We start from the raw sequence: 57,671 nt of genomic DNA, 5'->3' as shown, positions 1-57,671 counted from the left end.
ACCTGGGTGCGCTGCACCGGCAGCGTGCCGGTCAGGCCCGAACCGAGCTTGAGCTTGAAGTCGGCCAGCCCCTGGAAGCCGAGCGTGCGGCAGAAACGGATCACGGTCGGCTGGCTGACCTCGGCGCCCTGCGCGATCAGCGCGATCGGGTCGTTCAGCGCGGTGCGCGGGTTGTCGAGCACGAAGTTGGCGACGCGCCGCTCGGCGGGCGAGAGCGACTCGCGCGAGGCGCGCACCCGCTCGAGCAGCGGGTTGCCGCCGTCCTGGTCGGGCACATGGTCGGCCAGCAGCGACGAGACGCCGTGGAAGGCCGGGTTCTCGGCCGTCAGCACGTAGGTCGGAATGCGCGACACATAGTTGCTGAAGCGGCCCTTGACCTCGAAGCGCGCGCGGAAGGGCGAGCGGTCGAAACGTTCGCCCAGCCGCGGCACGATGCCGCCGCCGACGAAGATGCCGCCGGTGGCGCCCAGCGTCAGCGCCAGGTCGGAGGCCATCGTGCCGAGCATGCCGCAGAAGCAGTCGACCGTTTCGCTGCAGGCCGAGTCGGCCTCCGCCAGCGCGCGGCGCACGATCTCGGCGGCGCTCAGGTGCAGTTCGGCGCCGGGCCGGTCGTGGGTCAGCGCCTGGTAGATCAGCTCCAGGCCCGGGCCGGACAGCAGGCGCTCCGCCGAGACGCGCGGCATGGTCTGCCAGGCGTACTGGAGGATGCGCACCTCGCGTTCGTCGGTCGGCGCGAAGCTGGCGTGGCCGCCTTCGGTGGCCAGCGTCACCCAGCGGTCGCCGCTGGGGATCAGGCCGGAAACGCCCAGGCCGGTGCCCGGGCCGATCAGCCCGATCACGCCGTTGGCCTGCGCCTCGCCACCGCCGACCTGGTGGCGGCCATCGGCGCCCACGCGCGGCAGCGACATCGCCAGCGCGGTGAAGTTGTTCACCACCAGCAGCGTGGTCAGGTCGAGCTGGCGCTGCGCCTCCAGGATGGAGAAGGCCCAGTCGCGGTTGGTCATGCGCACCCAGTCGCCTTCGATCGGGTTGGCGATGGCCACCGCGCCGTGTCGCGGCTTGATGCCGGCCGGCAGGCTGTCGAGGTAGGCCTGCACCACGGCGGTGAAGCCGGGGTAGTCGGCGCAGGGCATCACCGCGACATGTTCGAAGCGCCCGGCCACGTGCTCGATGCAGAAGCGCGCATAGGTGGCGCCGATGTCGGCGAGCAGGCGCGGGTCGGCGTGCGGCAGGACGGAAGCGGGGCGGTCGAGGCTCATCGGGTGATTCTCAGCGCGCCTTCAGGATCAGCACCTGCTGCGCGGCCAGCTTGAGCTGAGCAGGCGTCGTGCCAGGCTTGGGTCCCGTCTTGTCGCCAGGCTTGGCGCCGGCCTTGACCGGCACGAAGGGCAAGGCGGCGTCCTTGGGGAAGGCCACCTCCCAGCCTGTGGCCGCCACGCCGGCCGGCAGCGCCAGCACGGCATCGCGAAACGCGTAGTTGATGAGCACGATGAAGCGGCTGCCTTCGTGTTCGCGCTGGAAGGCGAAGATCGGCGCGTCGCGCTCGGCCAGCGGCGTGAAGCTGCCGATCGACAGCGCCGGCTCGGCATTGCGCAGCGCGATCAGGCTGCGATACCAGTTCAGCAGCGAGTCCGGGTCGGCCTGCTGCGCAGCGACGTTGTGCGTCTTCCAGTTCGTCACGTTCGGACGGAAGGGCTTGTCGGCACTGGTGAAGCCGGCGTGGCGCTCGCCGTTCCAGCTCATCGGGCCGCGGATCGACGGATCCTCCTCCTTCACGCCCTCCGCGAGACCGAGCCCGATCTCCTCGCCGTAGTAGATGAAGGGCGTGCCCGGCAGCGTCAGCAGCGACGCGGCGGCCAGCTTGTAGCTCTTCTCGTCGCCATTGAACTGGCGCATCAGCCGCGCACCGGCGAAGTAGTCGTGGTTGGCCAGGATCGTGGCCATGCGCGCCACCGGCAGCTTGCGCAGCGAGTACAGCACGTCGTCGCGCAGCCGGCCGATCTTGACGCTGCCCATCAGGTGCTTGTGCAGGCCGAAGGCGAAGGCCGAGCCACAGGAGTCGGCGGCGGCGAAGGGCGCCGGGTCGCTGGGCGACTCGCAGACCATGTACTTGTTGCCGTAGCTGGCCAGCAGGTCCTGGATGCGCTTGAGCAGCTGGTGGTTCTCAGGCTGGTTTTCCCAGCCGATCGCACCGTTCTCGAACAGCACACCGACGGCGTCGAAACGAAAACCGTCGACGCCGCGGTTCAGCCAGAAGCGCAGGTTGTCGAGGTGGAAGTCGACCACCTTCGGGTTGCGCAGGTTGAAGTCGGGCATGCCGGGGTCGAACACCGCGTAGTACCAGCGCTGGTTGCCCTCGCGCCAGGGCTCGCCGGAGAAGGTGTTCCAGCCGCGCGGCTTCTCTTCGGACCAGATGAACCAGTCGTTGTAGGGCGACTTGCGGCTGTCGTAGGCGCTCTCGAACAGCGGGTGGCCGGACGCGACGTGGTTCATCACGTAGTCGACGATCACCGCGATGCCGCGCCGGTGCGCTTCGGCGAGCAGGCGGTCGAAGTCGGCCAGCGTGCCGTAGTCGGGCTCGATCTCGCGGTAGTTGACGACGGCATAGCCATGGTCTCGGTCTTCGCTCTTGAAGACCGGCATCAGCCAGATGCCCTTGATGCCGAGCTGCTGCAGGTAGTCCAGGCGCTGTATCAGCCCGGGCAGGTCACCAATGCCGTCGCCATTGCTGTCCTGGTAGGCGCGCACCAGGATCTCGATGAACACGCCACGCTGCGCCCAGCCGGCCGGCAAGGCGCTCGGCACGGGCTTCGCCTCGACCGGGCCGAGGTCGGCGATGTCCGCGGCGCGCAGCGGTGGCGCGGACAGCGCCGCCGCCACGCAGCACAGCGCGGCCAGGGCGCGGCGCAGGCGTGTCATCGGGGCGATCACTTGCAGGGGTTCTCGGCCCGGCCCTTCTTCGCCTCGTCCAGCGAGTTGTAGATCTTGCGGTCGCCGCTGTTGACCCAGATCTCCTTGGTCGTGTTGCCGTCGAACTGCATGTCCTTGCCGCCCTGGTCCTTGATGTCGCTCTTGTGGATGATGTAGTTCACCTTGCCCTCGGGAAAGCTCTCCAGCTTGAGGTGCCAGAACACGCCGAAGTCGTTCTTGCCGCTGGGCTCCACCGGGCTGTGCCAGCTCACGCCCGGCACCGCCGGCCCGCCGGGGCCGCGCTGCCAGATGTGCAGGCCCCAGTTGGCGTAGTCGCTGTCGCAGCGGTTGTAGTTGATCGCGATCGAGCCGGCGGGCGGGTTGGAGGTGGCCATCGCCGGCGCCAGCGCGCCGATCGAGAGGATGGCCGCGGCCGCAATGCGCAGGAGAGAGGATTTGATCGTCATGTGAGCCTCGTGCAGTGAAGTCGGGCGTGGTGCCCGGGAAAGAGTCGTGAGCGAACCGTCAGCCCTTGATGCCGCCCGCCGTGAGGCCGGAGATCATCCACTTCTGGGCCAGGATGAAGACCACCGTGATCGGCAGGCCCGAAAGGATGGCGGCGGCGGCGAAGTCGCCCCACAGGTACTTCTGCTCGTAGAGAAACATCTTCGAGCCGACCGCCATCGTCAGCAGGTCCTGCTGCTTGAGCAGGACGGAGGCGACCGGGTACTCGATGATCGCGCCGATGAAGGCGAGCAGGAACACCACCATCAGGATCGGCACCGCCATCGGCAGCAGCACCAGGCGGAAGGCCTGCCAGGGCGTCGCGCCGTCGACCTTGGCGGCTTCCTCGATCTCCACCGGAATCGTGTCGTAGTAACCCTTGATGGTCCAGATGTGCAGCGCGATGCCGCCCGAGTAGGCCAGCAGCAGCGCCCAGTGGGTGTCGATGCCGAAGGCCGGGAAGGCATTGCCGATGCGGTCGAAGATCGCGTAGATCGCCACCAGCGCCAGCACCGAGGGGAACATCTGCATCAGCATCAGCCCGGTCAGCGCCTGCTTCTTGCCGATGAACTTCATGCGCGCGAACGCGTAGGCCGCGGTGGTCGACAGGAACAGCCCGATCAGCGCCGACAGCGTGGCCACCTTCACCGAATTCCACAGCCAGCGCAGCACCGGCAGGTCGGGCTCGACCAGCCGGCCCTGCGCGTCCTGGTAGGGCAGGCCGAGCGCGAAGCGCCAGTGCTCGAGGCTGATGCTCTCGGGAATGATGCTGCCGGTGGCGAAGTTGCCCGGCCGCAGCGAGATCGAGATCACCATCAGGAACGGGAAGATGACCAGCGCGCACAGGCAGATCAGGAAGGTGTGCGCCGCGACGATGCGCCAGCGGTGCGAACGGTCGAGGACGATGGCCATGGTCGTACTGCTCCTTGGTCGGGTTCAGCGCTTGTCGTCTTCGACGACCTTGGTGAAGCGCATCTGCACCAGCGACACCGCAGCCACCATCAGGAAGATCACCGTCGAGATGGCGGCGGCCAGGCCGTACTGCTGGCCGGAGTCCTGGAAGGCGATGCGGTAGGTGTAGCTGACCAGCAGGTCGGTGGTGCCGGCGGGCACGGTGGTGTCGATGAAGTCGGGCCGGCCGTTCGTCAGCAGGCTGATCAGCACGAAGTTGTTGAAGTTGAACGCGAAGGAACTGATCAGCAGCGGCGTCAGCGGCTTGAGGATCAGCGGCAGCGTGATGCTCCAGAAGTTGGTCAGCGGCCCGGCTCCGGCCACCGCCGAGGCCTCGTACAGGTCCGCCGGGATCGCCTTGATGAGGCCCATGCAGATGACCATCATGTAGGGGAAGCCGAGCCAGGTGTTGACGATCAGCAGCATCACCTTGGCCAGCAGCGGGTCGGAGAACCAGGTCGGCTTGATGCCGAACAGGCCGGACAGGATCAGGTTGATCTCGCCGACGTTCTGGTTGAACAGGCCCTTGAAGACCAGGATCGAGATGAAGCCCGGCACCGCGTAGGGCAGGAACAGCAGGATGCGGTAGACGCCCTTGAAGCCCAGCGCGTCCCAGTTGAGGATGACGGCGAGCAGCATGCCCAGCGAGGTGGCGAACAGCACCGTCAGCGCGGAGAAGACGACCGTCCAGACGAAGATGCGCAGGAAGGGCTCGCGGAAGCGCTGGTCGCTGAAGATGCGGGCGTAGTTGTCCCAGCCGATGCCGACCTGGAAACCCGGCTGCAGCCTCTCGCCGGCCGCGGTCTCGTAGAAGCCGCTCTCCAGGTTGGCGCGGATGACGCTGCCGTTCTCCTGGTTCTTCAGGCTGCCGTCGGCCTGCTTGACCCACAGCGGCTGCACCGGTGCGAACTCGCGCAGGCTGGCCATGCGCACGCGGCCACCGTCGGGCAGGACCACGGTGATCGCCTTCAGCGCCTTCTGGCGAGCGATCAGCTCCTTCAGCGGCACCGGCTCGGCCAGCGTCACCGCGGCGCCTTCCTCGGGTGCGGCGACGACTTCCAGCGCCTTGTCGCTGGCCAGCGCCAGCGGGCCGATGAGCAGGGCCTTCGAGGTGTCGGGATTGAGCAGCCGGCCGCGGAACTCGGCACCGTCGGCATGCAGCGAGAACTCGTAGGCCGTGCCTTCGGCCTGGTAGGTCTCGGTGAGGAAGTAGGCCTCGGCGCGCGGCTGCTCGAGCAGGTTGCGCGAGCTGTAGTTGGTGAATCCGATGGCGATGGTGTAGACCATCGGGAAGACGACGAAGATCAGCGCCGCGGCGATGCCGGGGAACAGGTAGCGGTAGGCGTAGGTGGCGCGGGCGGAGTAGATCCATACCGCCAGCGCGCTGATGACCAGCAGCGTGCCCGCCAGCAGCACCTCGCCGGTGGCGTAGACCACCGTGACGAGGTACAGCGATCCGAGCACCACCGCGGCCAGCAGCGCCGGCCCGAGCCACCGATCGAGCATCGCCTTCACGTGGCCTCGGCGATCACTTGGCCTTGATGCGAGTGGCGGCGCTGTCGAGCGCTTCCTTCGGCGTCTGGCGGCCGTCGGCCACGTTGCCCAGCGCCGAGGCCATCGACGACCAGAAGCGGCCCATCTCCGGGTTGTTCGGCATCGGCGAACCGTCCTGGGCCGAGGCCATCGTCGCCTGGATGTTCGGGTTGCTCTTGAGCTCGGCGAACAGCGCCTTGCTCGCCGGCGTGCCCAGCGGCACGTCGTCGTTGATCGTCTTCAGGCCCTTGACGCTGAGCATGTAGTTCTCGATGAACTCCACCGCCACGTCGCGGTTCGGCGTCGACTTGTTGAGCATCGCGCCGAGCACGCCGACGAAGGGCGCAGCCTTCTTGCCGCCGACGGTCGGGATCTTCGCGACGCCGAAGTCGATGTTCGACTTCTTCAGGTTGTCCCACGACCACGGGCCGTTGATCATCATCGCCACCGTGCCCTTGGACATGCCGGCCTCCATCTCGGAGTAGCCGCTGCCGGTCGGCATGTACTTCTCGGCGATCAGCTTGCGCAGCAGTTCGGCGCCCTTGATCGCGCCGGCGTTGTTGACGCCGGTGTCTTCCGGGTCGTAGGTGCCGTCGGCCTTCAGCTTGAAGGCGTAGCCGCCGTTGGCGGCCAGCAGCGGCCAGGTGAAGTAGGTGTTGCCGTAGTCCCAGAGGATGGCCTTCTTGCCCTGCGCGGCCAGCTTCTTGTCCAGCGCCATCACCTCCTCGAAGCTCTTCGGCGGCTCCTTCACCAGCGCCTTGTTGTAGACCAGCGCCACCGCCTCGATCGACATCGGGTAGCCCCAGGTCTTGCCGGCGACGGTGAAGGCCTTCCAGGCCAGCGGATCGATGTCGGCCTGCACCTTCTTGCTCGGGCTGACCGGCTGCAGCAGGCCGCCGGCGATCCACTCGCCGATGCGGTCGTGCGGCCAGATCCAGATGTCCGGGCCCTTGCCGGCGGCGGCAGCCTGCTGGAACTTGCCCGGCGCGTCCTCCGGGTGCTCGACGGTGACCTGCACGCCGGTCTTCTTGGCGAACTCGTCACCGATCTTCTGCAGGCCGTTGTAGCCCTTGTCGCCGTTGATCCAGATCAGCAGCTTGCCCGGCTCGGCAGCCTGCGCGCTGCCCAGCGTGGCGCCGAGGGCCAGCGCCGCGGCGGTCGCGACGAGGTGCAGACGTTGACGTTGAAGCTTCATGCCGTTCTCCTTCAGTGATGCCCGAGTGGGGTTGAGTGGGGTCGCAGGCCCTTGAACGCGCCACGACGTCGCCGGTCGTCGGGGGTGACCCTCAGCCGGCCTGTGGCAGGGTCTTGCCCTGCTGGTTGAACAGGAAGCAGCGCTTCGGCGGCAGGCCCAGCCAGGCCATGTCGCCGGTGTTCAGCGGGTTCTCCGGATCGGTGCGCACGGTCAGGCTCTCGGTCGCACCGGTGAGCATGACGTGCAGGTAGGTGGTGTCGCCGAGGTGCTCGGCGAGCTGGATGTGGCCGCGCACCGCGTTGTCGGCCTGTGCCGCGCTGGCATGCACGTGCTCGGGGCGTACGCCCAGCGTGACCGGCTCGCCCGCGGCGACCGTGGTCGCATCGACCGCGATCTGCACCACGCTGCCCTCGTGCAGCTTGACGGTGGCCAGCATCGGCGTGGCCGAGACCAGCGTGCCGGTGATGAAGTTCATCTTCGGGCTGCCGATGAAGCCGGCGACGAACTGGTTGACCGGCTGGTGGTACAGCTCCAGCGGCGTGCCGACCTGCTCGATGCGGCCGGCGTTGAGCACGACGATGCGGTGGGCCAGCGTCATCGCCTCCACCTGGTCGTGCGTCACGTAGATCATCGTCGTCGCCAGCTCCTTGTGCAGGCGCGACAGCTCGACGCGCATCTGCACACGCAGCGCCGCATCGAGGTTGGACAGAGGTTCGTCGAACAGGAACACGCCCGGCTTTCGCACGATCGCGCGGCCGATCGCCACACGCTGGCGCTGGCCGCCCGACAGCGCCTTCGGGCGCCGCTCGAGCAGGTGCTCGATCTGCAGGATCTGCGCGGCACGGTCGACCGCCGCCTTGATCTCGGCCTTGCTCATGCCGGCCAGACGCAGGCCGAAGGCCATGTTCTCGGCCACCGTCATGTGCGGGTAGAGCGCGTAGCTCTGGAACACCATCGCGATGCCGCGTTTGGCCGGCGGCACCTCGTTGACCAGTTCGCCGCCGATGTACAGCTCGCCGGAGGTGATCTCCTCCAGGCCGGCGATGCAGCGCAGCACGGTCGACTTGCCGCAACCCGAGGGGCCGACGAAGACCATGAACTCGCCGTCGCGGATCTCGAGGTCGATGCCGGGGATGATCGTCAGGTCACCGAACGACTTCTTCAGCGACTTGAGCAGGACGTTGGCCATCGCGGTCTGTGCCAGGTCGAAGGCAGGCTTCAGGAAATGGGGCCGGCCCCGAGAGGCCGACCCTTCAGTCTCCGATCGGATCGATCAGAACCAGATTTCGGCCTGGAAGCCGGCCGCGGTCTTCGAGTTCTTCGACTGACCGTTCGCGTTGGCGTAGGCGTCGTTGAGCTTGAACGTCGACACGTAGAAGCGCAGCTCCGGACGATCGTAGTAGTTCGGACCCACCGTCAGCGTCGGCGCGATGGTGAACTTCGTGACGGTCTGCGAACTGCCGCTGTCCGGCTTCGTGCGCGCGGTGCCCAGTTCGCCCTGCAGCTTGAAGTTCTTCGTGAAGGCGTAGGCGACGCGGCCGGCCAGCGAGAGCGTCGTCGCGCTGTTCGTGCCGCCACCGGCCGCCGGCTCCTCGGCCTTGCCGTAGTGCACCAGCGTCTGGGCAGTCAGCGGCCCTTTCACCCAGGCCAGGCTGTCGGCGATGCGCCAGCGCTTGTAGGCGGAGTCCTGGGTGCCGCCGGCGAAGCCCATGTCGAGCCAGGTCGAGCCCTTGGCGTATTGCAGCCACAAGGTGTTGTCGGCGCCGAACAGGCCCGACTGGTTGTGCTGCAGGGTCAGACCCGCGCCGCTCTCGCCGTTGGTGCCGGAGAACTTCGAGAAGCTGGCGACCAGGCGCAGCTTGCCGTTCGGATTGCTGGCGATGTCCTGCAGGTCGAAGTTCAGCAGCGTGCCGGCATTGCCGCCGACGGTTGCGTCGTCCTTGCGGAACAGGGCTACACCCAGGGAGCCGATGCCGGCATCGATGCCGTCCGCGCCGGCACCGGTGGCTTCCTGCAGGCCGCCGTGCACGTAGAAGCTGTCGTCCATGTGAACGTCGGCACGGTGATAGAAGCGGCGGCCGATCCAGAACGTGGTGTTCGGCGCCACGTCGTAGCCCTTGGCCTCCACGTAGAGCTGGTTGATGCGGGGAGTCTTGCCGTCGTTGTCCTGCGGATGCGAGCCGGTGCTGTAGAAGTTGGTCATCAGCAGCGCCTTGTAGTTGACGCCGCCGGCCGACATGTTCTGGCTCAGGCCGAACTCGCCGTAGGTCTCGCACTCGTTGCCCAGGCGACCGATGCCGCCCTTGCCGGGGGCCTGCGAGCCCAGGCCGCCGCCGTCGCCGCCGCCGAAGCAGCGCTTTCCGTCACCGGAGGCCTGCTTCTGCCCGGGGCCGATCCGGGCATAACCGCCCCAGTCCACGGCTTGAACGCCGGTCGAGAGCAGGCTGATCGCCGCTGCGGCGAGCAGGGAGTGTTTCATTTTCATCGTTGGCTCCTCAGAGGTTCTGCAGGGGAAGGACCGGCGGCGTTCGCGATGCAGGGCATCGCTGGGCACGCCGGGGTTTGGGGGAACGCTGTCCGGCGGTCAAAAAAGGGGGCGGCGCCGCGGACGGCGCCGCCACCAACTCGCTCTTCCGGGAAACCGTCTCGCCTCGGCGCCGCCAGGGGCTGCGGCGGTGGCAGCAGCCTCTCGCCAAACCTTGTCGTGATCCAAGGTAGTTGGCCTACAAACGACGCTGAAGCGTTGAATCGGAGGCGACTCTAGTAGTCAGACTACACAGCCTGTACGCGGGTTTTCCTTGGTATTTGCATCGAAGCAACATCCCGCCGGTGCCAGAATCAGGGTTCGCCAGGAGATGCTGTTGCGCCAGATCGATACGTAGTTGCGCTACATTTCCCGGCGCCCGGCAACGTACAGGCATGCCGATTGCACGATTGCTCCGGAACAACAATCTCGCGGGATCTCGTCCCGGCAGACATGGACTCCTCGACCTATCCGCGCCTCGTTGGCGATGTCGGCGGCACGAACGCCCGGTTTGCCTGGCAGGCTGCCCCCGGCGCGCCGCTGTCGGACGTGCTCACCTTGCCCTGCGCAGACCATCCGACGCTGGAGGCGGCGATGCAGCACTACCTGGTCACGCTGGGCAAGGGCCAGGCACGCTGTGCGGCGATCGGCATCGCCAACCCGGTGGTCGGCGACCAGGTGCGCATGACCAACCACCACTGGTCGTTCTCGATCGAGGCGGTGCGGCAGTTGCTTGGGTTGGAGCGCTTCCTCGTCATCAACGACTTCACCGCGCTGGCGCTGTCGCTGCCGGCACTTTCGGAACAGGAACTGCGCCAGGTGGGGGGCGGGCAGGCCGTGGCCGGCATGCCGATGGGCCTGCTCGGTCCCGGGACCGGGCTGGGGGTGTCGGGCCTGCTGCCGGCGCGCGAGGGGCAGCGCGCCATACCGATCAACGGTGAAGGCGGTCACGTGACGCTGGCGGCGGCGGACGCCCGGGAGGAAGCCGTCATCCGGCGCCTGCGCGAGCGCTTCGGCCATGCCTCGGCCGAGCGGGCCTTGTCCGGTCCGGGCCTGGTGAACCTCTATGTTGCGCTGTGCGAGGTGCGTGGACGGAGCGCGCAAGCGCTGCTGGCAGCGGATGTGACGTCGCGCGCGGCAACCGGCGAGGATCCGATCTGTGTCGAGGCGCTCGAGCTGTTCTTCAGCTTCCTCGGCAACGTGGCCGGCAACCTGGCGCTGTCGCTGGGTGCGCGAGGCGGCGTGTACATTGGCGGCGGCATCGTGCCGCGGCTGGGCATGGCCATCGACGGCTCGCGATTCCGCGAACGCTTCGAGGCGAAGGGGCGTTTCGGCAGCTATCTGCAGCCGATCCCGACGCTGGTGGTGCAGGCCCGCGTATCGCCGGCGCTGCTTGGTGCGGCGCGGGCCCTGGATGATCTGTGACGCCGTGATGCGGCGACGAGAAAGGCTTCGATCGATGCAAGGGCTTCGGGCTGGGCTGGCGCTGCGTGCGCTGGGGCTGATGGTCGTGCTGGCCGGTGCGGTTGTGCCTGCGCAGGCGGGGGTGATGGACTTCCTGTTCGGCGGCGACAAGTCGGCCGACGCCGGGCGCCCCGATCCGCGCCAACGGACCTGGACGGTGCGTGAGTTCACCGCGATCCGGCTGGTGGCGCGCGAGAGCGGCGCGGCGCCCAACGAGCATCCGGCGACGCTGGAGGCGGAAACGCTGCGCCAGTTGCTCGCACCACTGCGCTTCGCGGTGGGCACCACGGCGCAGCCGCTGTTTGCCAGCGACGAACTGGCCGAACTGCTCGACCCGCTGCGCGAGGCTTTCGCCGCCGCCGGCCCGAACGATGACATGCTGCTGCTGAGCAGTTCGCGGCGCGGCGGTGGCGTGTTCCAGCCGCCGCTGGCCGTGACGGCCCGGCTGTTCGTTCAGGGCGGACAGTTGCAGGTGATCGTGAACGACGCGCGCCACGAGTTCTACAACGACTACCGCGGCAGCGGCCGGCCACCGCAGTTCAGTTTCGGCTCACGAGGCAAGGCGGGCAACGTCGCGCTGCGCAGCAGCATCGGCACGCTGTCGCGCGCCGACTGGGTGGCACTGCCGCTGACGGTGACCGCAGCCGCCTCGCCGCCGGCGGCCCCGGCGCCGGCGGCGGCGGCACCGCGGGCGCCCGCGGCGAGGGCGCCGGCGCCACCGTCCGCGGTGCCGGCGCTTCGTCCGCGCGATCCCGGTTTTGCCGACGAGATCGAGCAGCGCCTGATCACGCTGAAGCGCCTGCGCGACCGCGGCTTGATCAGCGAAGAGGAATACCAGCAGAAGCGCCGCGAGATCCTGCAGGCGCTTTGAGCGATCGACGCCGGCCGGGTGGCGCTCAGGCGTTGCCCGAGCCGGCCATCACCTGGCTGAAGCCACCGTCGACGTAGGTGATCTCGGCACTCACGCCGGCGGCCAGGTCCGACAGCAGGAAGGCAGCGACGTTGCCGACGTCCTCGATCGTCACGGCGCGGCGGATCGGCGCCATCGCGGCAAAGTCCGTCAGCAGCTTGCCGAAGTCCTTGATGCCAGAGGCAGCCAGCGTCTTGATCGGTCCTGCCGAGATGCCGTTGACGCGGATGCCCTTGGCGCCGAGCGAGTGGGCGAGGTAGCGCACGCTCGACTCGAGCGACGCCTTGGCCATGCCCATCGTGTTGTAGTTCGGCACGTAGCGCACCGCGCCGAGGTAGGACAGCGTCAGCAGCGATGCGCCGGAGCGCAGCCGCGGCAGCGCGGCCTTGGCCATCGCCGGGAAGCTGTAGGCCGAGATGTCGTGCGCGATGCGGAAGTTCTCGCGCGTCAGCCCGTCGAGGAAGTCCCCGGCGATCGCTTCGCGTGGCGCGAAGCCGATCGAGTGCACGAAGCCGTCGAACTCCGGCCAGCTTTCGCCGAGCTGGGCGAACAGCGCCTCGATCTGCGCGTCGTCGCCGACGTCGCAGTCGAAGGTCAGGGTCGAGCCGAATTCGGCGGCGAACTCGGCGATGCGCTCCTTGAAGCGTTCACCCTGGTAGCTGAACGCGAGTTCCGCGCCCTCGCGGTGGCAGGCGCGCGCGATGCCGTAGGCGATCGAGCGGTTGTTGAGCACGCCGGTGATGAGAAGGCGTTTGCCGGCAAGAAAGCCCATGGAGTCTCCGCGCTGGTTTGGTGTGTGCAAGGCGCCGGATTTTGGCATGGCGACCCGGCCCGACGGGGGCTCTTGACAGCTCCGTGGCTTGCCTGTACTTCGGAGCCACGCTACAATCTGCCGTTTTCGAGAAAGCTGCGTGGGCGGATTCTTCCAGCCCATTTTTTTTGCTTGAACGTTTTTGAGTCCTGACTCAACTGCGGAAGAAACTGCGGAATCCTTTGCAAAAGGTTGATGACCCTGTGAGTTGGCAAGCCAGCGTCGAACGCACCGTGACCGGTCTGGGCTACGAGCTCGTGGACACGGAGCGCACGAGCTCGGCCGGGGGGGGCTTGCTGCGCATCTACATCGACCGAGTCGCTGGTGACCCGAACGGCGAGTTCATCACCGTCGACGACTGCGAGAAGGTGACGCGGCAGTTGCAGCATGTGCTCGAGGTCGAGAACTGCGCCTATGCGCGGCTCGAGGTCTCGTCGCCGGGGCTGGACCGCCCGCTGAAGAAGCCGGCGGACTTCGCCCGTTTCACCGGCCTGGCCATCGACCTGACGCTGAAGCTGGCCTTCCAGGGCCGCAAGAAGTACAGCGGCGTGCTGCAGCCCCGGCCGGAAGGCGAGGGCGAGGGCTGGCGGATCGTCTTCAACGACGGCAAGACCGATCAGGCACTGGATTTTTCACTCGACGAAGTGCGCGAGGCCCGGCTGGTGCCGGTGGTCGACTTCAAGGGGCGTCGTTCCGCGCCCGCTGAAGCGCCCGCCGGCATGGCCGCGCCCGGACAAGAAGTTGACGGAGGTCGTGAGCGATGAACCGCGAATTGTTGATGCTGGTGGACGCCATCTCGCGTGAGAAGAGCGTGGATCGTGAGGTCGTGTTCGGCGCGGTCGAGGCTGCGCTCGCTTCGGCATCGAAGAAGCTGCACGGCGGCGAGGTCGACATGCGCGTGTCGGTCGACCGCGAGAGCGGCGAGTACGAGACCTTCCGCCGCTGGCACGTGGTGCCGGATGAAGCCGGCCTGCAACTGCCCGACTCCGAGATCCTGCATTTCGAGGCGCTCGAACAGATCCCCGACATCGAGGTCGACGACTACATCGAGGAGCCGGTCGAGTCGGTGTCAATCGGTCGCATCGGTGCGCAGGCCGCCAAGCAGGTGATCCTGCAGAAGATCCGCGACGCCGAGCGCGAGCAGTTGCTCAACGACTTCCTGTCGCGCGGCGACAAGATCTTCGTCGGCACCGTCAAGCGCCTGGACAAGGGCGACATCGTCGTCGAGTCGGGTCGTGTCGAAGGGCGCCTGCGCCGCAACGAGATGATCCCGAAGGAGAACCTGCGCAGCGGCGACCGCGTGCGGGCGTTCATCCTCGAGGTCGATCCGACGCTGCGCGGCCCGCAGATCATCCTGTCGCGCTCTGCGCCGGGCTTCATGATCGAGCTGTTCGCCCAGGAGGTGCCCGAGATCGAGCAGGGCCTGCTGGAGATCAAGAGCTGCGCCCGCGATCCCGGTTCGCGCGCCAAGATCGCCGTCGTCTCGCACGACAAGCGTGTCGACCCGATCGGCACCTGCGTCGGCGTGCGCGGCTCGCGCGTCACCGCGGTGACCAACGAACTGGCCGGCGAGCGTGTCGACATCGTGCTGTGGTCGGAGGACCCGGCGCAGTTCGTCATCGGCGCGCTGGCACCGGCCAACGTGCAGTCGATCGTCGTCGACGAGGAACGCCACGCGATGGACGTCGTCGTCGACGAGGAGAACCTGGCGATCGCGATCGGCCGCGGCGGCCAGAACGTTCGCCTGGCCTCCGAGCTGACCGGCTGGCGCATCAACATCATGACGGCCGAGGAGTCTGCTTCGAAGCAGGCGCTCGAATCGGACTCGGTGCGCAAGCTGTTCGTCGAGAAGCTCGACGTCGACGAGGAGGTCGCCGACATCCTCATCGCCGAAGGCTTCACCAGCCTCGAGGAAGTGGCCTACGTCCCGATGCAGGAGATGCTCGAGATCGAGAGCTTCGACGAAGACACGGTCAACGAGCTGCGCACCCGTGCCAAGGATGCGCTGCTGACGATGGAGATCGCCCGCGAGGAGCGGGTCGACGAGGTGTCGCAGGACCTGCGCGACCTGGAGTTCGAAGGCAAGGGCCTGACGCCCGAGCTGATCTCCAAGCTCGCCGACGGCGGCATCCACACCCGCGACGACCTGGCCGACCTCGCCGTCGACGAGTTGACAGAGATGACCGGCATCGACGAGACGCAGGCCAAGGCGCTGATCATGAAGGCGCGTGAACACTGGTTCACCGCCTGAACGACACGCCGACACGAGACAGAGCTAGACCAAGCAAGGATTCAACAATGGCTTCGACAACCGTCGCCCAACTCGCCGCCGAGCTCAATCGCCCGGCCGCGGCGCTGCTCGAGCAGCTGCAGTCGGCCGGCGTCAAGAAGGCCTCGGCGGACGACACGCTCAGCGAGTCGGACAAGGAACGCCTGCTCGACTTCCTGCGCACCTCGCACGGCACCGCCGGCGGGGGCGAGCGCAAGAAGATCACCCTGACGCGCAAGTCGACCAGCGAGATCAAGCAGGCCGATGCGAGCGGCAAGGCGCGCACCATCCAGGTCGAGGTCCGCAAGAAGCGCACCTTCGTCAAGCGCGACGACGCGCCGGCGGTCGAGGAGCCGGCCGTGCCGGTGATCGACGAGGCCGAATTGCAGCGCCGCGAGGAAGAAGCGCGCGCCCAGGCCGAGTTGCTGCGCCGCCAGGAGGAAGACCTGGCCGAGAAGCGCCGCCTGCGCGAGGAACAGGAAAAGCGCGACCGCGAAGCGGCCGAGGCCCGTGCGGCCGAAGCTGCGCGCAAGGCCGCCGAGGAAGCGGCTGCGGCCCTGGCTGCTGCCGCCGCCAAGCCGGAGCCGAAGAGCGCGACCAAGGCCGCCGCGGCCGCCGCGGCCGCCGAGGCGCCGCCTGCACCGCCGGCCGCACCCGCCGAGCCGCCGAAGCCGGTGCTGCGTGTCATCAAGGCCGCCGACGTCGTCAACGAGGAAGCGCAGCGCGCTGCCGACCTCGCCAAGCGCCGCAAGGCCGCCGAGGACGAGGCCCGGGCGATCCGCGAGATGATGAATGCGCCCAAGAAGGTGCTCGTCGCGAAGAAGCCCGAGGAGCCGGCCAAACCGGCCACCGAGATCAAGGGCACGATCCACAAGAAGGCCGGCGCACCGGGTGCGCCGACCACTACCACGACCGCTGGCGCCGCCAAGCCGGGCGACAAGAAGTCGGTCAAGTCCGAGAAGCTGTCGTCGAGCTGGGCTGACGACGCGGCCAAGAAGCGCACCGCTCTCAAGGGCCGCAGCGACGGCGCTGCGGGCGGCGCCCGCGCCGGCTGGCGCGCGCCGCGCGGCGGCCGCCGAGGCGATCGCAGCGATGGTTCGCAATCGACCTTCGTCGCACCGGCCGCGCAGCAGACCCAGGAAGTGCACATCCCCGAAACCATCTCGGTGGCCGACCTGGCGCACAAGATGTCGGTGAAGGCCTCCGAGGTCATCAAGCAGATGATGAAGCTGGGCCAGATGGTCACCATTAACCAGCAGCTCGACCAGGAGACGGCGATGATCGTCGTCGAGGAGATGGGCCACAAGGCCTTCGCCGCCAAGCTGGACGACCCGGAAGCCTTCCTCGAGGAGGAGCAGGCCGAGCAGGAGCACGAGGAAACGACGCGTGCGCCGGTGGTCACCGTGATGGGCCACGTCGACCACGGCAAGACCTCGCTGCTCGACTACATCCGCACCAGCCGCGTCGCCGCGGGCGAGGCGGGCGGCATCACGCAGCACATCGGCGCGTACCACGTCGAGACGCCGCGCGGCATGATCACCTTCCTCGACACCCCGGGCCACGCCGCGTTCACCGCGATGCGTGCGCGCGGCGCCAAGGCCACCGACATCGTCATCCTGGTGGTGGCGGCCGACGACGGCGTGATGCCGCAGACCAAGGAAGCCATCCACCACGCGAAGGCGGCCAAGGTGCCCATCGTCGTGGCGATGAACAAGATCGACAAGCCTGAGGCCAACGTCGAGCGCCTGAAGAGCGAGCTGGTGGCCGAAGAGGTCGTGCCGGAAGACTTCGGCGGCGATTCGCCGTTCGTGCCGGTGTCGGCCAAGACCGGCCAGGGCATCGACAACCTGCTCGAGCAGGTGCTGCTGCAGGCCGAGGTGCTGGAGCTCAAGGCAGCCAAGGACGCACCGGCCAAGGGCCTGGTCATCGAAGCGCAGCTCGACAAGGGCCGCGGACCGGTGGCGACCATCCTGGTGCAGTCCGGCACGCTCAAGCGTGGCGACGTGGTGCTCGCCGGTTCGAGCTATGGCCGCGTGCGCGCCATGCTCGACGAGGACGGCAAGCCGACCACCGAGGCCGGACCTTCCATCCCGGTGGAGATCCAGGGCCTGACCGAGGTGCCGCAGGCTGGCGACGAGTTCATGGTGCTGGCCGACGAGCGGCGTGCGCGCGAGATCGCCACGTTCCGCCAGGGCAAGTATCGCGACGTCAAGCTGGCCAAGCGCCAGGCCGCCAACCTCGAGAACATGATGGAGCAGATGGGCCAGGGCAGCGCCCAGACCCTGGCGCTGATCATCAAGGCCGACGTGCAGGGTTCGCAGGAAGCGCTGGCGCAGTCGCTGCTCAAGCTCTCGACCGACGAGGTCAAGGTGCAGGTGGTGCATGCGGCGGTCGGCGGCATCAGCGAGTCCGACGTCAACCTGGCGATCGCCTCCAAGGCCATCATCATCGGCTTCAACACACGCGCCGACGCCGGCGCGCGCAAGCTGGCCGAGAACAACGGCGTCGACATCCGCTACTACAACATCATCTACGACGCAGTCGACGAGGTGAAGGCGGCGATGACCGGCATGCTGGCGCCGGAGCAGCGCGAAGAGCTGATCGGCACCGCCGAGATCCGCCAGGTGTTCGTCGCCTCCAAGATCGGCACGGTGGCCGGCTCGATGGTCACCTCCGGTCTGGTGCGCCGCGGTGCGCGCTTCCGACTGCTGCGCGAGAACGTGGTGGTCTACACCGGCGAGATCGAGTCGGTTCGACGGCTGAAGGACGACGTGCGCGAGGTCAAGGAAGGCTTCGAGTGCGGCATCAAGCTGAAGAACTACAACGACTTCAAGGAAGGCGACCAGCTCGAGGTCTTCGAGGTCAAGGAAGTGGCCCGAACGCTGTAAGGCGGTCCCGGCCTCGTCCCGCGCCCCGCCTTCCAAAAGAAGGCGGGGTTCGCATTTAGGAGCAGACCATGCGACACAAGCGATCTATCCCCAACCGCGGCTTCCGCATCGCCGACCAGATCCAGCGCGACCTGGCCGAGTTGATCCGCGAGCTGAAGGATCCGCGCATCGGCATGGTCACGCTGCACGCGGTCGAGGTGTCGGCGGACTACGCCCACGCCAAGGTGTTCTTCTCGCTGCTCGTGGGTGATCCCCAGGAGTGCGAAGTCGCGCTGAACGAGGCCGCCGGCTTCCTGCGCAACGGCCTGTTCAAGCGCCTGCAGATCCACACCGTGCCGACGCTGCATTTCCACTTCGACCGCACCACCGAGCGTGCCGCCGAACTGAACCTGCTGATCAGCCAGGCCAACGCGACGCGCGCGAAAGACGACTGACGTGAGCGACACCCGGCCGCAACGCCCTCGCATCCCGCGTCGTGCCGTGCACGGCGTGCTGCTGCTCGACAAGCCGGTCGGCCTGTCGAGCAACGATGCGTTGCAGAAGGCCAAGCGCCTCTACCGCGCCGAGAAGGCCGGCCACACCGGCACGCTGGACCCACTGGCCAGCGGCCTGCTGCCGCTGTGCTTCGGCGCCGCCACCAAGTTCTCGCAGGCCAGCCTCGACGCCGACAAGCGCTACCTCGCGACGCTGCAACTCGGCCAGACGCGCCGCGGCGGTGACCTCGAAGGCGAGGTGCTCGTCACGCGCCCGGTGAACGTGACGCGCGAGGCGCTGCGCACCGCCTGCGAGCGCTTCAGCGGCGAGATCGAGCAGGTGCCGCCGATGCACTCGGCGCTCAAGCACGAGGGCAAGGCGCTGTACGAGTACGCGCGTGCCGGCGTCGAGGTCGAGCGCGAACCGCGCCGCGTGACCATTCACGCGATCGACATCGTCGATGGTGATCATGATCGCTGGACGCTCGACGTTCGCTGCAGCAAGGGCACCTACATCCGCACGCTGGCCGAGGACATCGGCGAGGCGCTGGGCTGTGGCGCGCATCTCGCGGCGCTGCGGCGCACCGGCTCGGGTGCACTGACGCTGGACCAGGCCGTGACGCTCGATGCGCTGGAAGCGATGGACGAAGCGCAGCGCGACGCGCAACTGCTGAGTGCCGATGCACTGCTGGCCGATTGCCCGCTCGTGCGCCTCGATGCCGAGAATGCCGCGCGCTTCCTCGCCGGCATGCGCCGCCGCCTCGCACTGGCCGATGCGCAGCAGGTGCGCGTCTTCGGCCCCGAACCCAAGGCCTTCCTCGGCGCCGGCCACATCGTCGCCGGCGAACTGATTTCCACCAGGCTGCTCAGCCCGACCGAGGTGCAAGGCCTTGTTGTGAACGATCGAACAGAGAGAACCGCATGACCACCCGCCAGATCCGCAACATCGCCATCATCGCCCACGTCGACCACGGCAAGACCACGCTCGTCGACCAGCTGCTGCGCCAGTCCGGCACCTTCCGCGAGAACGAGAAGGTCGCCGAGCGCGTGATGGACAGCAACGACCTCGAGCGCGAGCGCGGCATCACCATCCTGGCGAAGAACTGCGCCGTCGAGTGGAAGGGCACGCACGTCAACATCGTCGACACCCCGGGCCACGCCGACTTCGGCGGCGAGGTCGAGCGCGTGCTGTCGATGGTCGACTCGGTGCTGCTGCTGGTCGACGCGGTCGAGGGCCCGATGCCGCAGACCCGCTTCGTCACCAAGAAGGCGCTGGCCCTGGGCCTGAAGCCCATCGTCGTGGTCAACAAGGTCGACCGCCCCGGCGCACGGCCCGACTACGTCATCAACGCCACCTTCGAGCTGTTCGACAAGCTGCACGCCACGGAAGAGCAGCTCGACTTCCCGGTCATCTTCGCCTCCGGCCTGAACGGCTGGGCAACGCTCAAGCAGGGCGAGACCGGCACCGACCTGGCGCCGCTGTTCGACGCCATCCTGCAGCACGTGCCGGCGCACGAGGGCGACGCCGATGCACCGCTGCAGCTGCAGATCTGCTCGCTGGACTACTCCAGCTACGTCGGCCGCATCGGCATCGGGCGCGTCAACCAGGGCACGCTCAAGCCGATGCAGAACGTCGCCGTCTACAGCGGCCCGGACAGCACGCCCTTCACCGCACGCGTCAACCAGGTGCTGAAGTTCGAAGGCCTGGAGCGCAAGCAGGCCACCGAGGCCGGCCCGGGCGACATCGTGCTGATCAACGGCATCGAGAACATCGGCATCGGCGTGACGCTGACCGACCCGGAGCGCCCGGTGCCGCTGCCGATGCTGAAGGTCGACGAACCGACGCTGACGATGAACTTCTGCGTCAACACCAGCCCGCTGGCTGGCCGCGAAGGCAAGTTCGTCACCAGCCGCCAGCTGTGGGACCGGCTTCAGCGCGAGCTGCAGAGCAACGTCGCGCTGAAGGTCAAGGAGACCGACGAGGACGGCATCTTCGAGGTCTCCGGCCGCGGCGAACTGCACCTGACCATCCTGCTGGAGAACATGCGCCGCGAGGGCTACGAGCTGGCCGTCAGCAAGCCGCGCGTGGTCTTCCATGAAGTGAATGGCGAGCGCCACGAGCCGATCGAGATGGTCACCGCCGACGTGGAAGACCAGCACCAGGGCGCCGTCATGCAGGCGCTGGGCGAGCGCAAGGCCGAGCTGATCAACATGGAGCCGGACGGCATGGGCCGCGTGCGACTGGAATACCGCATCCCGGCGCGCGGCCTGATCGGCTTCCAGAACGAGTTCCTCAACCTGACGCGCGGCACCGGCCTGATCAGCAACATCTTCGACGGCTACGAGCCCTTCAAGGGCGACATCGAAGGGCGCAAGAACGGCGTGCTGATCAGCCAGGACGACGGCGAGGCGGTGACCTACTCGCTGGGCAAGCTAGACGACCGCGGCCGCATGTTCGTGAAGGCGGGCGACCCGCTGTACGAAGGCATGGTGATCGGCATCCACAGCCGCGACAACGACCTGGTCGTCAACGCGGTGCGCGGAAAGCAGCTGACCAACTTCCGCGTCTCCGGCAAGGAAGACGCGATCAAGATCACGCCGCCGATCATCCTCACGCTCGAGTACGCGGTCGAGTTCATCGCCGACGACGAGCTGGTCGAGATCACGCCGAAGTCGATCCGCATCCGCAAGCGGCACCTGAAGGAACACGACCGCAAGCGCGCCAGCCGCGAAGCAACGTAAGGCGCTGCCCATGCCGATGACGCACCGCCGCGCGGTGCTGACGATGGTCGCGGCGACGCTGATGTGGAGCATCGCCGGCGTGGTCTCGCGCCACTTCGAGGCCGCCCGCGGCTTCGAGGTGACGTTCTGGCGCAGCCTGTTCAACGGCGTCGCGCTGGTCGTGCTGCTGTCGTGGCTGCGCGGGCCGAAACCGCTGGCCCATGCCATCCGCACCGGCGGGCGCACGCTGTGGCTGTCCGGCCTGTGCTGGGCGGTGATGTACACCGCCTTCATGATGGCGCTGACGCTGACCACGGTGGCCAACGTGCTGGTCACGATGGCGCTCGGCCCGCTCTTTACCGCGCTGATGGCGCGTTTCGCGCTCGGCCATCGGCTGGCCGCGCGCACCTGGGCCGCGATCGTCGTGGCCGGCGCCGGCATCGCCTGGATGTACGCCCGCGAGGTCGGTGGCAGCGACGCCCGTCACCTGGTGGGCATGCTGGTGGCGCTGTGCGTGCCGATCGCCGCAGCGGTCAACTGGACGCTGATCCAGCACAACCGCAGTGCCGCGCAGCAGGACATGCTGCCCGCGGTGCTGATCGGCGCGCTGCTGTCGGCACTGGTCACGCTGCTGCCCTCGTTCCCGTTCGAGGCGACGTTGCGTGACCTCGCGCTGCTGGCGCTGCTCGGCACGGTGCAGCTGGCGATTCCCTGTCTGCTGGCGGTCAACGTGGCGCGCTCGTTGTCGGCGCCCGAGATCTCGCTGCTCGGCCTGCTCGAGGTGGTGTTCGGCGTGCTGTGGGCCTGGCTCGGCGCGAACGAGGCACCGGCTGCGACGGTGCTGAGCGGTGGCCTGCTGGTGCTCGGCGCCCTGGCCGGCAACGAGCTGCTGGCGCTGCGCGAGCGCCGCAACTGAGCCTGCTCCCGCAACGCGGCGGACAGGGCTTCCCCTCAGCGCGCAGTGCCGCCAGCGGCTTAGCATGGCCGCGACCACCGCAGGGAGCGAACGATGAAGCAGTTGTCCGGGCTGGACGCGAGTTTCCTCTACCTGGAGACCGCCGAGATGCCGATGCACGTCGGCGCGCTGCATCAGTTCGAGCTGCCGCGCACGTACCGTGGTGACTTCCTCGCCGACATGCGAGCGCACATGGCGGCACGCCTGCCGCTGGCACCAGCCCTGCGCCGCAAGCTGGCCTGGATGCCGCTCAATCTGGCGGCACCGGCCTGGGTCGATGCCGAGCCCGATCTCGAGGAACACATCGTCGGCATCACGCTGCCCGCAGGCAGTGGCCTGGCCGAGCTGGAGGCGCAGGTCGGCGCGCTGCACCCGGTGCTGCTCGACCGCAGCCGGCCGCTGTGGAAGTTCCATGTCTTCGACGGACTTGCACCCGGGCCCGACGGCGAGAAGCGCTATGCGCTGTACACGCAGCTTCACCATGCAGCGGTCGACGGACAGGCAGCGGTGGCGCTGGCCCAGGCCATCCTCGACCTCGGCCCCGAACCGCGCACGATCGAGGCGCGTCCCTCGCGCGAGCGCAAGGGCCAGCTGGCACTGACGGAGATGCTGCGCGGCGCGCTGTCGAACCAGCTAGAGCAGCTCGGCAGCCTGGTCAAGGCGATTCCCTCCGCGGTCGGTGCGATCTCGCAGGTGGCAGCGCAGACGGCCGGCGGGGCCCTCGGCGAGACGGCGGCTGCGGTGTGGTCGCGCGTCAAGGGCGAGGGCGCGAAGGTGTCGAAGAGCGTCAGCAACCTCGGCCTGGCGCCGCGGACGCGGCTGAACGCCACCGTCTCGGACACACGCGCCTTCGCTACCGTCAGCCTGCCACTGGCCGAACTCCATGCGGTGCGGCGCCGCCATCACGCAAGCCTGAACGACGCCGTGATGTTCGTCTGCGCAGGCGCGCTGCGACGCCACTTTGCCAAGCACGGGCCGCTGCCGCGCAAGTCGCTGGTCGCGGCGGTGCCGATCTCGCTGCGCGCCAAGGGCGACACGGCATCGAACAACCAGGCCTCGATGAGCCTGATCAGCCTGGGCACGCACCTGGCCGACCCGGGCAAGCGCCTGGCGCACGTGATGGCGGCGAGCGCCTCGATGAAGGCGACCATCGGCAGCGTCAAGAGCCTGCTGCCGACCGACTTCCCGTCGCTCGGCGTGCCCTGGCTGATGGAGGGCCTGACCGCCATCTACGGCCGCGCCGGCGTGGCCGACCGCATTCCACCGGTGGCCAACCTGGTGATCTCCAACGTACCGGGGCCGACCGTGCCGCTGTACATGGCCGGCGCGAAGATGCTGACCAACTACCCGGCGTCGATCGTGGTGCACGGCGTGGCGCTGAACATCACGGTGCAGACCTACAACGAGTCGCTCGACATCGGCATCATGGCCTGCGCCGAAGCCATGCCCGAAGTGGCCGAGTTCGCGGCGCAGATCGAGACCGCGTTCGAGGAGTTCAAGGGCCTGGCGCCGACACCGGCAGCAGAACCTCCTGCGGTGCCGCCGGCCAGGAAGGTGGCGAAGCGCCCGGCCGCAGCCAAGAAGACGCCCGCCACGAAGGTGCCCGCGAAGAAGACGCCTGTGAAGAAGACGCCTGCGAAGAAAGCCGCCAAACCTGTCCCGAAGGCGACACGCACGACTAGGGCAAGCGCTCCACCGGCCAAGCGGGCCAGCCGCTAACATGACCTGAGTCCTTTCGCGTCGTCACGCATGCCCCGAACGCCCCCCGATCTTCGCCACCACCACGGCTTCCATGCCGAGGACCTGCGCGCACCGAATGCGCTGCTGCTGGCGATGGAGGGCAGGGCGCCGTGGGAATACGCGGCCATGCTTGCGGCGACACCCTGGCTGCGCAAGCTGCCGCGCGGCGACGGCCACCCGGTGCTGGTCTTTCCCGGCCTCGGTGCCAACGACTTCACCACCGGCCCGCTGCGCCGCTTCCTCGATCAACTCGGCTACGTGACGCACCCCTGGGGCCAGGGCTTCAACTTCGGGCCGCGCCATGGCGTGCTCGAGCGCTCGAACAGCGATGTGCAGCGGCTGTTCCGTTCGCACGCGCGCAAGGTCAGCCTGATCGGCTGGAGCCTGGGCGGCATCTATGCGCGTGAACTCGCCAAGGAACTGCCCGACCATGTGCGCTGCGTCATCACGCTGGGCACGCCCTTCACCGGCCACCCGCGCGCGACGAATGCGTGGCGCTTCTTCGAACTGGTCAGCGGCCAGTCGGTGCACGATCAGAAGCTGATCGAGCAGATCCGCCAGGAGCCGCCGGTGCCGACCACCTCGGTCTGGTCACGCACCGACGGCATCGTCTCCTGGCGCTGCAGCGTGGTTGCACCCAGCCCGCTGGCCGAGAACATCGAAGTCCACGCCAGCCACGTCGGCATGGGTATGAACCCGCTGGCGCTGTACGCGATTGCCGATCGCCTCGCGCAACCGGCCGGCCACTGGAAGCCCTTCGAACCGCACGGCGCACGGCGCTGGTTCTTCCGCACCGCCCACCACGAGCAACGCGCCGCCTGATGCAGATTTCGGCCAACGGCATCTCGCTCGAAGTCGACGACCGCGGCCCGCCGTCGGGCGAGCCACTGGTGATGATCATGGGGCTGGGCATGCAACTGATCGCCTGGCCCGACGGCCTGGTCGACCAGCTGGTGGCTGGAGGCTTCCGCGTCATCCGCTTCGACAACCGCGACGTCGGCCTGTCGCAGCGTTTCGACCAGCTCGGCGTGCCCAACCTGCCTGCCGCCGCGATGCGCTACACGCTGGGCATGCCGGTGACGAGCCCGTACCGGCTCGCCGACCTCGCCGACGACACCGCCGCGCTGATCGAGGCGATGGGCCTCCCCAGCGCGCATGTCTGCGGCGCGTCGATGGGCGGCATGGTTGCGCAGCACCTGGCGGTGCGGCATCCGCAGCGGGTGCGCAGCCTGACGCTGATCATGACCACCTCGGGCGCGCGCCACCTGCCGCAGCCGGCCCTCAAGGTGCGGCTGGCGATGATGTCGCGGCCACGCAATTCGAAGAACCTCGACAGCGTCATCGAGCACTTCGTGGGCCTGTACGGCGTGATCGGCAGCCCCGCGTACCGGCCCGATCCGGCGCTGCTGCGCGAGCGGCTGGGGGCCTCGGTGACGCGCGCCTACCGGCCGGCAGCGACAGCGCGGCAGCTTGCCGCCATCCTGGCCGATGGCGACCGCACGCCGCTGCTGGCGCGCATCACGCAGCCGGTGCAGGTGATTCATGGCGTCGCCGATCCGCTGGTGCCGGTCGCGGCCGGGCATGACCTGATGCGCCACATCGCCGGCGCGCAGGGCGACTTCATCGACGGCATGGGCCACGACCTGCCGCAGCCGCTGTGGCCGCGCTTCGCCGCGGGCATCCGCTCGGCGGCCGACCGGGCCCGAACATCACCGACTGTGTCACCCAGGTAAAGCCGGCGCCGCCGGGTGCACCTACACCGTCCCGATGGCGTTGTTGCGGTGGGAACACCCCGCCAAGGAGCACGCCATGTCGTCCCGAACTCTGCGCAGTGGCTTGCTGCTCGCCGCCGGACTGCTGATGCTGGGCGGTTGTGTCGTCGCGCCGGCGCCGTACTACGGCTATGGCTACGGCGAGGCGGTGCCTGTCGCGCCGCCGCCGCCACAGGTCGAGTACTACGGCGCGCCGCCCGTGGTCGGCCAGATCTGGCTCAACGGCTACTGGGGCTGGCACGGCGGCCGGCATGTCTGGAACGGCGGTCGCTGGGCATCGCCTCCCGCGCCCGGCCAGCGCTGGCATGCACCGGAGTGGCGGCGCGAAGGCCCCGGCTGGCGCCAGCGCCCAGGTTACTGGGAGCGGCGCTGACCAGACCGGCGCCGATCCTTGCGCGCTGAGACAATGCGGGTCCAGCGAGAACCGACCCGCCTGTCTTGAACCCGACTCCGACTCACGATCCGTCCGCCTCTGCCTGGCGCCTGTCCGTCGCGCCGATGATGGACTGGACCGATCTGCACTGCCGCTACTTCCACCGCCTGCTGACGCATCGCACGCGCCTGTACACCGAGATGGTGACCACCGGCGCGCTGCTGCACGGTGACGTGCCGCGCCACCTCGACTACAACGACGAGGAGCACCCGCTGGCGCTGCAGCTCGGCGGCAGCGAGCCCGACGATCTCGCCCACTGCGCGAAGCTGGCCGTGCAATGGGGTTACGACGAGGTCAACCTCAACTGCGGCTGCCCGAGCGAGCGTGTGCAGCGCGGTGCCTTCGGCGCCTGCCTGATGGCCGAGCCGCAGCTGGTGGCCGACTGCGTGAAGGCGATGCGCGACGCGGTGGCGATCCCGGTGACGGTCAAGCACCGCATCGGCATCGACCGCATCGAGAGCTACGACTTCGTGCGCGACTTCGTCGGCACGGTGGCGGCGGCGGGTTGCGAGGTCTTCATCGTGCACGCGCGCAATGCCTGGCTGCAGGGCCTGAGCCCGAAGGAAAACCGCGAAGTGCCGCCGCTGCGCTACGAGTTCGTGCAACGGCTGCAGCGCGACTTCCCGGCGCTGCGCTTCGCGCTCAACGGCGGCGTGGCCAGCAACGCGCAGATCGAGGCGCTCTTCGCCGAGGGCGTGCAGGGTGTGATGGTCGGCCGCGAGGCCTACCACCACCCCTGGCTGCTCGCCGAATGGGACGCACGCTTCCTCGGCGCCGAGGCGGTGGAACGCAGCCGCGAGCAGGTCGAGGCGGCGATGGTCGAGTACATGGAGCGCGAAGTGAGCGAAGGCGAGCCCTGGTCGCGCGTCGCTCGCCACATGCTCGGCTTGTGGAACGGCCAGCCGGGGGCGCGGCGCTGGCGGCAGGTGTGGTCGGACCACAAGCTGAAGACATTGCCGCCCTCGGCCGTGGCCGGTCTGGCCACGCAGGCGCGGCGCCACCCGTTGGCGGCCGAAGCAGCCGCCTGATCCGGTTCAGCGAATCTCGGCGCGGCGCGACGGCCAGGTGGCCAGCACCACGCCGGCCAGCGCCAGCGCGAAGGCGCCGGCCTGTGCGGGGCTGAAGCGTTCACCCAGGAAGACAATGCCGGTGGCCGCGGCCGCCACCGGCAGCATCACGGTGAACACACCGGCCTGCGAGGCCGGCACATGCTTGAGACCGGTCATCCACAGCCACACCGTGACCATGCTGGCGGCCAGCGAATAGAAGATCAGCAGCCACCAGTGGCCGGCACTGACGGTGCCGAAATCGAAGCTCAGTGCCTGCCAGAGGCCCAGCGGCGTGACCAGCAACAGCCCCCACAGGTTGATCAGCGCGCTGATGCGCTTGGGCGAGACGTTGCCGGTGAGCTGCTTGCCGATCACCACGTAGATCGCCTCGCAGGTCACCGCGCCGAGCAGCAGCAGGTTGCCGACCAAGCCGCCCATGTCGCCACTGGAATTCTTGCCGAACGAGACCAGCGCGATGCCGCCCACCGCACAGGCAATGCCGATGGCCACACGCGGCGCGATGCGTTCCTTGAGGATGAGGCGCGAGAGGATCGCCACCACGGCGGGAATCGCCGCCATGATCACGCCGGCCGCCAGCGCCGAGGTGCGCGCCACGCCGAACAGCATGCACACCGAGAACAGGAAGTTGCCGAAGAAGGACTCGAGGAACAGCAGCTTGCGGTCGTGCGGGCTCAGCGGCGCTTCGCCCGGCTGGCGCCTCACCCAGCCGGCCATCGCCACCGCCGCGATGCCGAAGCGCAGCCAGGCGAGCAGGAAGATCGGCAGCACCAGCACCAGGATCTTCGACAGGCCGACGTAGCTGCCCACCAGCGCCATGCCGGAGGCGAGGCAGAAGTAGGACAGCCAGGGAACGGGATGGACCAACGCAGTCGCGCTCGGGGACGTCATCGAGGCGCGGATTAGAACAGGTCGCCGTAGTGCTGCATCTCCCAGTCGCTGACGTGGCGCGCATAGGCGATCCACTCGGCGCGCTTGGCCTCGATGAACTCCTGCGCCAGCGTGATGCCGAGTGCCTCGCACAGCACCGTGTCGGCCTGCAGGGCTTCGACCGCCTCGCCCAGGCTCTGCGGCAGCACGCCGATGCCGCGCGCGCGCAGGGCCGCGAGCGGCTGCTCGAACAGGTCGTCCGTGCAGGAAGGGCCGGGGTCGGTGCGCTTGGCGATGCCGTCCAGTCCGGCGGCGATCAGCCCGGCGGTGGCGAGGTAGGGATTCGCCGAAGCGTCCGGCAGCCGCCACTCGAATCGCCCGGCCAGTGTGCGGACCAGTGCGGTGCGGTTGTTCGGCCCGTGCGCGACATAGGCCGGCGCCCAGCTCGTGCCGGACAGCGATTCGCCGACCACCAGCCGCTTGTAGGAGTTCACCGTCGGCGCGGCCAGCGCGGCCAGGCCGGCCGAGTGCGCCAGCACGCCGCCGATGAAGTGGCGCATCGTGGTGTCACCCTCCGGCCCATCGAACAGGCAGCGCTCGCCGCTCCACAGCGAGACATGGAAGTGCATGCCGCTGCCCGGCTGGTTGGCGAAGGGCTTGGGCATCATCGAGAACACCAGCCCGTGCTGCTCGGCCAGCGTGTGCGCGGCGAGCTTGAACAGCATCAGGTGGTCGGCGCTCGTGAGTGCTTCGGCATGCAGGAAGTTCAGTTCGTACTGGCCGTGCGCGTCCTCGTGGTCGATCTGGAACACGTGCAGCCCGCAGGCCTGCAGGCCGGTGGCCAGCTCGTGCAGGAACTCGCGCCGCCGCGGCAGGCTCTTGAGGTCGTAGGAGGGCTTGTCGAGCCGGTCCTGCGCATCGGCCGGCGCGAAGCCGCGCTCGGTGCGGCGCAGCAGGAAGAACTCCGGCTCGATGCCGGTCTGCAGCGTCCAGCCACGCTCGGCCAGCCGCGCGACCTGGCGGCGCAGCACCTGGCGCGGGCAGCCGTCGAAGGGCTGGCCGGCGACGAAGCCGTCGCAGGCCAGCCGCGCGTAGCCGGGCATCCAGGGCAGGGCGCGCGCGGTCGCCATGTCGCCGCGGCCGTAGTACTCCGAGCGCGGGCCCATGCGCGGCAGGCCGGTGCCGGCGATCGACGGACCGGAGAAACCGGCGCCGGTCTCGACCAGCGTACGCAGCTGGTCGAGCGGAACGTACTTGCCCTTGGCGACACCGTGCAGGTCGGTGAACTGCGCGATCAGCGTGTGCACGCCCTGCGCCGCCAGCGACTCGCGCAGGGTGTCAACATTCGGCGGACCGCTCACGCGACCGCAGCCCGCAGCGAGGCTTTCAGGATCTCCATCGCCTCGTCGAACACCGGCTGCTGGATGCTCAGCGGGAACAGGAAGCGCACCACGTTCGCGTTGACGCCGCAGGTCAGCAGGATCAGGTTGCGCTTGAGCGCCTCGGCCTGCACCTTCTTCGTGAAGTCGGCATCGGGCTCTTCGCCGCCGGGCTGGTTGAACTCGACCGCGACCATTGCGCCGAGGCCGCGCACGTCGGCGATCTGCGGCACTTCCTTGCGCATGGCCTCGAGCACGCCCTTGAGCTGCTCGCCCAGCGCCGCGCCGCGCTCGGGCAGCTTCTCGTCGCGCATCACGTCGATGATCGCGTGCGCCGCGGCGATGGCCAGCGGGTTGCCGGCGTAGGTGCCGCCCAGGCCACCGGGCGCTGGCGCGTCCATGATCTCGGCCTTGCCCGACACCGCCGACAGCGGCACACCACCGGCCAGGCTCTTGGCGATGGTCATCAGGTCGGGCACCACGCCGAAGTGCTCCATCGCGAACATCTTGCCGGTGCGGCCGAAGCCGGTCTGGATCTCGTCGGCGATCAGCACGATGCCGTGCTCGTCACAGAGCTGGCGCAGCCACTGCACCGCTTCCGCCTGGATGACGTTGAAGCCGCCTTCGCCCTGCACCGGCTCGAAGATGATGGCCGCGACGCGGCTCGGCTCGATGTCGGCCTTGAAGATGCCGTGCACCGCCTTCTTCACTTCCGCCAGGTTGGCGCAGTGGCAGGGGAAGGGCGCGTGGTAGATCTCCGGCGGGAAGGGGCCGAAGCCGAGCTTGTAGGGCACCACCTTGCCGGTCAGCGACACCGCGAACAGGCTGCGGCCGTGGAAGGCGCCGCCGAAGGCGATCACGCCGCTGCGCTTGGTGTAGGAACGTGCGATCTTGATCGCGTTCTCCACCGCTTCGGCGCCGGTCGAGAACAGGGCCGTCTTCTTGGCGTGATCGCCCGGCGTCAGCGCGTTGAGCTTCTCGGCCAGCGCGATGTAGCTCTCGTAGGGCACCACCTGGTAGCAGGTGTGGGTGAATTTCTTCAGCTGCGCCTCGATGGCGGCGATCACCTTCGGGTGGCCGTGGCCGCTGTTCATCACCGCGATGCCACCGGCGAAGTCGATGAAGCGCCGGCCTTCGACGTCCCACAGCTCGGCGTTGTCGGCACGGTCGGCGAAGAAGGTGCCCATCACGCCCACGCCGCGCGGCGTGGCCGCGGCCTTGCGGGCCATCAGTTGTTCATTCAGGGAATGGTTCATGGTCTGCTCTCCTCAGGCCGCGTCGATGCGCAGCCAGGTGGTCTTCAGCTCGGTGTACTTGTCGAAGGCGTGCAGCGACTTGTCGCGGCCGTTGCCGCTCTGCTTGTAGCCGCCGAAGGGCACGGTGATGTCGTCCTCGTCGTACTGGTTGACGTGCACGGTGCCGGCGCGCAGCTGGCGCGCCACGCGGTGCGCACGGTTGACGTTGTGGCTCCACACGCTGGCCTGCAGGCCGTACGACGAGTCGTTGGCCAGCGCGACAGCCTCGGCTTCGGTGGCGAAGCGGATCACGCTCATCACCGGGCCGAAGATCTCCTCGCGGGCGATCTTCATGTCATTGCGCACGCCGGCGAACACCGTCGGCTCGACGTAGAAGCCGCCGGTCTCGCTGCGTGATCGTCGGCCGCCGGTGACCAGCGTGGCGCCCTCGGTGCTGCCGGCATCGATGTAGCCGAGCACGGTGCGCATCTGTGTCTCGTCGACCAGCGCGCCCATCTCGGCCGAGCCGGACAGCGGGTCGCCCGGCGCGTACTTGGGCGCCTCGGCGCCGACGATCGCGAGAAACTCGTCAGCCACCTTCTCGTGCACGAACACGCGCGACGGCGCGTTGCAGCTCTCGCCCTGGTTGAAGAACATGCTGCCGGCGACGGTCTTCGCGGCGCGCGCGATGTCCTCGAAGTCGTCGAACACCACGAAGGCCGACTTGCCGCCGAGTTCGTTGTAGACGCGCTTGAGGTTGCTGCGCCCGGCGTACTCGAGCATCTTGCGGCCCACTCGCGTGCTGCCGGTGAAGCCGATCGCGTCGACGTCCATGTGCAGCGCCAGCGCCTCACCGGCCTCGTGGCCGTAGCCCGGCACGACGTTGAACACACCCGGTGGCAGGCCGGCGTCGACGGCCAGCTCGGCCAGGCGCAGCGCCGTCAGCGGGCTCTTCTCACTGGGCTTGAGCACCACGCTGTTGCCGGCGGCCAGCGCCGGCCCCAGCTTCCAGGCGGCCATGATCATCGGGTAGTTCCAGGGCACCACCGCGCCGATCACGCCCATCGGCTCGCGGGTGATCAGCGCGAGTGCGCTCGCCGCCGTCGGGGCGATCTCGTCGTAGATCTTGTCGACAGCTTCCGCGTACCAGGCGATGGTGCGCGCGGTCGCGCCGACGTCCACCGCCAGGCTGTACTGCACCGGCTTGCCCATGTCGAGCGACTCGAGCAGCGCCAGTTCCTCCTTGGCGGCGAGGATCTTCTCGGCGAAGCGCTGCAGCACCTTCTTGCGTGCGGCCGGCGACTGGCCGGCCCAGCGCGTATCGGCGAAGGCTGCGCGGGCGGCGGCGACGGCGGCATCGATGTCCGCGCTGCGCCCCCGCGCGACGTCGGCGAGCGAGCGCCCGTCGATCGGCGAGGTCTTGGCGAAGGTCTCGCCGCTGGCAGCGGCGACGCGCTGGCCGGCGATCACCGCGCGGCCGTCGATGCGCAGCGCGGAGGCGGCGGCATGCCAGTCGGGGGCAGGCTTGTTCATGTCGATTCCTTCAGAAGCATGATCGCGTAGTGCTTGCGCACCGGCGTCAGGTTGCACCATTCGCCGCGGAAACCGCCGGGCACGACGAAGGCATCGCCGGCGCGGTAGTGCTGGGCGAGGCCCGCGCCGTCGGTCAGGCGGACTTCGCCTTCGAGCAGCACGCAGAACTCTTCTTCGTGCGGTTCGTAGACCACCTCCCAGCGGCCCGGCCCCGCCGCCCACTGACCGGCGAAGAACTGGCCGGTGGCATCGGTGTAGCCGTTCCACGCCCGCGGCTGGGGATCGCCTTCGCGCAGCCGTTCGGCGCGGATGGGCGACGCTTCGCCCGGCCCCTGCGCTTCGAGCCGCAGGGCGGGCGGAGAGTTCACGGCGTTCATGTCGACCTGGAGCCCGCCGCAGCGGGCTCCGTCCCGCATCAGAAGCTCAGCACCACCGAGGCGCCGAGCAGGTCGTTGCTCTTCTTGTAGGTGCCCGACTTCACGTCGTAGAACACCGGCACGTTCGCGCCGTCGCGGCGGTACTCGAGCTTGAAGGTGGTGTTCGTGTTGAACGCGTACTTCATGCCGAAGGACAGTGCGTAGCGGTTGGCCCCCTTGTCGCAGTCGGCGGTGGTCGGGTCGATGTCGCAGCCCAGGCCGGGGTTGGGGCCGATGCCGTTGCGGTAGTCGCCATAGCCGCCGTCGATGCCGAAGGCATCCCAGTAGCCGGTGTAGCCGAACAGGCCGCCGCCGGCCTCGTTGTTCTTGATGTAGTCGGCGCGCGCCAGCAGTTGCAGGCGCGGATCGATGTAGTAGCCGACCAGGCCCGACAGGCCGAACCACTTCGAGTCCGGGAAGTCGCCGCTGGCGTCCGGCATGATCGCCGCCTGCTTCTGCTGGCCGAGCGACAGCTGGCCCTGCAGTGTCAGGTCGCCGCGGATGTAGTACCCGTCGATCTCGAACAGGTGGGTCATCGTCTTGCGGTACTGCGTGCAGTCCGCATCGCGGCAGAGGTTGAAGTTGGTCGTCTTGCCGTGCAGCCCGGCGAAGCCAAAGCCGTCGTACTCGCCCTTCGAGTAGTCGACGCGGTAGACCAGCACCGGCTGGCGCTCGCCCTGCTTGCCGATGTTCTCGTTGACGTTGGCCACCAGGCCGCGCATCCACCACTTGCCGGTGGTGTAGTCGATGCCCGCGCCGGTGTAGGTGGTCGGCAGCGTGAAGTCGAACAGCAGGTTGTGGGTGATGAACGGGTTCAGCGTCGGCTGCTGGTACTCGTAGCCCGACCAGTCGGGGATCTGGCCGGCGATGAAGCGCGTCTGCAGATCGGTCAAGGGCACCGACACCGAGGCCTCCTGCACGATGTTCGTGCCGCCGGAGGTCGCCGCACCGGCGCCGCGGTTGGGCGACAGCGTCAGCTTGAAGCGCGAACCGCTGTCGGTTTCCTTCGTGAAGTCGATCGACGCCGAACCGATGTAGGAGGTGTCGTAGAAGAAGCCGTCGCCCTGCGAATTGAGGAACTGGAAGCCGGAGCGCTTCTGGCCGCGGTTGAAGATGTAGGCCACGTCCATGTAGCCGGAGATGGTCAGGCCCTTCAGGCCCCACAGCTCGAGGTTGTCTTCGGTGGCCTCGGTCTTCACCGAGATGCGGTTGAACTCGGCGGCCTGCTCGGGCGTCATGCCCCACTGGCCGGCGGCCGGTTTGGCGGCCTCACCGGTCTTCTGCTTGCCCTCGAGCTCGGTCACGCGCTTCTTGAGCTCCTGGATCTCCTTGATCAGGTCGGCGGTCGACTGCGCGGCGGCGCCGCTGGCCAGCGTCGCGCCGAGGGCGAGCAGGGCGGCCTGCGCGAGGGCGGTGGGTTGCCGGAAGTTCATCGGGTTCTCCTCGTTTTGGTCAATCGTTTCAGCATCAATGTTTCTTGCCGGGCGCTCAGCCGCCGCGCGCGGCCGCGGCGAGTTCCTGGGCACGCTTGCGCTCGGCGCGGGCGATGGCCAGGCTGGCGAGCACCACGCCCACCGAGACCACCAGCACGATGATGGTGGCCACCGCGTTCACGCTCGGGTTCAACCCGAGGCGGGCGCGAGAGAAGATGACCAGCGGCATCGTCGTCGAGCCCGGGCCTGACAGGAAGGCGGAGAGCACCACGTCGTCGAGCGAGAGCGTGAAGGTCAGCAGCCAGGCCGACATCAGCGACTGCGCGATCATCGGCAGCGTCACCAGGTAGAACACCTGGTGCGGCCGCGCGCCGAGGTCCATCGCCGCCTCCTCGAGTTGCGGGTTCAGGTCCTGAAGTCGCGCCTGCACGACGACGGTCGCGTAGGCCATGCCCAGCAGCAGGTGGCCGATCCAGATGGTCAGCATGCCGCGTTCGGGGAAGCCGAGCAGGCGCTGCACCGACACCAGCATCAGCAGCAGCGACAGGCCGATGATCACCTCGGGCATGACCAGCGGCGCGTTGACCATGCCGGTGAACATCGTGCGGCCGGTGAAGCGCTTGTACTTGACCAGCGCGAACGCGGCCAGCGTGCCCAGCACCACCGAACCGCAGGCGGTGAAGAAGGCGATCTGCAGGCTCAGCCACAGGCCGGAGATCATCTCGCGGTCGGCCGGCAGGCCGGCATACCACTTCAGCGTGAAGCCGGCCCAGACGTTGGGGATCGGCGAGTCGTTGAAGGAATAGATGACCAGCGCGACGATCGGCAGGTAGAGGAACACGTAGCCGGCCGCCAGCCAGGCCTTCGAGAAGCCCTTGGCGAAGCCGGCGCCGAACAGCGTCTTGCCGCCGCTCATCGCCGCTGCTCCTGGGCCTGCGCCTGGTAGCGGTTGAAGATGGCCAAGGGCACCAGGATCAGCAGGATCATCACCACCGCCACGGTCGAGGCCATCGGCCAGTCGTTGTTGCTGAAGAACTCGTCCCACAGCACGCGGCCGATCATCAGCGTCTGCGGCCCGCCGAGCAGTTCGGGGATGACGAACTCGCCGATGCAGGGAATGAACACCAGCATCGAGCCGGCGATGATGCCGGCCTTGGACAGCGGCACCGTGACCTTCCAGAACGCCACCCAGGGCGTGGCGCCGAGGTCGGAGGCCGCCTCGAGCAGGCGCAGGTCCATCTTCGCCAGGTTGCCGTACAGCGGCAGGATCATGAAGGGCAGGTAGGTGTAGACCATGCCCAGAACCAGCGAGAACGGCGAGTTCATGAACTTGCCCAGCGCCGGGATGACGCCGGCGGCCAGCAGCAGGTGGTCGACCTTCAGGAAGATCAGCAGTTCGGACACCCAGCCGTGCTCGGTCAGCAGGCCCTTCCAGGCGTAGACGCGCAGCAGGAAGGAGGTCCAGAAGGGCAGCATCACCAGCATCAGCAACGCCGGCTGCAACGTTGCCTTGGCGCGCGCCATGAAGTACGCGAAGGGGTAGCCGATGGCCAGGCACAGCGCCGTGGTGACGGCCGCGTACTTGATGCTCGACAGGTAGGTCGTGAAGTAGAGGTCGTCCTGCGTGATGAAGACGTAGTTCGACAGCTTCAGCGTCAGCGCCAGCACGCCTTCCTTGATCGTCAGCACGTCCTTGAAGATCACGCCCTCCACCTCGGAGACGCTGATCTTCAGCACGATCAGGAACGGGAACAGGAAGAACAGCAGCAGCCACAGGTAGGGCAGCCCGATCACCGCGGTGCGACCGCGGGCCAGCCAGGCGAGCAGGGCGCGAAGCTTCAGCATGCGCGCCTCACTGCGTCAGCACCACTTGTGACTGGCGCGACCAATGCGCCCACGCCTCGCTGCCCCAGGTGAGCTCGTGCTCCGGGTGGCGCTGGGTGTTGTTCTGGCTGATCTTCAGCACGCGGCCCGAGGGCAGCTCGAGGTGGTAGACCGTGAAGCTGCCGAAGTAGGACAGGTTCTTCACCACGCCCTTGGCGCGGTTGAAGCCGGGGCCATGATCGGGGTCGGCCGGCGGGTGGGGGGAGAGATGGATCTTCTCCGGCCGCACTGCCACCGTCACCGGCATGCCCTGCGTGCCGGTGATGCCATGGCCGACGTAGTGCTTCAGGTCCTCGCAGTCGACCACGCAGTGGTCGGCCTCGTCTTCGGCCAGCGTGCCTTCCATCAGGTTCACGTTGCCGATGAAGTCGGCGACGAAGCGTGTCGCCGGCGTCTCGTAGATGTCGGCCGGCGCGCCGACCTGCAACACCTTGCCCTCGCTCATGATGGCGATGCGCGAGGCCATGGTCATGGCCTCTTCCTGGTCGTGCGTCACCATCACGCAGGTCACGCCGACCTCCTCGATGATGTTGACCAGCTCGATCTGCGTTTCCTCGCGCAGCTTCTTGTCGAGCGCGCCGAGCGGTTCGTCGAGCAGCAGCAGCTGCGGCCGCTTGGCCAGGCTGCGCGCCAGCGCCACGCGCTGCTGCTGTCCGCCGGAGAGCTGGTGCGGCTTGCGCTTGGCCAGCTTGCCGAGTTGCACCAGCTTGAGCATGGACTCGACCCGTTCGACGATCTTGTCCTTGGCCATGCCTTCGCGGCGCAGGCCGAAGGCGATGTTCTCCCACACCGTCAGGTGCGGGAAGAGCGCGTAGCTCTGGAACATCATGTTGATCGGGCACTCGTAGGGCGGCATCGCCGCGAGGTCCTGCCCGTTGAGCAGGATGCGCCCGGACGTCGGTGTCTCGAAGCCCGCGAGCATGCGCAGCAGTGTCGTCTTGCCGCAGCCGGACGAGCCGAGCAGCGCGAAGATCTCGCCCTTGGCGATCTCCAGGCTGACGTGGTTGACCGCGACGGCACCGCCGCCGAAGTCCTTCACCACGTCCTGGATCTGCAGGAATGCCGGTGCTGCCGTCGCGCTCATGTGTCCTCCCTCGGCGCGGCTGTCAGAGACCGGTCTTGAAGCTGGTGTACAGGCGCGTCATCGTGCGGCGGATGTCGTTGGACAGCGCGTCCGGTGCCTGCATCTTCTTCATGTCCTCGGCGCTGGGGAACACCGTCGGGTTGTTGGCCACGTCGGGCCTGACGAACTTCTTCGAGGCCGCGTTCGGGTTGGCGTAGAAGACCTTGTTGGTCAGGCTCGCATGCACCTCGGGGCGCAGGATGAAGTCGATGAACTTGTGCGCATTGCCCGGGTGCGGCGCGTCGGCCGGGATCACCATCACGTCGAAGAACAGCACGCCGCCGGTCTTCGGGATCAGCGCCTCGATCTTCTGGCCGGTCTTGCCGTCGATGGCGCGCTGGCGGGCGATGTTGATGTCGCCAGACCAGCCCAGCGCCAGGCAGATCGAGCCGTTGGCCATGTCGTTGATGTAGCCCGACGAGCTGAACAGCGTGACGTGCGGGCGGATCGACTTGAGCAGCGGAGCGACGCCGGAGTAGTCGGCCTGGTTCTTCGAGTAGGCCGGCTTGCCCAGGTAGTGCAGCGCGGCGGGGATGACCTCGGTGGCGGAGTCGAGCACGCTGACGCCGCAGCCCTTCAGCTTGGAGATGTACTCGGGCTTGAAGATCAGGTCCCAGGCGTTGTCGGGCATCGGCATGCTGCCGAGCGCCGCCTTGACCTTGTCGACATTGATGCCTACCGTGGTGTAGCCCCACAGCCAGTTGACCTGGTACTGGTTGCCCGGGTCGAGCTTGGCGAGCTGTTCCTGCAGCGCCGGGTCGAGGTTCTTCAGGTTGGGGATCCTGGCCTTGTCCAGCTTCATCAGCAGGCCGCCGTCGGCCTGCACCTTGGCCCAGTACGAGGACGGCACGACCACGTCGTAGCCGGTCTTGCCCGCCACCAGCTTGGCGTGGACGATCTCGTTGTTGTCGAAGTTGTCGTAGCGGACCTTGATGCCGGTCTCTTTCTCGAAGTTCCGGATCGTGTCTTCGGCGATGTAGTCGGACCAGTTGTAGACGTTGAGCACCTTCTCCTCTTCCTGCGCTGCGGCCGGCGGGCCCCACAGCAGGGCCGTGGCGGCCAGCATGGCCGAGGTCAGAGAGGAGAGGGTGCAGAGCATCCGTTTCATGGTGGACTTCCTTCGTGTCGAGGTGAGTTCGAGGCTGGAATACGGTTTGGTGTACGAGCTGCCGGGCAGTCTAGCCAGTGGGCCTGTGGGGACGCTAGAGGCAAACCCCGTGCCACTGATCAAAGCGAATCAAAGCCAGCCGCGCGTGCGCAGGTCGGCCAGCGTCAGGTCCAGGCACTTGCGGATCAGCGCCACCATCTCGTCGATCTGCGCGCGCGTCATCACCAGCGGCGGCGCGATGATCATGCGGTCGCCGACGGCGCGCATGATCAGGCCGTTGCCGAAGCAGTGGCCGCGGCAGACCATGCCGACCTCCAGCGCACCGTCGAAGGTCGTGCCCGACGCCTTGTCCTTGACCAGTTGCAGGGCGCCCATCAGCCCGCAGGTCTGCGATTCACCGACGAGCGGGTGCTGCGCCAGCTCGGCGAAACGCTCGGCAAGATAGGGCCCGACGTCCTCGCGCACCCGCTCGACCAGGCCTTCCCGCTGGATCAGCCGGATGTTGGCGATGGCCACCGCGCAGGCCACCGGGTGGCCGGAGTAGGTGTAGCCGTGGTTGAACTCGCCACCCTGGTCGATCAGCACACGCGCGATGCGCTCGCCGACCATCACCCCGCCCAGCGGGATGTAGCCCGATGTCACGCCCTTGGCGAAGGTCATCAGGTCGGGCTTGCTGCCCATGGTCTCGCAGCCGAACCACTGGCCGGTGCGGCCGAAGCCGGTGATGACCTCGTCGCTGACCAGCAGGATGCCGTGCTTGTCGCAGATCCTCTGGATCTCCGGCCAGTAGGTGGCCGGCGGCACGATCACGCCGCCCGCGCCCTGGATCGGCTCGCCGATGAAGGCAGCCACCTTGTCGGCGCCGATCTCGAGGATCTTCGCCTCCAGCCAGCCCGCGGCCTTGCGGCCGAAGTCATCACGAGACTGGTCACGCCCCAGTTCGAACCAGAACGGCTGCTCGATGTGCACGATATCGGGGATCGGCAGCCCCCCTTGTTCGTGCATGCCGCTCATGCCGCCCAGCGAGGCGCCGGCCATCGTCGAGCCGTGGTACGCGTTCTTGCGGCTGATGATCACCTTGCGCTGCGGCTGGCCGAGCACGTCCCAGTAGCGGCGCACCATGCGCACCACGGTGTCGTTGCCCTCGGAGCCGGAGCCGGAGAAGAAGACGTGCTGGAACTGCGACGGCGTGACCTCGGCCAGCAGCTCGGCCAGTTCGATCGCCGGCGGCGTCGCGGTCTGGAAGAAGCTGTTGTAGAAGGGCAGCTCCTTCAACTGGCGCGTCGCCGCGTCGATCAGCTCCTGGCGGCCGTAGCCGACATTGACGCACCACAGGCCGGACATCGCGTCGAGGATCTTCTTGCCCTCGCTGTCCCACAGGTAGATGTTGTCGGCCTTCGTGATGACGCGCGAACCCTTGTTCGCCAGGCCCTTGAAGTCGGTGAAAGGATGCAGGTAGTGCGCGGAGTCCGCTGCCTGCCATTCGGCGGTGGTGCGGGTGTGCGGGGTGTTGAGGACGGCGTTCATGCGTTTCTCCAATCTCGTGTCCGGGTCAAACGTGGAGCAAGAGATGCTCGCGCTCCCACGGCGAGATCACCTTCATGAACTCGTCGTGCTCGATCTCCTTGACCTCGGAATACACGGTGACGAATTCACGGCCCAGCACGTCGTGCAGGTCCTTCTCGTCGGCCAGCCAGCCCAGCGCCTCCGACAAGGAGCGCGGCAACTGGTATTCGGACAGATAGGCGTCACCCTTGCACTCGTTGCTCGGGTCGATGCGGTTCTTGATGCCCAGGTAGCCGCAGGCCAGGGTCGCGGCCAGCGCCACGTAGGGGTTGGCGTCGGCGCCGATCACGCGGTTCTCGATGCGCCGCGCCGCCGGCGTGGCCACCGGCGAGCGGATGCCCACCGTGCGGTTGTCGGTGCCCCACTGGATGTTGATCGGCGCGGCCGTCGACCGCGCCAGCCGGCGGTACGAGTTGACGTAGGGCGCGAACAGCGCCATCGCCGCCGGCGTGTACTTCTGCAGGCCGCCGATGTACCAGTAGAACTCCTTGGAGGGCGTTCCGTCGGCGTTGCTGAAGATGTTCTTGCCGGTCGACGTGTTGAGCACGCTCTGGTGCACGTGCATCGCACTGCCGGGCTCACCGGCCATCGGCTTGGCCATGAAGGTGGCGTACATCTCGTGGCGCAGCGCCGTCTCGCGGATGGTGCGCTTGAAGAAGAACACCTCGTCGGCCAGGCCCAGCGGGTGGTCGTGGAAGAAGTTGATCTCCATCTGCCCGGCACCGACCTCGTGGATCAGCGTGTCGACGTTGAGCTCCATCTGCTCGCAGTAGGCGTAGATGTCCTCGAACAGCGGGTCGAACTCGTTGACCGCGTCGATCGAGTAGGCCTGGCGCGAGGTCTCCGCGCGGCCGCTGCGGCCCTTGGGCGGGCGCAGCGGCGTGTTCGGGTCGGAGTTGCGCTCGATCAGGTAGAACTCCAGCTCGGGCGCGACGACCGGGCTCCAGCCCTCGGCGGCGTAGAGGTCGCAGATGCGGCGCAGCACCGAGCGCGGCGCGTAGGGGATCAGCTTGCCATCGCGGTCGAAGCAGTCGTGGATGACCTGCGCGGTCGGGTCGGTCGCCCAGGGCACGATGCGCACCGTGCTCGGGTCGGGGCGCAGGTGCATGTCGCGATCGGTGGCGTGGATGACGTCGTAGTACGGGCCTTCCTCGGGGAACTCGCCGGTCACCCCGATGGCGACGATCGCCTCGGGCAGCCGCATGCCGCGGTCCTCGGTGAACTTCTCGCGCGGCAGGATCTTGCCGCGCGCCACGCCGGTGAGGTCGGGCACGAGGCACTCGATCTCCGTCACGCGTCGTTCATTGAGCCAATGTTCCAGTTCGGCAAAACCGAAGTTCTTCTTGTCAACCATGTGTCACCTGAGAGTTGTTGCGCGGCATCCGGCTGGTGGCCGGGACTTGCTGCGCGTAAGGGTCGCCGCGATGGCGGCAGGGCGCGGGTGCGCCAGGAAGTGGCGTCAGCGCGGTGGCTGAGGAGCCCGAGGGCGATCGCGGTAGGCACGGCATGCGTCACCGAAGGCACGCAACAAGCGTACCGACACCGGGTTCGAGGCGGCTCGCCACTCCGGATGCCATTGCACGCACAGGTTGAAGCCCGGCGCCTGGTCGACCGAGAAGGCTTCGACCAGGCCGTCCGGCGCCCTGGCCTCGATGCGCAGGCCGGCTGCCAGGCGCTTGACGCCCTGGCCGTGCACGGAGTTCACCTTGACCCGGAGCTCGGGCAAGATGCCGGCGAGCACGCCGCCGGGCTGGATGTCCACCGGGTGCGCGAAGTCGTAGACCTCCTCGGCGGTGGCATCCGCCCGGCCGCCGGCACCGCGGTGGTCGTGCTGTCCGGCGACCTCGTGCACTGCCTGGTGCAGCGAGCCACCGAGCGCGACGTTGGTCTCCTGGAAGCCGCGGCAGATGGCGAACAGCGGAATGCCGCGCTCGACGATGCGGCGGATCATCGGCAGCGTCCAGTCGTCGCGGTCGGGGTCCAGCGGCAGCGAGAGATCGCGCACGTCCTCGCCGAAGTGGCGTGGATGAACGTTCGAGGGCGAGCCGGTGAGCAGCACGCCATGCGCCAGGTCGAGCAGTTCGTCGAGTTCGTCGATATGTGCCACCGGAACGATCAGCGGCAGGCCGCCTGCCAGCCGCACCGCCTCGATGTACTTGCGGCCGGCCACGTGGAACGGATGCTGGCCGAGCGTGCGATTGCACGACGGCACGAGCACCACGGGTTTGGAGGAGGCGGGCGGACTCACAGCAGATCTCTGAGCCGATAGTAGGCCATGCCGGCCACCAGCGCCGGCGTGCGCAGCAGCTTGCCGCCGGGGAAGGAACGATGGCGGATGCGCGCGAAGGTGTCGAAACGCTCGGCATCGCCGGCGATGGCCTCGGCCACCAGCTTGCCGGCCAGGCCGGTCAGTGCCAGGCCGTGCCCCGAGAAGCCCTGCAGGTAGTAGACGCTGGCCCAGTCGGATCGCTCCAGCCCGTGCAGGCGATCGGACAGGCGGCCGAAGTCCGGCGCGCGGTTCATCGAGATGTCGACGAAGCCGCCCCAGGCGAACTCGACCTTCGTGTTCTCCAGTTGAGGGAAGGTGCGCGCCATGCGCTGCTGCATGCTGGCCGCCAGGTTCATCGGCGTGGCGGTGCTGTAGCTGACGCGACCACCGTACAGCATGCGGTGGTCCAGCGTCGGTCGGAAGTAGTCCAGCACGAAGTTGGTGTCGCAGACCGCCGAGCCGGACGGGACCAGCGACGCTGCCAGCGTCGGTTCGATCTCTTCCGACGTGACGATGTAGGTGCCGACCGGCATCACGCGGCTTTCCAGCACCGGCGCCAGGCCCTGCAGGTAGACGTTGCCGGCCAGCAGAACGTGCGAGGCGCTGACGCTGCCCTGCGCGGTGCGCAGCTTCACCACGCGGCCGGGCAGGATCTCGGTGACGGCCGAGTCCTCGTGGATCTGCACGCCCAGCGAGGCGGCGGCCGCGGCCAGCCCCAGGCTGTACTTCAGGGGATGCAGGTGACCGCCCTTCGGATCATGGATGCCGCTGTGAAAACGCGGGCTGGCGATCCACTGCGGCATCTCCTGCGGCGTGATCCAGCGTGTCTGATAGCCGTAGTCGCGCTGCATCTGCTCGTGCCAGGCGTGCAGCTCGCGGGCCTTGCGTTCGTTCACGGCCAGGCCGAGGTAGCCGTCGCGCCAGTCGCAGTCGATGGCGAAGCGCTCGCGTCGCTCGCCGATCAGCCGGATCGCCTCCAGCGTCATGTCCCAGACGCGCTTCGAGTCGGTGCGGCCGAGCTGGCCTTCGATCACCGACTGGTCGCAGGCCAGCCCGGCGATCGCCTGGCCGCCGTTGCGGCCCGAGGCCCCCCAGCCGACCTGGCGCGCCTCGAGCAGCACGACGCGGTAGCCGCGGTCGGCCAGCTCGATCGCCGCCGACATGCCGGCCAGGCCTGCGCCGACGATGGCCACGTCGGCATCGACATTCGATTGCAGCGCAGGGAAGCGCTGCCGACGTGGCGCCGTGGCCGCGTAGTAGGAGTTCTTCGTGAGTTGCAGGTCGGTCTGCAGCAGCGTCATAGGGAGACGTTCAGGCCGCGGTCTTCAGCACGTCGGCGAGCGTGCCGACAAGCTGGTCGATGTGCTGCTTCTCGATGATCAGAGGCGGCGAGAAGGCGATCGTGTCGCCGGTGGTGCGGATCAGGATGCCGCGCTCCCAGCAGGCGAGGAAGATGTCGAAGGCACGCTTGCCCGGCTGGCCGGGCAGCGACTCGAGCTCGACCCCGCCGACCAGGCCGATGTTGCGCACGTCGATGACGTGGCGCGAACCCTTCAGCGAGTGCAGCGCGTTCTCGAAGTAGGGTGCCATCTGCGCCCCGCGCGTCAGCAGGCCTTCCTCGGCATAGGTGTCCAGCGTGCCCAGCGCCGCGGCGCAGGCCAGCGGGTGGGCCGAGTAGGTGTAGCCGTGGGTGAACTCGATGACGTGCTCGGGCCCGGTCATGAAGACGTCGTGGATGGCCTGCTTGCAGAACACCGCGCCCATCGGCACGCAGCCATTGCTGATGCCCTTGGCCACCGTCATCAGGTCGGGCGTGACGCCGAAGTGCTGCGCCGCGAACGGCGAGCCGAGGCGGCCGAAGCCGGTGATGACCTCGTCGAAGATCAGCAGGATGCCGTGCTTGTCGCAGATCGCGCGCAGCCGCTCGAGGTAGCCACGCGGCGGCAGCAGCACGCCGGTGGAGCCGGCCACCGGCTCGACGATCACCGCGGCGATGCTCGACGCGTCGTGCAACGCCACCATGCGCTCGAGGTCGTCGGCCAGCTCCGCACCGTGCTCCGGCACGCCGCGCGAGTAGGCGTTGCGCGCCAGGTCGTGGGTGTGGCGCAGGTGGTCCACGCCACCCAGGCCGGTGCCAAACAGCTTGCGGTTGCCGACGATGCCGCCGACCGAGATGCCGCCGAAGTTGACGCCGTGGTAACCACGCTCGCGGCCGATCAACCGGGTGCGTGTGCCTTCGCCACGGGCGCGGTGGTAGGCGATGGCCATCTTCAGCGCGGTGTCCACCGCCTCCGAGCCGGAGTTGGTGAAGAACACCTTGTTCAGGCCGGCCGGCGTCAGCTGCACCAGGCGCTCGGCCAGTTCGAAGGCCTTCGGGTGCGCCATGTTGAAGGGCGGCGCGTAGTCGAGCTCGGCCGCCTGTTCGGCGATCGCCTGCACGATCTTCGGCCGCGCGTGGCCGGCGTTGACGCACCACAGGCCGGCGATGCCGTCGAGGATCTGGCGGCCGTCGGGCGTCCAGAAGTGCATGTCCTTGGCCTTGGCGAGCAGGCGCGGGGCCTTCTTGAACTGCCGGTTCGCGGTGAACGGCATCCAGAACGCGTCCATCGAATGCGGATGGGCCGAACCTTCTTCGCGCAACGTCAGCACGGCAGGATCGATGGCTTTGTTCATGGCTCTGGCTTCCTCGCGACGTTCGTGTCGGGCCCGCAAAGTGTGCAGTCGGCCACGGAAGGAGTCTAGAGAAACCACGGCGCAATGTGCTTGCGCAATCGCGCCGGGTACACCCTGGCCGCTGCAATATCATTCGATCAAACGACAACGAAACCGCAGGAAATGCGAAACAACGCCGCTGACGTGCAACTGGATGCGATAGACCGGGCGATTCTGGAGGTGCTCCAGCACGAGGGCCGGATCGCCAACCAGGAGCTGGCGCAGCGCGTCCATCTGTCACCGTCGGCCTGCCTGCGGCGCGTCAAGGCGCTCGAGGATGCCGGCGTCATCGCGCAGTACGTCGCGCTGCTCAACCCGAAGGCGGTCGGCAAACACGGCATCAGCTACACGATCATCAATCTCGACAGCATGAACACGCCGCTGCTCGAGGCCTTCGAGCAGGCGGTGCGCGACTCGCCGGAGATCCTCGACTGCTTCTACGTCGCCGGCGCCAACGACTACCTGATCCGCTTCGCCTACCGTGACGCCGAGGACCTGGAGCACTTCCACTCGCAGGTGCTGATGCACCTGCCCGGCGTGGCCCGTTCGAACTCGATGCTGGTGCTGCGCACCGTCAAGAAGACGACGGCGCTGCCGCTTTGAACACCAGCGGGGGCAGGCTGGCGCGCCGGCGCGCGAACTTCGCGGCGAGCGCCTTGGCCTCCGGGTAGATGATCGTCTCCTCCAGCTGGATGTGTTCGCGGCACAACTCGAGGAACACCGTGATGGCGTGGCGCAGTTCGTCCGGGTCGAACCAGCTGTAGCCGGCGGCGATCGCGCGCAGTTGCGGCGCGATGGCCAGCCAGTCCTCCTCGATCCAGCCGTGGTCCTGCTGCAGCATGCGCACCGTGGCGACCAGCGCTTCGTCGGCCGAACTCAGCAGCGCCGGGAAGACCTTGCGCTCTTCCTCCTGGTGATGTGCCTGCGAGGTGCTGGAGAAGAAGGCCTCGATCGCGCCGGCCTCGGCCTGCGCGTGCGCATCGACGCCCTTGTCGGCGAGATGGGCACACAGCGCGTCGAGCTGCTCGAGGTGCGCCGCGATCTGCTGGTGGCAGGCGTCGAGCGCCTTGAAGTCGGTGCCGGAACCGCCAGTCCTGAGAGCCGATGCCATGGAACCTCCGCGTCGTGATGTGGGTTCCATTCTTGAATCTGCTGCGCTGCAGCAGTTGCGGCAGGTCAAGCGCGGCGCAGTCTTCCGCAGAGGTAGGTCCAGACGAAATGGGCCGCCGCCTGGCTGGTCAGCTCGGCATGGTCGTAGGCCGGTGCGACCTCGACGCAGTCCATGCCCACGAGAGGCAGGTCAGCCAGTTCTTCGAGCACGCTGAGCACCTGGTTGGTGCTCATGCCGCCCGGTTCCGGGGTGCCGGTGCCCGGCGCGAAGGCCGGGTCGAGGCAGTCGATGTCCAGGCTCAGGTAGACCGGCGGCTGGCCGTGGGCTGACAGCCGGTCACGGATTGCTGAGAGCACGGGAGCGAGCTGCGCCGGGTTGTCCAGGCCGCGCAGGTCACGGCCGCTGAAGATCAGGCCGCCCTGGTCGCGCACGTACTCGCGCGCCTCACGCACGCCAGCCGAGCGGATGCCGAGCTGGGTCACGCACTCGCGCAGCACCAGGCCTTCCTGGATCGCCTCGTAGACCCAGGTGCCATGGCCGCTGGGTTCGCCGAAATGGTCTTCCCAGGTGTCGCAGTGGGCGTCGAAATGGATCACCGCCAGCGGCCGGCCGTGCAGCGCGCGGTAGGCGCGCAGCAGGGGCAGGGTGATGCTGTGGTCGCCACCGAGCCAGACCATGTGATGCGCGCGGATCAGCCGCTCGACCATCGGCATCATCGCCTCGCGCATCGCGGCCAGGCTGGTGTTGGGCAGCGGCAGGTCGCCCGCATCGCCGAGCCCTCCGTCCGGACTCACGTCGAAGTGCGGATGGATCGCATCGCACAGCATGTGGCTGGCCTCGCGGATGGCGCGCGGGCCGAATCGGGCGCCGGGGCGGTTGGTCACCGAGCCGTCCCAGGCGATGCCCGCCACGGCATAGGGCGTGGCCGCGGAGGCGGGAGGCGCCTTCAGGAAGGCGTTGTTGGAGAGGAAGGCGAAGGCGGTCATCGAGCGTCCTGCGGCAAAGCTGGCGGCGGATGATACGAGCCGGCTCGCCACGGCCCGCCCCATGACGACGAAGCCCTTCTCGAACTCGCGCCGCGCCGCGCTGGCAGCTCACGCTCAATGCCAGCGATGCCAACCGTTTCGCGCTTGTGCGCTGGCGCCTGTCGCCGGACTTGATGGTGATCGGCAAGGCCATCGCCGGCCCTCGGCGCTGCGCGATTTCATCGCCGAAGTGCACACCTGAGTCGCGCCCTGGGGATTTCACGATCAGAAAGGGTCGTTTCGCATTGCGGCAACTCGGCTTGCTGCAGCGCCGCAATCTTTCTCATTGTGAAGAACGACGTTTCGTATCCCGGAATACAGAAAGCAAGTCATTGATTTAAATGACTAATATTTTTAGTCTTCTATAAGACATAAGTCTTCTCATGATCGTCCTGCCGGACTAACCTTGAGGCCAGAGATTCAGTTCTTCAGTCCCTGTCTTCACATCACCCCCGGAGGTCCTCATGACGAATCTGACCCGCGAACAACAAGTTGCCGCCCTCGAGAAGGATTGGGCCGAGAACCCGCGCTGGAAGGGCATCAAGCGCGGCTACAGCGCCGCTGACGTGGTGCGCCTGCGCGGCTCGCTGCAGATCGAGCACACGCTGGCCAAGCGCGGCGCCGAGAAGCTGTGGAAGCTGATCAACACCGAGCCGTTCGTGAACTCGCTCGGCGCGCTGACCGGCAACCAGGCCATGCAGCAGGTCAAGGCCGGCCTGAAGGCCATCTACCTGTCGGGCTGGCAGGTCGCCGGCGACGCCAACAGCAACGGCGAGATGTACCCCGACCAGTCGCTGTACGCGGTGGACTCGGTGCCGAAGGTCGTCAAGCGCATCAACGCCACCTTCCAGCGCGCCGACCAGATCCAGTGGAGCGAAGGCAAGAACGACACCGATTTCTTCGCGCCGATCGTCGCTGACGCGGAAGCCGGCTTCGGCGGCGTGCTCAACGCCTTCGAGCTGATGAAGTCGATGATCGACGCGGGCGCTGCCGGCGTGCACTTCGAGGACCAGCTCGCCTCCGTCAAGAAGTGCGGCCACATGGGTGGCAAGGTGCTGGTGCCGACGCGCGAAGCGGTGGCCAAGCTGGTCGCCGCGCGCCTGGCGGCCGACGTGATGGGCACGCCGACCATCCTGCTGGCCCGCACCGACGCGGAAGCCGCCGACCTGGTCACCAGCGACGTCGACGACAACGACAAGCCGTTCATGACCGGCGAGCGCACCGTCGAGGGCTTCTTCAAGACCCGCAACGGCCTCGAGCAGTCGATCAGCCGCGGCCTGGCCTACGCCGAGTACGCCGACCTGATCTGGTGCGAGACCGGCAAGCCCGACCTGGCGTTCGCCAAGGCCTTCGCCGACGCGATCCACGCCAAGTTCCCGGGCAAGCTGCTGGCCTACAACTGCTCGCCGTCGTTCAACTGGAAGAAGAACCTCGACGACGCGACCATCGCCAAGTTCCAGCGCGAGCTGGGTGCGATGGGCTACAAGTTCCAGTTCATCACGCTGGCCGGCTTCCACAGCCTGAACTACTCGATGTTCGACCTGGCCTACGGCTACGCGCGCAACAACATGAGCGCCTTCGTCGAGCTGCAGGAGAAGGAATTCGCCGCCGCCGAGCGTGGCTTCACCGCGGTGAAGCACCAGCGCGAGGTCGGCACCGGCTACTTCGACGCGGTGACCACGACGATCGAGCGCGAGGCCTCGACCGCCGCGCTGAAGGGCTCGACCGAAGACGAGCAGTTCTTCGACAAGAAGCACGCCTGATCGAGGCCTGATCACCGTGTGAGGAGACAGGGGCCTGCGGCGTCGAGCCGCAGGCCCTTCTTCATTGGCTCGCCGCGATCACTGTGCGAAGCACAGGCGGTCGCGGCCTTCCTGCTTGGCGCGGTAGAGCTGCCGGTCGCAGTCGTCGATCAGCGCGTCGAGCGAGTCGGTGTGCCGTGCCAGCGCGGCCGCGCCCATCGAGAACGTGCAGCCGTGCGCACCGTCGATGCCCGCGGCCGGCGTGAGGGCGAAGCGCTGGCGCAGTCGGTCGAAGACGGCGGGCACTTCGTCCACCGAGGTGCCCGGCATCACCAGCAACCACTCTTCGCCGCCCCAGCGGCCGAGCCGGTCCTGCCCGCGCAGCACGGCCGCTGCCGCCGTGGCCAGGGCACACAAGACCGCGTCTCCGGCGGCATGGCCCCGTGTGTCGTTGACGCGCTTGAAGTGGTCGAGGTCGATCAATGCCAGCGTCAGTGGCACGTCCAGCCGGCGGGCCTGATCGAGCTGCGCCTGCGCGTAGGCCCTCACCGCGCGGCGGTTCGGGGCGCCAGTCAGTTCGTCGCGCAGGGCCAGGTCGGCGAGCGCACGGCGGCGCAGGAAGGCGCGCCATCCGAACGCCAGCGCCGCCGCCGTCATCAGGCCCAGCGTGGCAATGGCGGCCCACAGCGAGCGTTGCCTGGCCGTCTCCGCCTCGAGTGCCAGCCGCGTCCTTTCGCCCTGGTGGCGCAGCTCGGTGTTCTCGGCATCGCGCTGCGCGGCGGCGTAGCGGGCCTGCAAGCGCAGCGTCTGGACGTCGGCGGCAAAGGCGCGGCCTTCCTCGTGAAGCAACTCGGCGCGCTGCGTTTCCGCATAGGCCTGAGCGAAGCGGCCCTGCGAGGCGAAGCCGGCAGCCATCGCACGTGCCACGCGAGCCCTGGCCGCAGCGGGAACGGCCGGTGTGTCCCAGCGCCGCGCCCGGCCGATCTCGGCGATCACCTCGGCGCGGCCGAGCAGGGTCAGCGCCACGATGCTCTGCTCGGCCAGCACGAACATGCGGTAGCCGGTATCGGTGTCTTCGACCAGACGGCGCGCCTCGGCCACCAGCGGCAACGCCCGCGCCGGCTGTTTGCGCTGGTTGAACGCCTCGGCGAGGCCGGTGTTCGCCGCCGCAATGCCGGCACGGTCGTCGATGCTGCGCGACAGTTCGCGCGCCTCCTCGAACCAGCGGGCGGACTCGTCCCATTGCCGGGCGATGCCCATGGCGTTGGCGCGCTCCCACAGCACGAGGCTGCGGGTCATGCGTGCAGGCTGGGTGCCCAGGGCCTTGAGTGCACGCTCGAAATGCTGGTCGGCCTCGGCCTGGGTGCGCGCCTGGCCACGGCCGGCGATGGTGCCCATGGACAGCAGGGCACCGGACTCGAGGGAAGGCAGCCCGAGCTCGCGGGCGCAGCGCTCCACCGCCTCGGCGGTGAGCCAGGCCTCGTCGAGCGTGTTGACATCGACCAGCAACACGAGATCGAGCTGCTGCAGTTCGCACGCCAGTTCGGCATCGTCGATGGAGGTCGCAGTCTGCTGCAGGCGGTCCATGCGCTCGCGTGCATCGCGCGTCTCCAGGGCCATCCACTCGCTCTCCAGCTTGGTCTTCTCCAGCCAGGCGCGGTGCGCCGGTGTCGATGCGGCGAGGGCCACGAGCGCCGTTTCTGCCTCGGCGAGCGATTCCCCGGCCTCGGCCGACAGCTCGAGCATGTTCTGCGCGCGCGCCAGGCCGAGCAGCGCCCAGAAGCGCTCGGCCGGCCCGCCGGCGGCAACGAGCTGCGCGCGCGCCGCGACGATGGCCGCGCGCGGGTCATCGTCGATCAGGTTGTCGATGGCGAGCAGGCTCGCCGGGCGCACCGTGGTCGCCAGGGCAGGCATGGTCGACGACAGCCCCAGGGCGACGAGGGCAGCAAGGCAAAGCGTACGTATCACCGGAGCATCATCGGCCGGTCCCGCGCCAACCTGAGCCCGATCCAGGGCAAGGCATGGACTCTTCACGGCGCAGACGATCGGTTATCGTCTCCGGCCATGGCCGACACCATCGCCGAACTGCGTCGCATCCTGAAGACCTGCCGCACCGTTGCGGTGGTGGGTCTGTCCGCCGAGTGGCATCGGCCCAGCTACTTCGCCGCCAAGTACATGCAGGAGCACGGCTTCCGCGTCGTACCCGTCAACCCGCGCTATGCCGAGGTGCTGGGCGAACCCTGCTACCCCAGCCTCGAGGCGATCCCGTTCCCGGTCGACATGGTCGACGTGTTCCGCAAGGCCGACGACGTGCTGCCGATCGCGCGCTCGGCCGTGGCCATCGGCGCGAAGTGCCTGTGGCAGCAACTCGGCGTGAAGAACCTCGAGGCCGACGCGATCGCCCGCCAGGCCGGGCTCGACACGGTGATGGACCGCTGCGTAAAGATCGAGCATGCACGCCTGTTCGGCGGGCTGAACTGGGCGGGGGTGAACACCCGGGTGATCTCGGCGCGACGCCCGGTGTAGGGTTCGGGCATGCCCGACCATTCCTTCCGCCCCGAGACGCTGGCCATCCACGCCGGGCAGATTCCCGACGCCGCCACCGGTGCCCGCGCGCTGCCGATCTACCAGACCACCAGCTTCGTGTTCGACAGCGCCGAGCACGCGGCGTCCCTCTTCAATCTGCAGACCTTCGGCAACGTCTACTCGCGCCTGTCCAACCCGACGGTGGCGGCGCTGGAGGAACGTGTCGCCGCGCTGGAGGGCGGCCGCGCCGCGGTGGCCTCGGCCAGCGGCATGGCCGCCGAGGCGATGGCGCTGATGACGCTGCTGCAGCAGGGCGACCACGTGGTGGCCGCGGGTGCGCTGTACGGCGGCACGGTGACCATGCTCGCGGTCAACCTGAAGAAGTTCGGCATCGAGACGAGCTTCGTCGATGCGACGAACCCCGACGCCTTCGCAGCGGCGATCCGCCCGAACACGCGCGCCATCTTCGCCGAGAGCCTCGGCAACCCCAGCCTGGTGGTGCTCGACATCGCCGCCGTGGCCGATGTCGCCCATGCGCACGGCATCCCGCTGGTGATCGACAACACCGTGCCCTCGCCGTTCCTGTGCAACCCGATCCGCCACGGCGCCGACATCGTCGTGCACTCGGCCACCAAGTACCTCGGCGGCCACGGCACCACGCTGGCCGGCGTGATCGTCGAGAGCGGCAAGTTCCCGTGGGACAACGGCAAGTTCCCCGGCATGACCGAGCCCTCACCGGGCTACCACGGCGTGAAGTTCTACGAGACCTTCGGCGACTTCGGCTTCACGATGCGAGCGCGCATGGAGACGCTGCGTGTCTACGGCGCGGCACTGTCGCCGACGAGTGCATGGCAGATCCTGCAGGGCACCGAGACGCTGCACCTGCGCATGGAGCGGCACTGCGCCAACGCGCTGCGCGTGGCCGAGCATCTGCGTTCGCACCCGAAGGTGAGCTGGGTCAACTATCCCGGCCTGCCGGAGCATCCGCAGCACGCGCTGGTGCAACGGCAGATGCGCGGTGCGTCGGGGCTGCTGGCGTTCGGCGTGAAAGGTGAACTGGCCGCCGGCGTGAAGTTCATCGAGTCGGCGCAGTTCATGAGCCACCTCGCCAACATCGGCGACACACGCACGCTGATCATCCACCCGGCCTCGACCACGCACCGCCAGCTCGACGAGGCGCAGCAGATCGCCGCCGGCGTGCTGCCGGACATGGTGCGCATGTCGGTGGGGATCGAGCACATCGACGACATCCTCTGGGACATTGACCAGGCACTCGCTGCCGCGAGTGCATAGCGACCAGGCGCTTGCGGGTGCGAGCGGCCGAGTGCACGTCAGGAGGGCGCCGCCGCCGTGGCGTGCGAGGCGCGTGCGCGCCCGCGCTGCAGCCACATCACCAGCGCCAGCAGCAGCAGCGCCGGCAGGAACATCCACTCCTTCGCAGGGCGCGGCGACGGCATCTCGATGGTCGTGACCTTGAAGCCCTGCTCGAGGCCCAGTTTCTCGGCCCGCGAGCCGAACTGCACCTGCGCGATCTGGATCTCGCCGCCCAGCGGCACGATCGTCAGGCCGATCCTGCGCAGCCGCTCGCGGCCCGGGCCGGCGTCGCCCAGCGGCAGCAGCACGCCCTTGCGGACGTCATCGCCGTCGAGGTTGGTGCCTTCCACCCAGACGCGCTTGCTGGCCCCGGCCGGCGCCGCCTCGACCAGCGACAGCAACTGCGCCGCGGGAACCTCCTCGTAGGGCGGGTGCACCATGTCCCACCAGAAGCCGGGACGGAACAGCGTGAAGGTGACCAGCAGCAGCGCCAGCGTCTCCAAGACCCGCGAGCGCACCAGGAAGTAGCCCTGCGTGGCGGCGGCGAACACCAGCATCGCCACGGTGGCGCTGAGCACCGTCAGCAGCAGGTGCCAGGTGCTGTCGACGCCGATCATCAGCAACTGCGTGTTGAAGATGAACAGGAACGGCAGGATGGCCGTGCGCAGGCTGTAGAAGAAGGCCGTGACGCCGGTCTTGATCGGGTCGGTGCGGGCGATCGCCGCCGCAGCGAACGAGGCCAGCCCGACCGGCGGCGTCACGTCGGCCATCAGCCCGAAGTAGAAAACGAACAGGTGCACCGCGATCAGCGGCACGAGCAGGCCGCTTTGCGCACCGAGCTCGACGACCACCGGCGCCATCAGCGTCGAGACGACGATGTAGTTGGCGGTGGTCGGCAGCCCCATGCCGAGCACCAGGCTGATGAAGGCCACCAGCACCAGCATCAGCATCAGGTTGCCGCCGGACAGCAGTTCGACGACCTCGGTCATCACCAGCCCGATGCCGGTCAGCGAGACGGTGCCCACGATGATTCCGGCGGCCGCGGTGGCCACGCCGATGCCGATCATGTTGCGCGCACCGGCCTCGAGGCCGCCGATCAGGTCGGCGAAGCCCTGGCGCAGCGCCGCGCCATAGTGGCCGCGGCCGCGCAGCGCGGCGATCAGCGGGCGCTGCGTCAGCATCACGAAGATCATGAACACCGTCGCCCAGAACGCCGACAGCGCGGGCGACATCTGCTCGATCATCAGGCACCAGATCAGCACGACCACCGACAGCAGGTAGTGCAGGCCGGACTTGAGCGTCGGCGCCGTCTCCGGCAGCTCGAACACCGGTGCATCGGGGTCGTCGAGCTTCAGCTCAGGCTGGCGCGCGCCGACCCAGAGCAGCCCGATGTACGAGGCCAGCACGCCGACACCGATGATCCAGATCGCCGTCGCGCCGGCGGCCTGCTTGATCCAGCCGATGCCGTAGTAGACCGCGCCGGCGAGCACGACGAAGCCGCTGATGGTCAGGCCGAAGGACAGCAGGCGCTGCAGCGGACCGGCCTGCGAGCGGCGTGGCAGGCCCACCAGGTTGGACTTCAAGGCCTCCAGGTGGACGATGTAGAACAAAGCGATGTACGAGATGATGGCCGGCAGGAAGGCGTGCTTGATCACCTGCGTGTACGGAATGCCGACGTACTCGACCATCAGAAACGCGGCCGCGCCCATCACCGGCGGCATCAACTGGCCGTTCACCGAGCTGGAGACCTCGACCGCACCGGCCTGGTCGGGCCGGTAGCCGACGCGCTTCATCAACGGGATCGTGAAGGTGCCGGTGGTGACCACGTTGGCGATCGACGAGCCGGAGATGATGCCGGTGGCCGCCGATGAGACGACCGCGGCCTTCGCCGGCCCGCCGCGCATGTGCCCGAGCAGCGCGAAGGCCGACTGGATGAAGTAGTTGCCCGCGCCGGCCTTGTCGAGCAGCGAGCCGAACAGCACGAACAGGAAGATGAAGCCACTGGACACGCCCAGCGCGACGCCGAACACGCCTTCGGTGGTCAGCCACTGGTGCGACATGGCGCGCGACAGCGAGGCGCCCTTGTGCGCGATCAGGTCGGGCATGTAGGGCCCGGCGAAGGTGTAGACGAGGAACACCAGCGCGACGATCACCATCGGCAGGCCGAGCGCGCGCCGCGTCGCCTCGAGCAGCAGCACGATGCCGACCACGCCGACGACCAGGTCCTGCGTGATGGGCTGACCCGGTCGCGTCGACAGCTCGCGGTAGAAGACGAACAGGTAGCTCGCGCAGGCGGCGCCGACGATGGCGAACACCCAGTCGGCCAGCGGCACGCGGTCCCGCGGCGAGCGGCTGAGCGCCGGGTAGGCCAGGAACGCGAGCAGGATTGCGAAGGCCAGGTGGATGGCACGCGACTGCGTGTCATTGAACACGCCGATGCCCAGTGCGAAGGGCAGTGGTGAGGCGATCCACAGCTGGAACAGGCTCCAGCCGAGGCACAGACCGAGGATCAGCCGGCTGACCTGCGGGCCGGGGTTGCGGCCGCCGGCGTCGTTCTCGGCGACGAGCTGGTTGACGTCGATCTCGGCGGGACCCGCCTTCTTCTTGCCGAACATGCTGGCCTCCGGTGCGCGCTGCGCCATTGCATCGGGCCGCAGCGCGCCGATGGCGCCTGCGGCCCGTCCTCTCGGGTCGATCAGCCTGCGCTCAGAGCCAGCCCTTTTCCTTGTAGTACTTGGCTGCGCCCGGGTGCATCGGCGCCGAGTTGCCGTCCTTGACCATGCGCTTCGGGTCGAGATTGCTGAAGGCCGGATGCAGCTTCTTGAACTCGTCGAAGTTCTCGAACACCGCCTTGACCAGTTCGTACACCGTGGCGTCCGGCACCTTGGCCGAGGTCACGAAGGTGGCCAGCACGCCGTAGGTCGGCGTCGTGTTCGCATGGCCGGCGTACAGGCCGCCCGGAATGTCGACCTTGGCGTAGTAGGGCGCGCCCGCGACCAGCTTGTCGACCGCCGGGCCGGTCAGCGGCACCAGCTTCGCGCCGCAGGTGGTGATCGGATCCTGGATGTTCGCCGAGGGATGGCCGACGCCGTAGAAGAAGCCGTCGATCTTGTTGTCGCACAGCGCGGCGCCGTGCTCGTCGGCCTTCAGCTCGGAGGCGAGCGAGAAGTCACCGAGCTTCCAGCCCATCGCGCCGAGCAGTTCCTCCATCGAGGCGCGCGTGCCCGAGCCGGGGTTGCCGACGTTGAAACGTTTGCCCTTCAGGTCCTCGAACCTGGCGATGTTCGCTTCCTTGCGCGCCAGCACGGTGAAGGGCTCGGGGTGCACCGAGAACACCGCGCGCAGGTCCTTGACGGCACCGTCCTTCTCGAACACCTTGGTGCCCCTGGTGGCGTGGTACTGCCAGTCGGACTGGGTGACGCCGAAGTCGAGTTCGCCGGCCTTGATGGTGTTGATGTTGAACACCGAGCCGCCGGTCGATTCGACCGAGCAGCGGATGCCGTGCCGGGCGCGGTCCTTGTTCATCAGGCGGCAGATCGCACCGCCGGCGGCGTAGTAGACGCCGGTGACGCCGCCGGTGCCGATGGTGATGAACTTCTGCTGGGCCAGCGCGGGCGTGGCCGGCAGGGCGACGGTCAGGGCGGTGGCGGCGGCCAGGGCCAGGCGGGAGAGAGAGGTCTTCTTCATCGTTGCCTCCGAGGGACGGGTTGTGTGAAACGCCTGCCCTCGTGAGGCAGGCAGGAGCGAGGTGCATGCGACGTGCGCACGACTTCGGGGCCAACCATAAGCGCAACCGCGCTCCGGGTGCGACCGGGATTGCCCCGGGTGGCTAGCAAGTTGCGTGCGCCACCGAGCCGATCGCGGCGTCGATGGCGCGCTGCAGCCGCACGACGATCTGTTCGAGATCGTCGTCGCCGACGATGAACGGCGGCGCCAGCAGCACGTGGTCACCGAGGCGGCCGTCGATGGTGCCGCCCATCGGATAGACCATCAGCCCCTCGGCCATGGCCTGCGCGCGCACTGCCGCATGAAGCCTTGCCGAGGGGTCGAAGGGGCGCTTGTCGGCACGATCGGCGACCAGTTCCAAGGCCCAGAACAGCCCGCGGCCGCGGATGTCGCCGACATGCGGGTGCTCGCCGAACGCGGCGCGCAGCCGATCGTGGAGCTGCTGGCCCTGCCGGCGCACCGCCTCGAGCAGGTGGTCGCGCTGGATGACCTGCTGCACCGCCAGTGCCGCCGCGCAGGCCACCGGATGGCCGATGTAGGTGTGGCCGTGCTGGAACAGGCCGCTGCCCTGCGCGAGGCTGCGCACGATGCGCCGCTGCGCGAGCACGGCGCCGATCGGCTGGTAGCCGCCGCCCAGGCCCTTGGCGATGGTCATCAGGTCGGGCACCACGCCTTCCTGCTCGCAGGCGTGCAGCGTGCCAGTGCGGCCCATGCCGCACATCACCTCGTCGAGAATGAGCAGGATGCCGTGGCGGTCGCAGAGTTCGCGCACCGCCCGCAGGTAGCCGGGCACCGGCGCCAGTGCGCCGGCGGTGGCGCCGACCACCGTCTCGGCGACGAAGGCGATGACGCGCTCCCCGCCGAGTTGGTCGATGGCGTCGAACAGTTCGCGCACGAGGCGCCGGCCATACTGCTCGGCCGTCTCGCCGGGTGCGCGGTCGCGGTACTCGTAGCACGGCGAGACATGGGTCACCGGGATCAGCAGCGGCGCGAACTGGCGCCGCCGCCATTCGTTGCCGCCGACCGAGAGCGCGCCGAGCGTGTTGCCGTGATAGCTCTGGCGCCGCGCGATGAAGTGCTGCCGCTGCGGCTGTCCGATCTCGACGAAGTACTGGCGCGCCATCTTCAGCGCCGCCTCGACAGCCTCGGAGCCGCCGCTGACGAAGTAGGCGTGGCCGATGCCGGCCGGCGCGTGGGCAACCAGCGTGTCGGCGAGCCTTTCGGCCACCTCGGTGGTGAAGAAGCTGGTGTGCGCGTAGGCCAGGCGGTCGATCTGCGCGTGCATCGCCGCCAGCACCTCCGGATGGCCGTGCCCGAGGCACGACACCGCGGCGCCGCCGGAGGCATCGATGTAGCGCTTGCCGGTGGCGTCAGTGAGGGTCACGCCGGCGCCGGCCATGGCCACCGGCAGGCCGTGGCGCAGTTGCCGGTGCATCACCCGGCTGTCCGGCAGGTGGAAGGCTTCGGTCATCGGATTTCCTTGCGGGAGGGGCGCTCCCAGTAGGCGCGGGTGTCCTGCAGGTGCTGCTGCATGCGCTGCAGCTGCTGGAGCACCGCGTCGCCGCCGCGCGCGGCGGCC

General features: G+C 68.2%; 49 protein-coding genes (1 of these 49 running past the window's edge). 19 read left to right on the top strand and 30 right to left on the bottom strand.

Going from position 1 to position 57,671, the window contains the following annotated elements:
* From AAG801_RS04305 to AAG801_RS04270, 8 genes are all read right to left on the bottom strand, one after another.
* Positions 1–1,259, bottom strand: the 5' portion of a protein-coding gene (locus AAG801_RS04305) for a glucokinase (RefSeq protein WP_341887318.1). 625 nt of this gene lie to the left of the window's left edge; the window shows 1,259 of its 1,884 coding nt (coding positions 1–1,259); it begins with the start codon at positions 1,257–1,259; the stop codon falls past the left edge of the window.
* Between the two features lie 10 nt (positions 1,260–1,269).
* Positions 1,270–2,919: an alpha-amylase family glycosyl hydrolase gene (locus tag AAG801_RS04300; RefSeq protein ID WP_341887317.1), complete on the bottom strand. Its 1,650-nt coding sequence runs from the start codon at positions 2,917–2,919 to the stop codon at positions 1,270–1,272.
* A gap of 8 nt (positions 2,920–2,927) precedes the next feature.
* Positions 2,928–3,377 (bottom strand): pullulanase-associated domain-containing protein, encoded by a 450-nt coding sequence (locus AAG801_RS04295; protein WP_341887316.1) that lies wholly within the window; start codon positions 3,375–3,377, stop codon positions 2,928–2,930.
* Between the two features lie 58 nt (positions 3,378–3,435).
* Entirely contained in the window at positions 3,436–4,326 is an 891-nt protein-coding gene (malG, locus tag AAG801_RS04290; RefSeq protein WP_341887315.1) for a maltose ABC transporter permease MalG, read from the bottom strand.
* A gap of 24 nt (positions 4,327–4,350) precedes the next feature.
* Positions 4,351–5,871 carry a maltose ABC transporter permease MalF gene (gene malF / locus AAG801_RS04285; protein ID WP_341887314.1) on the bottom strand — a complete coding sequence of 507 codons (1,521 nt, stop codon included), beginning with the start codon at positions 5,869–5,871 and terminating at the stop codon, positions 4,351–4,353.
* Between the two features lie 22 nt (positions 5,872–5,893).
* Positions 5,894–7,093 carry a maltose/maltodextrin ABC transporter substrate-binding protein MalE gene (gene malE, locus AAG801_RS04280; protein WP_341887313.1) on the bottom strand — a complete coding sequence of 400 codons (1,200 nt, stop codon included), beginning with the start codon at positions 7,091–7,093 and terminating at the stop codon, positions 5,894–5,896.
* A 91-nt stretch (positions 7,094–7,184) separates the two neighbouring features.
* Positions 7,185–8,282: a sn-glycerol-3-phosphate ABC transporter ATP-binding protein UgpC gene (gene ugpC, locus AAG801_RS04275; RefSeq protein ID WP_341887312.1), complete on the bottom strand. Its 1,098-nt coding sequence runs from the start codon at positions 8,280–8,282 to the stop codon at positions 7,185–7,187.
* Between the two features lie 84 nt (positions 8,283–8,366).
* Positions 8,367–9,578, bottom strand: a complete 1,212-nt coding sequence (locus AAG801_RS04270) for a carbohydrate porin (protein WP_341887311.1) — start codon at positions 9,576–9,578, stop codon at positions 8,367–8,369.
* Between the two features lie 492 nt (positions 9,579–10,070).
* Between AAG801_RS04270 and AAG801_RS04265 the strand changes: the two genes are divergently transcribed.
* Together AAG801_RS04265 and AAG801_RS04260 are read left to right on the top strand one after the other, a co-directional pair.
* On the top strand, positions 10,071–11,042 hold the full coding sequence (locus AAG801_RS04265) for a glucokinase (RefSeq protein ID WP_341887310.1): 972 nt from the start codon (positions 10,071–10,073) through the stop codon (positions 11,040–11,042).
* Between the two features lie 34 nt (positions 11,043–11,076).
* On the top strand, positions 11,077–11,952 hold the full coding sequence (locus AAG801_RS04260; protein WP_341887309.1) for an SHOCT domain-containing protein: 876 nt from the start codon (positions 11,077–11,079) through the stop codon (positions 11,950–11,952).
* 25 nt (positions 11,953–11,977) lie between these two features.
* Here the strand turns inward: AAG801_RS04260 and fabI are convergent, their stop codons facing one another.
* Entirely contained in the window at positions 11,978–12,763 is a 786-nt protein-coding gene (fabI, locus tag AAG801_RS04255; RefSeq protein WP_341887308.1) for an enoyl-ACP reductase FabI, read from the bottom strand.
* Between the two features lie 242 nt (positions 12,764–13,005).
* Between fabI and rimP the strand changes: the two genes are divergently transcribed.
* From rimP to dusA, 12 genes are all read left to right on the top strand, one after another.
* Positions 13,006–13,566: a ribosome maturation factor RimP gene (gene rimP, locus AAG801_RS04250; protein WP_341887307.1), complete on the top strand. Its 561-nt coding sequence runs from the start codon at positions 13,006–13,008 to the stop codon at positions 13,564–13,566.
* On the top strand, positions 13,563–15,053 hold the full coding sequence (gene nusA / locus AAG801_RS04245) for a transcription termination factor NusA (protein WP_341887306.1): 1,491 nt from the start codon (positions 13,563–13,565) through the stop codon (positions 15,051–15,053). The genes rimP and nusA overlap by 4 nt, the downstream gene beginning before the upstream one ends.
* A 47-nt stretch (positions 15,054–15,100) precedes the next feature.
* Entirely contained in the window at positions 15,101–17,959 is a 2,859-nt protein-coding gene (gene infB / locus AAG801_RS04240; protein WP_341887305.1) for a translation initiation factor IF-2, read from the top strand.
* Between the two features lie 68 nt (positions 17,960–18,027).
* Positions 18,028–18,393: a 30S ribosome-binding factor RbfA gene (gene rbfA, locus AAG801_RS04235; RefSeq protein ID WP_341887304.1), complete on the top strand. Its 366-nt coding sequence runs from the start codon at positions 18,028–18,030 to the stop codon at positions 18,391–18,393.
* A gap of 1 nt (position 18,394) precedes the next feature.
* Positions 18,395–19,357, top strand: a complete 963-nt coding sequence (gene truB / locus AAG801_RS04230; protein ID WP_341887303.1) for a tRNA pseudouridine(55) synthase TruB — start codon at positions 18,395–18,397, stop codon at positions 19,355–19,357.
* Positions 19,354–21,174, top strand: a complete 1,821-nt coding sequence (gene typA / locus AAG801_RS04225) for a translational GTPase TypA (protein ID WP_341887302.1) — start codon at positions 19,354–19,356, stop codon at positions 21,172–21,174. Before truB ends, typA begins: the two co-directional genes overlap by 4 nt.
* Before the next feature lie 16 nt (positions 21,175–21,190).
* Positions 21,191–22,069 carry a DMT family transporter gene (locus AAG801_RS04220; RefSeq protein ID WP_341887339.1) on the top strand — a complete coding sequence of 293 codons (879 nt, stop codon included), beginning with the start codon at positions 21,191–21,193 and terminating at the stop codon, positions 22,067–22,069.
* A 93-nt stretch (positions 22,070–22,162) separates the two neighbouring features.
* Positions 22,163–23,827: a wax ester/triacylglycerol synthase family O-acyltransferase gene (locus AAG801_RS04215; protein ID WP_341887301.1), complete on the top strand. Its 1,665-nt coding sequence runs from the start codon at positions 22,163–22,165 to the stop codon at positions 23,825–23,827.
* Positions 23,828–23,857: 30 nt separating this feature from the next.
* The gene (locus AAG801_RS04210; RefSeq protein WP_341887300.1) at positions 23,858–24,670 is read left to right on the top strand and encodes an alpha/beta hydrolase; all 813 of its coding nucleotides are present in this window, start codon (positions 23,858–23,860) and stop codon (positions 24,668–24,670) included.
* Positions 24,670–25,581, top strand: a complete 912-nt coding sequence (locus AAG801_RS04205; protein ID WP_341887299.1) for an alpha/beta fold hydrolase — start codon at positions 24,670–24,672, stop codon at positions 25,579–25,581. Before AAG801_RS04210 ends, AAG801_RS04205 begins: the two co-directional genes overlap by 1 nt.
* 76 nt (positions 25,582–25,657) lie before the next feature.
* Complete coding sequence (locus tag AAG801_RS04200) at positions 25,658–25,993, top strand: hypothetical protein (protein ID WP_341887298.1); 336 nt, start codon at positions 25,658–25,660, stop codon at positions 25,991–25,993.
* 65 nt (positions 25,994–26,058) lie between these two features.
* Positions 26,059–27,081 carry a tRNA dihydrouridine(20/20a) synthase DusA gene (dusA, locus tag AAG801_RS04195; protein WP_341887297.1) on the top strand — a complete coding sequence of 341 codons (1,023 nt, stop codon included), beginning with the start codon at positions 26,059–26,061 and terminating at the stop codon, positions 27,079–27,081.
* 6 nt (positions 27,082–27,087) lie between these two features.
* On the opposite strand, the gene AAG801_RS04190 is transcribed toward dusA, so the two are convergent.
* The 15 genes from AAG801_RS04190 to AAG801_RS04120 form a co-directional block, all read right to left on the bottom strand.
* A complete protein-coding gene (locus AAG801_RS04190; RefSeq protein WP_341887296.1) occupies positions 27,088–28,011 on the bottom strand; it encodes a DMT family transporter in 924 nt (307 codons plus the stop codon).
* A gap of 11 nt (positions 28,012–28,022) precedes the next feature.
* Positions 28,023–29,351, bottom strand: a complete 1,329-nt coding sequence (gene glnT, locus AAG801_RS04185) for a type III glutamate--ammonia ligase (protein WP_341887295.1) — start codon at positions 29,349–29,351, stop codon at positions 28,023–28,025.
* Positions 29,348–30,625 (bottom strand): 4-aminobutyrate--2-oxoglutarate transaminase, encoded by a 1,278-nt coding sequence (gene gabT / locus AAG801_RS04180; RefSeq protein ID WP_341887294.1) that lies wholly within the window; start codon positions 30,623–30,625, stop codon positions 29,348–29,350. The genes glnT and gabT overlap by 4 nt, the downstream gene beginning before the upstream one ends.
* 12 nt (positions 30,626–30,637) lie before the next feature.
* Positions 30,638–32,137 carry an aldehyde dehydrogenase gene (locus tag AAG801_RS04175; protein WP_341887293.1) on the bottom strand — a complete coding sequence of 500 codons (1,500 nt, stop codon included), beginning with the start codon at positions 32,135–32,137 and terminating at the stop codon, positions 30,638–30,640.
* The gene (locus AAG801_RS04170) at positions 32,134–32,505 is read right to left on the bottom strand and encodes a cupin domain-containing protein (RefSeq protein WP_341887292.1); all 372 of its coding nucleotides are present in this window, start codon (positions 32,503–32,505) and stop codon (positions 32,134–32,136) included. The genes AAG801_RS04175 and AAG801_RS04170 overlap by 4 nt, the downstream gene beginning before the upstream one ends.
* Before the next feature lie 47 nt (positions 32,506–32,552).
* On the bottom strand, positions 32,553–33,986 hold the full coding sequence (locus AAG801_RS04165; protein ID WP_341887291.1) for a DUF3138 family protein: 1,434 nt from the start codon (positions 33,984–33,986) through the stop codon (positions 32,553–32,555).
* 55 nt (positions 33,987–34,041) lie between these two features.
* A complete protein-coding gene (locus tag AAG801_RS04160) occupies positions 34,042–34,902 on the bottom strand; it encodes an ABC transporter permease subunit (protein ID WP_341887290.1) in 861 nt (286 codons plus the stop codon).
* The gene (locus tag AAG801_RS04155; protein WP_341887289.1) at positions 34,899–35,831 is read right to left on the bottom strand and encodes an ABC transporter permease subunit; all 933 of its coding nucleotides are present in this window, start codon (positions 35,829–35,831) and stop codon (positions 34,899–34,901) included. The genes AAG801_RS04160 and AAG801_RS04155 overlap by 4 nt, the downstream gene beginning before the upstream one ends.
* A 7-nt stretch (positions 35,832–35,838) precedes the next feature.
* Positions 35,839–36,954, bottom strand: coding sequence for a polyamine ABC transporter ATP-binding protein (gene potA / locus AAG801_RS04150; protein WP_341887288.1), 1,116 nt, complete (start codon positions 36,952–36,954; stop codon positions 35,839–35,841).
* A 22-nt stretch (positions 36,955–36,976) separates the two neighbouring features.
* Positions 36,977–38,059: a polyamine ABC transporter substrate-binding protein gene (locus AAG801_RS04145; protein ID WP_341887338.1), complete on the bottom strand. Its 1,083-nt coding sequence runs from the start codon at positions 38,057–38,059 to the stop codon at positions 36,977–36,979.
* Positions 38,060–38,230: 171 nt separating this feature from the next.
* On the bottom strand, positions 38,231–39,628 hold the full coding sequence (locus AAG801_RS04140) for an aspartate aminotransferase family protein (RefSeq protein WP_341887287.1): 1,398 nt from the start codon (positions 39,626–39,628) through the stop codon (positions 38,231–38,233).
* Between the two features lie 25 nt (positions 39,629–39,653).
* Entirely contained in the window at positions 39,654–41,021 is a 1,368-nt protein-coding gene (locus AAG801_RS04135) for a glutamine synthetase family protein (protein ID WP_341887286.1), read from the bottom strand.
* A gap of 105 nt (positions 41,022–41,126) precedes the next feature.
* Entirely contained in the window at positions 41,127–41,915 is a 789-nt protein-coding gene (locus AAG801_RS04130) for a gamma-glutamyl-gamma-aminobutyrate hydrolase family protein (protein WP_341887285.1), read from the bottom strand.
* Positions 41,912–43,237: an FAD-binding oxidoreductase gene (locus tag AAG801_RS04125; protein ID WP_341887284.1), complete on the bottom strand. Its 1,326-nt coding sequence runs from the start codon at positions 43,235–43,237 to the stop codon at positions 41,912–41,914. The genes AAG801_RS04130 and AAG801_RS04125 overlap by 4 nt, the downstream gene beginning before the upstream one ends.
* Positions 43,238–43,247: 10 nt before the next feature.
* The gene (locus AAG801_RS04120) at positions 43,248–44,543 is read right to left on the bottom strand and encodes an aspartate aminotransferase family protein (protein WP_341887337.1); all 1,296 of its coding nucleotides are present in this window, start codon (positions 44,541–44,543) and stop codon (positions 43,248–43,250) included.
* Between the two features lie 228 nt (positions 44,544–44,771).
* Between AAG801_RS04120 and AAG801_RS04115 the strand changes: the two genes are divergently transcribed.
* Complete coding sequence (locus AAG801_RS04115; RefSeq protein WP_341887283.1) at positions 44,772–45,251, top strand: Lrp/AsnC family transcriptional regulator; 480 nt, start codon at positions 44,772–44,774, stop codon at positions 45,249–45,251.
* Here the strand turns inward: AAG801_RS04115 and AAG801_RS04110 are convergent.
* Positions 45,223–45,759 (bottom strand): hemerythrin domain-containing protein, encoded by a 537-nt coding sequence (locus AAG801_RS04110; protein ID WP_341887282.1) that lies wholly within the window; start codon positions 45,757–45,759, stop codon positions 45,223–45,225. The two genes, AAG801_RS04115 and AAG801_RS04110, sit on opposite strands and share 29 nt — an antisense overlap.
* 65 nt (positions 45,760–45,824) lie before the next feature.
* Positions 45,825–46,745: an agmatinase gene (gene speB / locus AAG801_RS04105; protein WP_341887281.1), complete on the bottom strand. Its 921-nt coding sequence runs from the start codon at positions 46,743–46,745 to the stop codon at positions 45,825–45,827.
* 61 nt (positions 46,746–46,806) lie between these two features.
* On the opposite strand from speB, the gene AAG801_RS04100 reads away from it, so the two are divergent.
* Complete coding sequence (locus AAG801_RS04100) at positions 46,807–46,986, top strand: hypothetical protein (protein WP_341887280.1); 180 nt, start codon at positions 46,807–46,809, stop codon at positions 46,984–46,986.
* A gap of 271 nt (positions 46,987–47,257) precedes the next feature.
* On the top strand, positions 47,258–48,547 hold the full coding sequence (gene aceA / locus AAG801_RS04095) for an isocitrate lyase (RefSeq protein WP_341887336.1): 1,290 nt from the start codon (positions 47,258–47,260) through the stop codon (positions 48,545–48,547).
* Positions 48,548–48,625: 78 nt separating this feature from the next.
* Here aceA and AAG801_RS04090 read toward each other — a convergent pair whose 3' ends face one another.
* The gene (locus tag AAG801_RS04090; protein WP_341887279.1) at positions 48,626–50,440 is read right to left on the bottom strand and encodes a GGDEF domain-containing protein; all 1,815 of its coding nucleotides are present in this window, start codon (positions 50,438–50,440) and stop codon (positions 48,626–48,628) included.
* 150 nt (positions 50,441–50,590) lie between these two features.
* Here AAG801_RS04090 and AAG801_RS04085 point away from each other — a divergent pair, with 150 nt between their 5' ends.
* Positions 50,591–51,052 (top strand): CoA-binding protein, encoded by a 462-nt coding sequence (locus tag AAG801_RS04085; RefSeq protein WP_341887278.1) that lies wholly within the window; start codon positions 50,591–50,593, stop codon positions 51,050–51,052.
* A gap of 9 nt (positions 51,053–51,061) precedes the next feature.
* The gene (locus tag AAG801_RS04080; RefSeq protein ID WP_341887277.1) at positions 51,062–52,345 is read left to right on the top strand and encodes an O-acetylhomoserine aminocarboxypropyltransferase/cysteine synthase family protein; all 1,284 of its coding nucleotides are present in this window, start codon (positions 51,062–51,064) and stop codon (positions 52,343–52,345) included.
* Between the two features lie 38 nt (positions 52,346–52,383).
* On the opposite strand, the gene AAG801_RS04075 is transcribed toward AAG801_RS04080, so the two are convergent.
* The 3 genes from AAG801_RS04075 to AAG801_RS04065 all read right to left on the bottom strand — a co-directional run bounded on the left by AAG801_RS04075 (position 52,384) and on the right by AAG801_RS04065 (position 57,545).
* Positions 52,384–54,981, bottom strand: a complete 2,598-nt coding sequence (locus AAG801_RS04075; RefSeq protein ID WP_341887276.1) for a TRAP transporter permease — start codon at positions 54,979–54,981, stop codon at positions 52,384–52,386.
* Between the two features lie 91 nt (positions 54,982–55,072).
* On the bottom strand, positions 55,073–56,053 hold the full coding sequence (locus AAG801_RS04070) for a TAXI family TRAP transporter solute-binding subunit (protein WP_341887275.1): 981 nt from the start codon (positions 56,051–56,053) through the stop codon (positions 55,073–55,075).
* A gap of 142 nt (positions 56,054–56,195) precedes the next feature.
* Positions 56,196–57,545, bottom strand: a complete 1,350-nt coding sequence (locus AAG801_RS04065; protein WP_341887335.1) for an aspartate aminotransferase family protein — start codon at positions 57,543–57,545, stop codon at positions 56,196–56,198.
* Positions 57,546–57,671: the final 126 nt, after the last annotated feature.

The organism is Variovorax sp. YR752, assembly GCF_943372545.1.
The sequence above is the reverse complement of the archived record's forward strand: the minus strand, read 5'-3'. Positions and strand labels throughout refer to the sequence as shown.

Coding starts and splice junctions, on each gene's coding strand:
- AAG801_RS04300 (WP_341887317.1), bottom strand. CDS start 2,919: ATGACACGCCTGCGCCGCGCCCTGGCCGCGCTGTGCTGCGTGGCGGCG.
- AAG801_RS04295 (WP_341887316.1), bottom strand. CDS start 3,377: ATGACGATCAAATCCTCTCTCCTGCGCATTGCGGCCGCGGCCATCCTC.
- malG (WP_341887315.1), bottom strand. CDS start 4,326: ATGGCCATCGTCCTCGACCGTTCGCACCGCTGGCGCATCGTCGCGGCG.
- malF (WP_341887314.1), bottom strand. CDS start 5,871: ATGCTCGATCGGTGGCTCGGGCCGGCGCTGCTGGCCGCGGTGGTGCTC.
- malE (WP_341887313.1), bottom strand. CDS start 7,093: ATGAAGCTTCAACGTCAACGTCTGCACCTCGTCGCGACCGCCGCGGCG.
- ugpC (WP_341887312.1), bottom strand. CDS start 8,282: ATGGCCAACGTCCTGCTCAAGTCGCTGAAGAAGTCGTTCGGTGACCTG.
- AAG801_RS04270 (WP_341887311.1), bottom strand. CDS start 9,578: ATGAAAATGAAACACTCCCTGCTCGCCGCAGCGGCGATCAGCCTGCTC.
- AAG801_RS04265 (WP_341887310.1), top strand. CDS start 10,071: ATGGACTCCTCGACCTATCCGCGCCTCGTTGGCGATGTCGGCGGCACG.
- AAG801_RS04260 (WP_341887309.1), top strand. CDS start 11,077: ATGCAAGGGCTTCGGGCTGGGCTGGCGCTGCGTGCGCTGGGGCTGATG.
- fabI (WP_341887308.1), bottom strand. CDS start 12,763: ATGGGCTTTCTTGCCGGCAAACGCCTTCTCATCACCGGCGTGCTCAAC.
- nusA (WP_341887306.1), top strand. CDS start 13,563: ATGAACCGCGAATTGTTGATGCTGGTGGACGCCATCTCGCGTGAGAAG.
- infB (WP_341887305.1), top strand. CDS start 15,101: ATGGCTTCGACAACCGTCGCCCAACTCGCCGCCGAGCTCAATCGCCCG.
- rbfA (WP_341887304.1), top strand. CDS start 18,028: ATGCGACACAAGCGATCTATCCCCAACCGCGGCTTCCGCATCGCCGAC.
- typA (WP_341887302.1), top strand. CDS start 19,354: ATGACCACCCGCCAGATCCGCAACATCGCCATCATCGCCCACGTCGAC.
- AAG801_RS04220 (WP_341887339.1), top strand. CDS start 21,191: ATGACGCACCGCCGCGCGGTGCTGACGATGGTCGCGGCGACGCTGATG.
- AAG801_RS04215 (WP_341887301.1), top strand. CDS start 22,163: ATGAAGCAGTTGTCCGGGCTGGACGCGAGTTTCCTCTACCTGGAGACC.
- AAG801_RS04210 (WP_341887300.1), top strand. CDS start 23,858: ATGCCCCGAACGCCCCCCGATCTTCGCCACCACCACGGCTTCCATGCC.
- AAG801_RS04205 (WP_341887299.1), top strand. CDS start 24,670: ATGCAGATTTCGGCCAACGGCATCTCGCTCGAAGTCGACGACCGCGGC.
- AAG801_RS04200 (WP_341887298.1), top strand. CDS start 25,658: ATGTCGTCCCGAACTCTGCGCAGTGGCTTGCTGCTCGCCGCCGGACTG.
- AAG801_RS04190 (WP_341887296.1), bottom strand. CDS start 28,011: ATGACGTCCCCGAGCGCGACTGCGTTGGTCCATCCCGTTCCCTGGCTG.
- gabT (WP_341887294.1), bottom strand. CDS start 30,625: ATGAACCATTCCCTGAATGAACAACTGATGGCCCGCAAGGCCGCGGCC.
- AAG801_RS04175 (WP_341887293.1), bottom strand. CDS start 32,137: ATGAACAAGCCTGCCCCCGACTGGCATGCCGCCGCCTCCGCGCTGCGC.
- AAG801_RS04165 (WP_341887291.1), bottom strand. CDS start 33,986: ATGAACTTCCGGCAACCCACCGCCCTCGCGCAGGCCGCCCTGCTCGCC.
- AAG801_RS04160 (WP_341887290.1), bottom strand. CDS start 34,902: ATGAGCGGCGGCAAGACGCTGTTCGGCGCCGGCTTCGCCAAGGGCTTC.
- AAG801_RS04155 (WP_341887289.1), bottom strand. CDS start 35,831: ATGCTGAAGCTTCGCGCCCTGCTCGCCTGGCTGGCCCGCGGTCGCACC.
- potA (WP_341887288.1), bottom strand. CDS start 36,954: ATGAGCGCGACGGCAGCACCGGCATTCCTGCAGATCCAGGACGTGGTG.
- AAG801_RS04145 (WP_341887338.1), bottom strand. CDS start 38,059: ATGCTGGCCGCCACGGCCCTGCTGTGGGGCCCGCCGGCCGCAGCGCAG.
- AAG801_RS04140 (WP_341887287.1), bottom strand. CDS start 39,628: ATGAACGCCGTCCTCAACACCCCGCACACCCGCACCACCGCCGAATGG.
- AAG801_RS04135 (WP_341887286.1), bottom strand. CDS start 41,021: ATGGTTGACAAGAAGAACTTCGGTTTTGCCGAACTGGAACATTGGCTC.
- AAG801_RS04125 (WP_341887284.1), bottom strand. CDS start 43,237: ATGACGCTGCTGCAGACCGACCTGCAACTCACGAAGAACTCCTACTAC.
- AAG801_RS04120 (WP_341887337.1), bottom strand. CDS start 44,543: ATGGACGCGTTCTGGATGCCGTTCACCGCGAACCGGCAGTTCAAGAAG.
- AAG801_RS04115 (WP_341887283.1), top strand. CDS start 44,772: ATGCGAAACAACGCCGCTGACGTGCAACTGGATGCGATAGACCGGGCG.
- AAG801_RS04110 (WP_341887282.1), bottom strand. CDS start 45,759: ATGGCATCGGCTCTCAGGACTGGCGGTTCCGGCACCGACTTCAAGGCG.
- speB (WP_341887281.1), bottom strand. CDS start 46,745: ATGACCGCCTTCGCCTTCCTCTCCAACAACGCCTTCCTGAAGGCGCCT.
- AAG801_RS04100 (WP_341887280.1), top strand. CDS start 46,807: ATGACGACGAAGCCCTTCTCGAACTCGCGCCGCGCCGCGCTGGCAGCT.
- AAG801_RS04090 (WP_341887279.1), bottom strand. CDS start 50,440: ATGCCTGCCCTGGCGACCACGGTGCGCCCGGCGAGCCTGCTCGCCATC.
- AAG801_RS04085 (WP_341887278.1), top strand. CDS start 50,591: ATGGCCGACACCATCGCCGAACTGCGTCGCATCCTGAAGACCTGCCGC.
- AAG801_RS04080 (WP_341887277.1), top strand. CDS start 51,062: ATGCCCGACCATTCCTTCCGCCCCGAGACGCTGGCCATCCACGCCGGG.
- AAG801_RS04075 (WP_341887276.1), bottom strand. CDS start 54,981: ATGTTCGGCAAGAAGAAGGCGGGTCCCGCCGAGATCGACGTCAACCAG.
- AAG801_RS04070 (WP_341887275.1), bottom strand. CDS start 56,053: ATGAAGAAGACCTCTCTCTCCCGCCTGGCCCTGGCCGCCGCCACCGCC.